This window comes from Acetobacter sp. DsW_54 (assembly GCF_002153575.1).
GTDB lineage: Bacteria > Pseudomonadota > Alphaproteobacteria > Acetobacterales > Acetobacteraceae > Acetobacter > Acetobacter fabarum.
On the sequence record NZ_JOPD01000030.1, the window covers coordinates 1 to 57671 of the forward strand.

A 57671-nucleotide genomic window follows, 5' to 3' on the forward strand; every position below is an offset into this window, starting at 1 on the left:
GGAGGTATGGAATCACAGATACGCACTCAAAACCATGGAGTTTTTCGAACCCTCCACCTGCATGGCAAGGTTTTTGTGTCGTGCGATTTTAATAGGTTCATCACGTATAGGAACGGCAGAAAAAACAAACTTATTCCGGCATATCAGTCTGATAACCCACAGGCATGGGAAAAGCTGGAAAGAGAAAAGTTCAATTCAGGGGATGACACTTATATCATACGGATAGTGCCATCCAGTATGCTCTATTTGGCAAATATATATGCGATAGATATGAGCGGATACAGCCAGATTTCCCAAACTGAGTATCCCGGTTACAGTTTTTATATCTACAAGAAAAATTAAGCAGCCGGAGCATGGGGGTTGTGGCGGTTGATGACCAACCGCCCAACGGTATCTGGCCTGTTGGAACGCCACACAGGGTTGCCTGTGTAGCGTTTTGGCTTATTCGCTGCCTTGCGCCACTATACGCTGGGCGCTGGCCCGCGCGACGGGGGCCGCCCTGTAAGAGGCAAGGGAGCGCCCGCGCATACCACCGCCCCGGCTGTTCCCCACTGGCCCGGGCTCCACAAAGTTCCGCATGCCCTGAAAGGGGTGAAACACCTTGGGGTGGGAGATCTGGGGCATGCCATCCGGGCCTGTGCCGGTGCTGGCCTCTGCCACCATCATTGGGCCGTGGCGGGTTGTGGGGGTTACAGGGTGCGGGAACACCTGCGGCATAAGGGGTGATTTTTGTGCAAGCTGCGGGCCTTCCCGCCCGTCTTGCGGCACGGCCCATGCCTCCAGCACCTTCCACTGGTAGGGGGTGCCTATGCCGGGGGTCTGGGAGTGGTAGGCCGCTGCTGCCCGTGGCCAGCTACCCGTCTTGTCATACATCTGAAGCAGAAAGCCGCCCGCGAACATGGCGTTGCGTAGCGGATCAAATGCCTGATCGAGCGAGGCAAAGGCATCGGGGTGCTGTTGCAGGTTGACCTGCATGCACCCCACGTCAATGGACATGATACCCTGCTGGCGGAAGCTCTGTACAGCCGCTACGGCCTCGGCCTGACTGTTGTAGTGGTGGCCAATGCCTGCTGCGTTAATGGTCCACGGCCAGGCGGAAACCGTACCGTCGGATTCGACCTTGCCACTCTCCACCCGCCCCATGGCGGATAAAAACCCGTCGGGAATATGCAGGTTGTGTTCGGCCTGTGCCGTGGCCTCCGTGCATAACCCGGCCTCGGCAGAGCGGGCGTGGGCCTGCGGGGTGTGTGCGGCCATGTGGGCAGTGCCCGCCAAGGTTACAACACCAAGGAGCCAGCGGGCAGGCCGGGTGCGGGGGAAGGGTGGCGTCATGCGCAGTCTGGCGGGGCTCGGGGCGGGGGTTATCCGCACAACGGGGCCCTTGGCTCCTTGGCTGGTGGTGGTTCCTTGGCAGTCATCTAAAGACTCTACTGGGCGATGCACAAGTAATACTGGCCTTGCCTGACCGATTTTTCACCCGGCTGTAGTCCTGCGGTACGGATTATGCAAGGATTCATGGCCCGGAACACCCTTGCCTCTGCTGGCTCTGTTCCCCCAATAGTTCTGCCTCCCCTGTCTGTTGGGTGCCGGAGTCATGCCATGATTTTGCATGATCCTGAGCGTGGGGCATGGCGGGGCACATGGCGCTTGGGCAGGCCCGGAGTGGGGGTATGGGCAAAAAAGGCTTTTGGGCATGCGCCGTGGCGGGTTACATGGGCATTGAATGTGCTGGCCCGCGCGCCTATTCTTATGGCACAAGCTGACGTGATGAGCCTGCACAGTGTGCCGGGCTGACCAACCAGGGGTAAACAGGTATATGAGGAACCGCCTCAAGGCGAGCAATGGGCAGGCCGGTATGGTCGGCCAGCATGGTGGCAGGGCGGCCTATTCCTTGAACCGTATGGCCTGCCGTTCTGGCGCGCCACGGTGGGTCAGGGCCGTTATGGCCGCGTTTTTCATGCTTTCCCTGTTTGTCCCGCTCTCTCCCGCCCATGCCGTTACGGTGCGGGTGAAGGATATTGTGGATTACGAAGGCGTGCGGGACAACCAGCTGGTCGGCTACGGTCTGGTGGTGGGTCTGCATGGTACGGGCGACCGTCTGACCAACATCATCTTCACGCGTGAGACGTTGATCAGCATGCTCAACCGCCTTGGCGTGAACATCCGTGACCGCGAAATCCAGTTGCAGACGCATGACGTGGCCGCCGTTATGGTCACGGCCACCCTGCCGCCGTTCTCGCACGGGGGCGGGCGGATTGACGTGACTGTTTCCGCCGTGGGTGACGCGCAGGACCTGACCGGGGGCACCCTGCTGGTAACCCCCCTACAGGCTGCCGATGGCGAGGTGTATGCCGTGGCGCAGGGCTCCCTTGTTACCAACGCCTTTACGGCGGGTGGGCAGGCCGCCACGGTCACGCGCAACATTCCCACCAGTGGGCATATTGCCAATGGCGGGGTGGTCGAGCGTGAAGTGCCGGTCAAGCTGGGCGAGACAGGGGTTATCCACCTCTCGCTCCATAACCCCAACTTTACCACCGCAACCCGCGTGGCCGAGGTTATCAACCGCAGCATTGGCGCACATATGGCGCAGGTGGATGACCCGCGCACCATTGCCGTGGACCTGACTGGGCGCAACGCATCGCTGACCCTGTTCCGTATTGGTGACCTCCAGATCGAGCCGGATACCATGGCCAAAGTTGTGGTGGACGAGGCCAGCGGCACCATTGTTATGGGGGATAGCGTGCGGATCAGTACCGTGGCTATTGCGCAGGGCAACCTGACCATTCAGGTGACCGAAACACCCGAGGTGGTCCAGCCAGCACCCTTTTCTAACGGTGTAACAGCCGTTGTGCCGCGGACACAGGCCAATGTAAGCACGGATAGCTCGCACAGGCTGGGCATCCTGCGCGAAGGGCCAACACTGGCCAGCCTTGTGGCCGGTATGAACGCACTGGGCATGGGCCCGCGCGACATGATTGGTATTTTGCAGGCCATCAAGGCCGATGGCGCCCTACAGGCCGATCTGGAAGTAAGGTAGGCAGAGCATGAGCACGCTAGCCAATGTGAGCGCGGCCCAGATTGCCAGCGCACAGAACACCGCCTCCACCCAGTCCGGGTTGAAGGCGGAAGCACTGGAAAAAACCCGCAAGGCCGCCATCGAGTTCGAGGGCATGACCATAGGCGAAATGCTCCAGCCGATGTTTGATACGGTGGACACCGCCAACGGCCTGTTTGGCGGTGGGGCGGCGGAGTCCCAGTTCCGGTCGTTGCAGGTGCTGGAAATGGGTAAGCAGATTGCCAATAATGGCGGCATCGGTCTGGCCGACAGTGTTTACCGCCAGATGCTGGCCATGCAGGAAAAAGCCCAGCAGGAAGCAGGTAAATCATGACCGATACGCCGCAGGATCTGCAAAGCCGTCTGTTACAGGCATTCGGGGCGGTCAGCGCTCTGCTTGAGCAGGAAAATACCCTGCTTAAAACCGGTCAGTGGCAGGATGTGGAAACACTGCTGCCGCGCAAGCGCACGTTAATGGAAACGCTACGCAAACTGCTGCCGCCGGGCCAGACCAAACCCCTGACAGCCGAACAGCGCAGCGCGAGCGTAAGCCCGGAGATGGAAGCCGCCGCCAAGCAGTTCAATGCTCTGGTTCGCGCCAATGAGGAGCTGCTGCAAAGCGCCATTGCCGCTCAGGGTACCCTGATCAAGCTTGTGCTGGATGATGCAGCACAGGAACAGCGCACGGGTTACGGGGCATCTGGCGGCTACACGGTGGATAGCCATGCCGGGGCACTGGCCCTGCGGAGTGACGTGTAAAAAACCTGTGGCGGGGTACTGGCTTACCAGTAGCCGCCCATAACCTTGCGGGGCTGGTCCCCGGCAGGGTCGGCGCCTGCGTACCAGGCGCTCCAATCCCACAAAAAGGTATCCCGGCGGTTTTCCGCCGTCATGGCGGCCAGCTCATCCACCACGGAGGGAGCCTGCTTCTTTTGGTTCCGCAGTTCTGCGGCGGTCATGTTGTGCAGGGTCCGGAATGCGGTTTCCGAGCCCATATACACACAGCCACACCCTATGGGGTCCGCGTAAAGGTAAATCGGACCATCGGGGGAGGGGCGGTAGGTCAACTGCCCCGGTGGCAGCAGGTTCATCATGGCGTAACGCGCGGTTGTGTCGGCCTGATGGGCAATAAACCCTGCCTCGGACAGGGTTCTCCCTTTTTCCAGATACGGGGCAGCGGGGGGGGTGCACCCCGCAAGTGCCGTGCAGAACAGCCCGGTTGCCGCCTGCGCCAGCCATTTTGCAGGGCGGGGTGTGGCCTTGGCCGGTAGGGAGCTGCCTGTGTGCATCTGGCGGGTTCCGTGCTGTGTTTTTTTTAAAGGTTTAAAGGGAGGGTGCAGCCGCGTCTGTCATGCACAGGGGGGGCACGCAGACAAAGGCCTTCATGGTGGAGTAGTGCAGGCTCATCAGCTGCTGGAGGGTCTGCGCGGCCATGCTGCCGTCTGCCGGGTTGGCAGCGGGTACGGTGGTGCTGGTCAGGGGCAGGCACGCCTTGATCATTTTTTCGGCCCCGGTGGGGGAAATGGCATAGCCGCACACGCTCTGGGTCGCCAGCAGCGGGAAGGCGAGGGAAGTTACTTCCATCTCGCTCAGCGCGCCTGCGCCACGGGCGGAGTAAGGGGGCTGTATTGCACCGTTGAACAGGGCCAGCTCGGGCAGAACATCAAACTGGAGGGTGGAGCCGGGGGTGTTGCCCCAGAGAACAAAGTCCCAGTCCTGCGGCAGGCTGGCCAGAATACGCGTGCTTTCGGCCTCAAAATTGGCGCACAGCACGGCGTTGCTTTCAAACACATGGGCGGCGGTCTGGTGCTGGGCCACGTTCCCCCACAGGGCAACGTGGGAGAGGGCCTGCGCAAACGCTGCGTGCGAGAACAGACATTCGGCAGAGATCAGGTTCATCTGCCGCATGGCCTGTGCGTCCAGCGTGTGCTCGTCCACGCCCACGGAGCGCACAAGGTCGGGAACATGGGCGTTCAGCCGCACAAAGCGTTCGCTCTGGTCCGGGGTTGCGTCGCTGCTGATGAAAAACTTGAACATCGAGGATTCCTGCTGGTGGCGAGAGCAAAAAATGCGATCACTAACGGGGCGCAATGGGTAGCTGGCTCCACCATGTCCAACACAACCGCCACGACGAGACCATAATCTGGTGCCTACAAGGATACGGCAGAGTAAGGCGCATGGAAAGCCTTGAGAGGTGCTTCAAACCCGGCCGAGCATATTCCTGTGGCTTTGTCGGGGGCAAAACCGTATGATAAACGCCAATATATGTTTTTTGGGTCTTGCACGGCAGGGTCCGGCATTGGTGTGCAGCACGTAAAGGATTGGATTAATGAGCGTTAGCGGTATCTCACCGGTAAGCCAGTATCTGACGGCCCTGAAAAATGAAGATGCCGCCGCCTCCACCTATGCCAAAACGGATGTGACCACCAAGCAGGCTTCCGCCGGGTTTGAGCAGGCCGCTGCCTCCATTACCACCGTTGCCGGGCTGATGAAGAATTACTCGGCCCTGAACGTGGTGCTGGGCGCGTATGGCATGGGCTCGTATTCCTCGGCCACGGCGCTGGTCAAAAAGCTGCTGACACAGGACCCGTCCTCCTCCACATCGCTGGCCAAATCGTCCAGCAATGCCACGTGGCTGGCCTTTGCCGATGCGTTCAAGACCTGGGGGCAGGGCGGAGGGAGCGTGCAGACCTCCCCGCTCACATCCTCCACCATTACGTCCATTGTTAACGAATACCAGTCCGATACCGATAAATCTCTTCAGAGCGATCTGAAGGCTTTTACAAGTGCAGCCCCCAGCATTACCACCGCGTCTGCCCTGCTGGCCAATACAAGCGTGCTCAATGTTGTGCTGAGCGCCTATGGCATGGATTCGCTGGAAGGGGATACCTCAGTCCTGACCGCACTGCTCACGCAGGACCCGTCCTCCTCCACATCGCTGGCGCAGACATCGGGTAATACGGCGTGGAAGCTGTTTGCCAACGCATTCCAGGACATGGGCAAAAACGGCGGTACGGCCACGTCCTCGCCGTTTACCAGCACCACCATGACCACCATTACGCAGGGCTACACCATTGCGGTTGATTCGGCGGTGGATGACAACATCAACGCGTTCAAGGCCGAGGCAGCAACCATGACCTCCGCCTCCGACCTGCTGAACAACCAGACTGTGCTCTCCATGGTCATGTCCACCTACGGGCTGGATTCCAGCACAGATAACAGCAGTATCCTCACCGCGCTGCTCACGCAGGACCCCACCTCCTCCACATCGCTGGCGCAGGCTTCGGGCAGCACGGCATGGCAGGATTTTGCCACGGCCTTCAAAAGCATGGGGCAGAACAACGGCACGGCTACGTCCACGCCGTTTACGGCCGCGACCATCAGCTCCATTGCCACCAAATATACGGATGCCATCAACAGCGGCACCACAAGCGCGATTGCATCCTTTAAAAGCGATGCGGCGGGCATTACCTCGGTCAGCAGCCTGCTGAGCAACAGCAGTGCGTTGCAGGTTGTGCTGGGGGCGTATGGTCTGGGCTCCCTTGCCTCCGACCCGGCCGTGGTCAAAACCCTGCTGACGCAGGACCCGGATTCCTCCACATCCCTGGCCCAGACATCGGGCAATACGGCGTGGCAGACCTTTGCGCAGGCGTTCAAGGCATGGGGGCAGAACAACGGTCAGGGTGCCATTATGTCCACGTCTTTTGTGGCGTCCCTGAGTGCCAGCTTCCAGAGCAACACCAATACGCTGGTGCAATCGGGCATTACGAATTTTGAAAACGCGGCTGGCTCCATTACCACCGCATCGGCCCTGCTGAGCAACACCGCCGTGCTGAGCGTGGTTTCCGGCGCGTTCGGGATTGATGCTTCAAGCAATGAAGCCACGCTGATGAACTCCCTGCTCACGCAGGACCCCACTTCCTCCACATCGCTGGCCAGTGCGTCGGGCAATGCCTCGTGGCAGAGCTTTGCAACGGACTTCAAGGTATGGGGTGCTAACGGGGGCAGTGTCAGTGCAACACCGTTCACGTCCGAAAAGATCCAGAGCATCGTGGAAAGCTACCAGATGCGGCAGTACGAAAGCAGCAAGGATCTGAGCGATAACGGCGTGGGGAATGCCCTGTACTTTACCCGCACCATGAGCAGCATTACCTCCCTGTCGCAGCTGATGTCGGACCCGACCCTGCTCAAGGTGGCAGAAACCGTATCGGGCTACGACCCGGACCAGTTTGGAGCACTCGACTATGACCAGCAGGTGCGCCTGCTGTCCAAGAAGGTGGACTTCAGCAAGCTGTCCACCCCCAAGCAGATCCAGCAGTATGCGGAGCAGTATCTGGCCATGTTGCAGATCAACCCGCAAACGCCAGATACCCCCGCGTCCATGCTCGACCTGTTTGGCGGGAGCAGTGATGATGACATCCTCTCCCTGTTCGGTGGGGATGATTCCTCGGGCGATCTTTATTCCAGCCTGTTCTAGGCGCGCTGGTCTGCCCGTTATCCTTTGGGGCAGGGCCGTATAACACTGCATCTGTTTGGTTGGTAACGTGAGTCTGGACCCGCAACCCTCCTCGCCTGTCGAGGCATCTGTATCCGCTCTTTCCGGTGTGATGGAGGCGGTACGCGGTGCCATTGCCAGCCCCCGGCATGATGTGCCGGTTGGGCTGCTGGAAGGGCGGGTCACCGGGCTTTCGGGGCTGTCTGTCTCTCTGAGCGGGCTGCGGGATTTTACCGGCGTAGGCGACCGTGTGACCATTTACGGGCTGGATGGGCGGCAGACACAGGCCGAAATTGTGGCCTTTGCGCAGGACATTGCCATTGCCATGCCCTTTGGCTCGCTGGAGGGTATTGGTTCGGGCTGCCGGGCAACCTTTTTACTGTATGATCAGGAGCAGCGCCGCCGCAGGGCGGGGGGTACGCTCATGGTCAATGCTGGCTGGCAGGGCCGGGTGGTGGACCCCATGGGCCGCCCGATGGATGGCAAAGGCCCGCTGCCGTCCGAGGGCACGGCCCAGCGGCTCCATGCCGCCCCGCCCGAGGCCGCCATGCGTGCGCGCCTTGGCCCGCGCATAGACCTTGGGGTGCGTGCGCTCAACCTGTTTACCACCTGCCGCGAGGGCCAGCGCCTTGGCCTGTTTGCAGGCTCGGGCGTGGGTAAATCCACCCTTATGGGCATGCTCGCGCGGGATACGGCGTGCGATGTGGCCGTTATTGCGCTGGTAGGGGAACGTGGGCGCGAAGTGCGCGAGTTTGTGGAGGATGATCTGGGCCCGGAGGGGCTGGCCAAGTCCGTTGTGGTGGTTGCCACGTCCGACACATCCCCCCTTATGCGGCGCGAGGCAGCCTATGCTGCCATGGCCGTGGCCGAGCACTTCCGCGATCAGGGTAAATCGGTGCTGATGCTGATGGATAGCGTAACCCGCTTTTGTCAGGCCCTGCGTGAGATTGGCCTGTCCTCGGGCGAGCCACCGGCCACGCGTGGTTATCCGCCCAGTGTTTTTGCAGAACTGCCCCGCCTGCTGGAACGCGCAGGCCCGGGGCTTATGGACGAGCACGGCCATGCAGGGCAGATGACCGCCATGTTCTCCGTGCTGGTGGAAGGGGACGACCAGAACGAGCCCGTGGCCGATGCCGTGCGCGGTATTCTGGACGGGCACGTGGTGCTGGAGCGCCGTATTGCGGAATCTGGCCGTTACCCTGCGGTTAACGTGCTGCGCTCGCTCTCGCGCACCGTGCCGGGATGCCTGACGGAGGAGGAGAACCAGCTTGTGCTGCAAGCCCGCTCCTGCCTGTCCACCTGGGATGAAATGCAGGATATGGTGCGCCTGGGTGCGTACCGCCCCGGCAACGACCAGCGCGTGGACGAAGCCATTCGCGTAGCCCCGGCGGTGGAGGAAATGCTGAAGCAGCGCAAGGGCGAGCGCGCGACCCTGCCCGAAAGTTTTGATGCCCTGCGGGGCGCATTATCGTAGCTGATCCCGCATGAGCAGCGCGCGAATCCGCTCCCTGCACGCGCTTATCCGCGTGCGCAAGAAGGAGGTGGACGAGGCCCGCGCAGGCATGGCCCGTGCGCTGGCGGCCGAAAGTGCGGCTCTGGCCGACCTGGAACGGCAGTTGACCCAGATTGAAGTGGAGCGGGATGAGGCCGAGGGCGATGCCGGGCGTGAGTCCTTCCGCCTGTGGCTGCCCATAGCGCAGGAAAACGTGGCACGGGCCGAGCAGGTTGTGCTCAGGACACGTAACGATTCCATGCGGGTGCGTGAGGAGCTGATTCAGGCCAACGCTGCATTCAAGGCCGCGCAGACCCTGCTGGAGAAGCGGGAGGAGGAAGAGCGCGTTCTGCTGGCCCGGCGCGAACAGGCGGAGCTGGACGATCTGGCCCGGCGTGCCCGCCCGTTTTTTCTGTAAGTTCGGGCAAGGTCCATTGTTTGGCGGCCATAAACGCCAAAGCCATGAAAAAACGATGGCAATTGGCTCTTTTCTTATGTTTGATCCTTGAGAAAGCGGAGTGCGCCCGCTATCGCTTACAGATCATAAGGGGCTGACAGTGATCGTGTACCATGCGACCCGTTTCTCCCCACACTCGTGAGTGATTAGGAAAACGTATGCAACAGACAGAGCTGCAACCCGCAAAGATTTTTATTGCGACCCCGTGCTTTGGCGGGATGGTTACGCAGGAGTATATGGAATCCATCATTGCTTGCGCCGGTGTGCTTCAGGTTCCCATGACCCTGTCCCTGCTGGGGGACGATGCCATGATCAGCCGTGCACGCAATACCCTGATGCACAAGTTCCTCACTCTGTCTGACGCAACACACCTTCTGTTCATTGATGCCGATATTGGTTTCCCGGCCGAAGCACCAGCCCGCCTGCTGGCGGCTGGCAAGGATGTCGTGGCCGGGGCCTACCCGATTCGTCAGTATTTCTGGGACAAGACCACGCAGGAAAACATGCTCCATGGCGAACCGCAGGATACCGCATCCCTGCGCTATGTGGGCGAGACCGAGGCCATGCACCAGCAGATTGAAAAAGGCCCGATGGTTAAAACGCATTATGCGGGTACGGGTTTCATGCTGATCAGCCGTGGTGCGCTTGAGCGGATGGTCAAGGCCTACCCCGAGACAGCCTACACCCGCATAGACGCCGCCAACGGCGAAACAGGCAGCACCGCCTACGCCCTGTTTGATGGCAGCATCGACCCCGAAACCGGAACCTACCAGAGCGAGGACTTCACCTTCTGCCGCCGCTGGCGCGAAATTGGGGGCGAAGTCTGGCTGGATACATCCATCAATCTGACACATGCAGGCCGCGCCGCGTTCCACGGCAAGCCGGGCTGCCGTGTTGGCATGGTTCACCACAAGGGCGCCTAAGGTCGCAATAGCACCACATGCCAGATAACAAAAAACGGCCCGTTATTATCAAACGTGTGTCCGATTCCGGCGAGCATGGCCACCACGGTGGCGCATGGAAGATTGCGTACGCCGACTTCATGACGGCCATGATGGCCTTCTTTCTGGTCATGTGGCTGCTGAATGCGACAACAGAGGAGCAGCGTAAGGGTATTGCGCAGTTCTTTAACCCCATGGCGGAAAAAGACACCCGCCTTGGCTCCTCCAACGGTATGCTCGAAACATCGCCTTCTCCCCTGACCGCAGGGACCACCCTGCGCAAGGTCAAGGATGGGGATGCCCCGGAGGATGACGGTGGCGAGCAGCCCGGTGCGAGGGATGCCCCCCGTCGCTCGGAAGAAGGCGGCTCCCCCGATAATATTACCCGTGGGCTCAAAGCGCACCTGACCCCCGCATCCCCCGCCATTATTCCCGTTGGCGGGCCAGAAAGTGGGGGCGGTAAAAGCATAGGCACCGTTGGCGTGGATAACCCCGTGGCTGCTGCGGCCGAGCAGTCCAAGATCGACAACATGGTGCAGGGGCTTGAACAGTCCGTGGCGCAGAACCCCGATACGCAGGAAGCGGCCAAGAACATGACCGTCTCCTTCGGGCGGGATGATATTCGCATTGAACTGCGCGACGCCAACAACACCCCCATGTTCGATACGGCTTCCGCCACCCCCAATGCCGCCGGGCGCAAGATGCTGGAGCAGATTGGCGCGTGGCTGGCCCCCATGCCGGAGCAGCTCTCCATTGTGGGGTACACGGATGCGGATCAGTACCGCACCACCAAGCATGGTACGGGTATGTCCAACTGGACCCTGTCCGCCCAGCGGGCCGATGGCGCGCGGGAGGTGCTGGTCAAGGCAGGGTACCCCGACCGTAATATTCTAAGCGTATCCGGCCGTGCAGACCGGGACCTGGCTTTGCCGGCAGACCCCGGCTCCGCCGCCAACCGGCGCGTGGTGCTTATTCTGCACCGTCGCTTTGTTAACCCGGGGGCCGATGGCGGGGCGATTGTACCGCTACCCGCTGGTGGTGCTGCGCCCGCAGCACAGCCCCCCGCCGGGCAGGCTGACCAGCCTGCAACTCCGCCAGCGGCCCCGGCAGGGAACGCGCCCTCCGCCCCGGCTGGCGGGCAGGCTCCCGCTACGGCCCCCGCAGCACAGGCCCCGGCAACTCCGGCGCCGGCGGCAGCACCAGCCGCACCAGCTCCCGCCACGCCCGCCGTGCGGCGTAACCGGGGTGTGCGGGTGCGTAGCGTAACACGGCCCAGAGCGCCGCAGGGCCAGCCGGCCCAGCCGCCAGTGGACCAGCCTTTTCAACCCTCGCAGGATACGTGGACACCCGCGCCGCAGTAACCCGCCCGTAACACGATGATGACCGTGCCGCAGGCAATGTGTGCCCGCCTGGTGCAAGTAGATGGAAGTGGAGACCGTTAAATGCTGTTCATCGGGGGGCTCATTTTTGCGCTGCTCTGCGTATTTGGTTCGTTTGTGGCATCCGGGGGGGCACTTGCACCCCTTATCATGTCCATGCCGTTCGAACTGCTGACCATTCTTGGGGCCGCGGTGGGTATTTTTGTCATGTCCAACTCCAAGGACGTGCTCAAGGAGTTCCCGCATTACCTGCGCCGGACCATCAAAGGGCCACGTTACAACAAGGCGGCCTATACGGAGCTGCTGGTCACGCTGTTCCGCTTCATGCGGCTGGCGCAGGCCAAGGGCAACATGGCGCTTGAAGAACATATTGAAAACCCGAACGACAGCAGCATTTTTGCCCTCTCCCCCAATGTGCGAGACGATGTGCCAACCCGTGCGCTGATCTGCGATTACCTGCGTCTGGTCAGCCTGAACATGGATGACGCCTACCAGCTTGATGAAGTCATGGCGCGTGAGCTCAAAAAGAACCTGAGCGAAGAGCTGCATACTTCCGAAAGCCTGCAAAGCATTGCAGACGCCCTGCCAGCCCTTGGCATTGTGGCCGCCGTGCTCGGGGTTATCAAAACCATGGCCTCGATCAGCAAGCCGCCGGTCATTCTGGGTGAGATGATTGCAGGCGCTCTTGTCGGGACCTTTCTCGGGGTGCTTTTGTCTTATGGCGTTGTGGCCCCACTTTCGTCTAGAATGCGCGATGTGGTCACGCAGGACGCACGGTACCAGGACCTAATCCGCACGGTATTTGTGGCGCATCTGCAAGGCAACCCGCCGCAGATCTGCGCGGAAATCGGGCGTAAGGACATACCCCATGCGTTTATGCCAACCTTTGCCGAGCTGGATTCTGCCTTGTCCGAGGCCAGCAACCCCGGCGCCGCCGCAGCGGCGGCCTGAGCGTAAGGGAATGTTGGCGGCGCATCCGCTGGCGGGAGGGAGCAAGTAATGGGTATTAAATCTACAAGTGGGTCCAACCTGAGCGAAAACGCACAGGAAGCACCGCTCTCCTCCCTGCTGGCTGCCATTGCGTCGCGCAGCACCACGGGTGTTGCCTCCAGCCCCTCCGGGCAGAACAGTGGTTTTGCGGCGGTGCTCAAAAGCATGTCCGCCTCGGCCACGACCACGCAGGCGCGTGCGACCACCACACAGCCCGACAACAGCAGCACGCAGCAGGCGGACCCGGACCAGACCGACACCACAGCAGACAACACCACCAGCCAGAGCAGCGCCACGCCCGCCCAGTCCGGCGCGCATACGGCGGCGGATGCAAAACACACCACAGCCAGTGCAAAGGCAGGCAAGGCCAGCGCCAGCAAGGCCGCAGCAACCACCCAGACCGCCCAGACCCAGAGCACCAAAGCCCAGAAAAGCCAGTCCGGCAGCAATGATGCCGACACAACGGCTGCGGCAGACAGCACGGCCGATACCGCCAGTGCCACCACAGCGGATGCCGGGCAAAGCGGGCAGAGCACAACGGTCTGGAGCATGGCGGAAATGCTGCTGCAAATGGCCATGCAGGGTGCCGCCACCGCGCAGGATACAGCCCAGAGCGTTGCCGGAGCACAGGCCGGGGCCGACACCACAACAGGGACCGACGCCACGCAGGGGGATGCGGCACAGGTTGCCACCACACTGGCCGCATCCATACAGGCCAGCACCGGGCAGGATACCGGCGCACTCGCCCCGGCAAGCGTGTTGCAGGGGGCGGTTCAGGCCGCGGCAGATGCATTTGGGGGGCTGGGCCTGTCCACCGTTGCCGGGCAGAGCGGTTCTGTCTCCCTGACTGCGGGGCTGAGCGGCCTGCCCATGGGGCTTGCCTCTGCCGTGGCGCAGCCGAGCACCAGTGTTGCCGGTGCCGGGTTTGCCAGCCTGTCCGCCCTGGGCAGCGCGCAGGCCGTACCAGTAGCACAGGCCACGTTGGCCCAGAGCGTTACCGCCAGTGCCGCTGCAAGCGGGGTTATGGGCGCAGGCAGTAATGGTGTGCATGCCAATGCGGCGTCCCTTACCGCGGCTACGGGTGCCGCCAGTCAGGCTGCCAGCGTGCAGGGCACAGCCACCGGAGCAGCTACGGATACCGCCCAGCAGGTGGCGTTAACGCTCCAGCAGGTTGCCGCAGCGGTGAGCAACGTGAGCGTAACCCAGACCGCAGGGCAGAGCACACAGGCGCAGGATAGTGTTGCCGGGCTTTCCCTTACGGCTGATGCAACCGGTGGTCTGGCCTCTGGGGCCACGACAGCCATGGTGGCACTGGGCAGCACTGTGCAGGAGGCCACGGGCCAGAACCAATCCGGTTTTTCCGACCAGTCCGGCACAGGGGCTGAGGCGGAAGGGCAGGCCCTGCTGGCCGATGGTGCCGCTACCACCAGCACGCTGGCGCAGGAGGCCGCACAGGGGGCTTCCAGCTTTGCCTCCACGCTGGGTTCGGCGCTGGATAGCGGGCGTACCGCACAGACCACCCCCGTGCAGGCGACAGCCGCCCCTACCACCACGGCGGAAGATGGTACGGCCACGGGCCTGTTCTCCCTCGCCAGTGCGGATACGGGTGTGTCCATGACGGTCATGACTGCCGATTCCACCCCCGTTCATGTGCGTGTGCAGGGGAGTGATGGCGTGACCACCGGCGTTGTGCTGCAAAGCGAGGATGCCGCAACCGCGCACCATCTGGCCAACACCCGGCACGAGCTTGTTGCAGCATTGGATGCGGCGGGTGTAAACGTAGGACAGATCAAGATTGATGTTGTGAGTGCGAGCGACACCAGCAACAATGCCAGCCAGCAGGATAATGGCAGTGCCGCAGGCGGCGCTTTTGGTGGGGCGGATACCAGCGCGGGGCAGGGTGGCAACCAGTCTTCGGGCGGGAATGCTTGGACCAGCAGCGCCCTGCCAGCCACGCAGGGTCTGGCGGCGGAGCAGGCGCAGGTGGGTGAGGCAGATGCCACCACCACGCGCACGTATGATGGACGTGGGGTTAACATTACCGCCTGACCCGGGCGCTTTACAGGCAGACAGGAAGGAAGCGGGCACATGTCCACGACATCACTGACAACCAACGAGTACAACCTGCTTTCGGCCGCGGAATCGACGGCAAAAAGCTCGGCGGCCACGTCTGGCTCGTCGTCCTCATCCTCGTCTTCCACGTCGAGCACGGCTGCGCTGTCTTCGCTTGCCAATAACTACACCACGTTCCTGACCCTGCTGACCACGCAGCTCCAGCATCAGGACCCCAGTAGCCCCATGAGCTCGGACTCGTTTACCAGCGAGCTGGTGCAGTTTGCCGGGGTGGAACAGCAGGTGCAGACCAACTCCAAGCTTTCCTCGCTCATTTCCCTGAACGAGAGCGGGCAGCTGAGTGCGGATAGCGCCCTTGTGGGTTCGCAGGCAACGGCCAATAGCACCACCCTGCCGTTGCAGAACAGCTCGGCCACCCTCAACTACAAAGGCAGCTCGGGGCAGACCGTGGCCATTGCCGTGTCCAATTCGGCAGGGACCATTGTCAAGGACGATCTGGTTACCGCCAGCAGCGGCACCAACACCTGGACATGGGACGGCACGGACAACAACGGCAACAAGCTGTCCGACGGCGCTTACAGCGTTGCGGTCAAGACCATGGATTCCTCGGGCAATACGTCCGATGTGTCCTTTACTGTTACGGGTACCATTACCGGTATCCAGACCGGCACCAACGATATGGAAGTGCAGATGGGTGGGGCGACAATCCCCATGAGCCAGCTTGTCAACGTGTCCAGCACGTCCAAGTCTTCTTCTTCCTCATCGTCCTCTTCCTCGTCCGATACGGACACGGATACGTCCTCAACCGGGTCGTAAGGCATGCAGGGGTGTGGCAGTGCTACACCCCTTTTTTTTTCTCCCCCACTGCGCCAGAGCGGATGATGCCGGGGAGTATATGTTTTTTTAAAAGCCCGAAAATTGGCCAGCCCAAGCGTTAAGGTGGGCGGTTTTGTACACATGTTAGAATAAATCTGACATATGTCTTAACATTAAATTGACGAACCGGGGGTAAAACCGGCTATGCCTTGCGCCGATAACTGGCATTAAGGCGGAAAAATTATGTTGGCCTGGTTTACCGAAAAAGCGCCCTTGAGGCGGAAAATTTCCATCGTCATGGCCTGTTTGCAAGCCTACATGATTTTACAGATCCTGATGCAGCTTGTCAGTTCCGAACTGGATCTGCCGCTGGCTGTGCAACGTTATCTGGGGTTGGGTGGTTTTGCTGTCAGTTCCCTTATGGTGTTTCTGGCCCGCTGGGTGCTTATCAGCCGCGCCGCTGTGCCGTTTGAGACCATTACAGCCCTGACCGAGCGCATTGCCGCAGGCAAGCTGGATGAAAAAATCCCGTATGTTGACTGGTCGGACTGTGCCGGGCGGCTTGCCAAGGCGCTGACCACCTTCCGCAGCGCGTTGATCAAGCAGCTTGACCTGCAGAAAATCGCACAGGAAAGTGCCGCCGAACAGCAGCGCCTGAGCGAGTTGGCCCAACAGCGTGCCGTAGACCAGAACGGCATGATTGTGGAACTGGGCAAGGGGCTGCGCACACTGGCCGACCGTAATCTGGCCTTCCAGTTTACATCCCCCTTTGCCTCGGAGTTTGACGCTCTGCGGCGCGACTTTAACGAGGCCGTGTCCTCCCTGTCCGAAGCCATGGGCGAAGTGGCCGCGGCCTCTGCCCTTATCCAGGGCGGGTCGATGGAAATTGCAGAAGCCTCGCAGGATTTTGCCCAGCGGACCGAGCGGCAGGCAGCGGCCATGGGCCAGATGGCGGCCTCTGTGACCAACGTTAAAAACGGTGTGGATGATCAGGCCGAAGCCGCGCAGGAAGCGCGCGATGCGGCACAGAGTGCCCATGCCGCCGTGCAGCGTTCCACCAAGGTCATGCTGTCGGCCATGTCCGCCATTCAGGAAATTGCAACCTCGTCGGCCAAAATGTCCGCCATTATCGGGATTATTGACGACATTGCCTTCCAGACCAATCTGCTGGCCCTTAACGCAGGGGTGGAAGCTGCCCGTGCGGGTGATGCAGGGCGTGGGTTTGCCGTGGTTGCGACCGAAATCCGGGCGCTGGCACAGCGTTCTTCCACTTCCTCGCGCGATATTCGCAGCCTGATCGAGATTTCCACCCGGCAGGTGACCGAGGGCGTGCGCCTTGTGGAACAGACCGATAAGGAACTCAGGCTGGTGGCCGGGCAGGTGGAAGCCATTACCAGCCATGTGGGCAATATTGCCAGTGTGGCCCGCGAGCAGGTGGGCAGCCTGGGCGAGGTCAACACCGCCGCAACCCATATTGACGCCACAACCCAGCAGAACGCCGCCATGGTGGAACAGACCGCAGCGGCTGCCCATAACCTCAAGACCGAGGCTGCTAATCTGGTCAATGTGGTGGGCCACTTTACCCTGCCCGGTTCTGGCCCCGCACTGGCCGGGCCGGATGGGGGGGCGGCTCGCCCGGCACTGGCCAACCCGGCCAGCACGCCCCGCCGCCCGGCAGCCCTTGGCGCAGGCAAGCCTGCTGCCCCGCGCCAGCTGGAAAGCAGCATGGCCGGTGGCTGGTCAGACTTCTAGGTTCCCTGACCTGCCCTTTATGGGCGGGGATGAGCGTAAAGCAGAGGCCGGGTGCATGTGCGCCCGGCCTTTTTGCTGTGTGCTTCAGGCATGCTCACGCGAGCGTGTTGGAAACTGGTGCTTGAATAGGCGGGGAATCGATAAAAAATATAGGAAATTTTTATAAATACGTGCCAACACTAGGCGTGTGGGTTCCGTTAGGTTGCTCTGGTCACGCTCTAACGCCGGGTGTAGAATGAATGACACACACACGTTGCTGGTTTTTGCCCCTGCGGGCCGGAAACAGCCGATAAAAATATGGTGCAATCATGATCCATCCCGCAATGCGCGCCTACCAGAATGTGGCAGGGTATTCCCTGACGGACCGACAGGCCGATGCGACCTGCTTCAGACTGCTGATAGAAGAGTTGGAAACGGCATCCGCCAGTTCTGACCCCTCTGTTCGGCTGAAGGCCCTGACCAAGAACCAGCGTTTGTGGTCCATGATCATGAAGGCGAATTCGCTGGATTCAGGGGCCACCAATTATGAAGACAGGGAACTGTTTGTAAGGCTTGCCTCTCAGGCGCAGCGTTATGGCATCCGTGCCATTCTTGATACCAATCTGTCCCTCGCTCCCTTGGTCGGGATTGCAGAAACCGTTCTGGAAGGCTTGGAAACATCCGCAGGTTCCGGACAGGAGTTCGATACCGACGCCATGCTCTGAACGGTCGAGGGGCCAAAAAAGGTGGCTCGACTATGGAAAATTCGGACGCGCGGGCTGGCCATTGGCAGCCTGCCTCAATAGCGGACAGACTGTCTTTTATGGGCATAGAGCGGCGCGAGCGGGATACGCTGGCCAGTATGCGCCCCGATATGGCCGAGATTCTGGACGAGAGTCTGTCCGAATTTTATCAACGTGTGCATGATGTACCAGAACTGGCCCGGTTCTTCCCGACCGAGGCCACGACGTCCAAGGCCCGCTCCCTGCAACAGATGCACTGGGAGACCATTCTATCGGGCAAGTTCGGGCCGGATTATGTAAGTGACGTCACCCGGATCGGCCACGCCCATGCCCGCATAGGGCTGGAACCACGGTGGTATATTGATGGCTACGCCGTGCTGCTGGATGCCATCTGCCGCCGCCTGATTAAGCAGGGGGTGCGTGGCGGGCGGCGTTTCTCCCTTGGCCGTGCGGCGGTTGAAGCCGAAATGGGCGAAAAGCTGGGTCAGCAGATCGGGGCTATTCTCAAGGCCGCGTTCCTGGACATGGATCTGGTGATTTCCACCTACCTTGCACGGCTGGAGGAGGAACGGCAGAAAGCCGCATCCGAACGCTCGGCACTGGAACAGATTGCCCAGGCGCTGGAGCGCGTGGCCGAAGGGGATTTGAGCGCTACACTGGCGCGGGATGTGGCGGAGCGCTCCCCTGTGCTGGCAGCCGCCTTTGCCAAGCTCAAAACCGGCCTGAATGATGTTGTCTCCGATATTCGTGAGGTTTCTACGCAGGTGGAGGATGCAGCCTCCTCCATCAGCCAGAGCAATGCCCGTATCCTTAGCCAGAACGAGGCGCAGGTTGGCTCCATCCACCGGCTGACCAACGCCACCGCTACGCTGGAAGCCTCGCTGGATGATGTATCGGGGCAGACGGTGGCCGCCGAACAGGCGGCGCGCAAATGTGTGGATGCCGCAGCGCGTGGCAACACCAACATGAATGATGTACGCGCCACCATGGCGGATATTCAAACCGCGTGGAAAACCATATCCGACCTGGTTGGTTCCATTCAGAACATTGCGGCCCAGACCAACTTTCTGGCCCTTAATGCCAATGTGGAGGCCACGCGGGCCGGGGCTATGGGGCGTGGTTTTTCGGTAGTGGCCATGGCCATCCGGGACCTGTCGGTTAAAACATCCCATGCAGCCCGCCAGATTGCGGCCAGCGCGCAAAAAAACGAGGCCGTGATCCGTAGCGGAGCGGAGGCGGTTAACCAGATGGTGGAGGACCTGTCCGATATAGGGGCAGGCATTGCAGTGGTGAACAACGCCATTTCCAAGATTAACAAGGAAATGGGCGGTCAGCAGCAAAGCGTTAAGGGCACACACCGCGAGGCCGCCGCCCTGCGTGACCTGACGGAAAAAACATCGGCCATGAGCGAAAATGCCTCTGCCGACTGCCAGGACCTGAGCCAGCGCTCGGCCAGAATGGTGGATCTGGTGAGCAACTTTGTGCTCTCCGATTACGGGCAGGGTTACGCGAATGACTACCCGATAGCCGCTGAATAGGCGGGCATAAAAAACCGGCCTGCTTTGGGGCAGGCCGGTGCAAAAGCGCTTTGGGTTAAAAAGCGGCTTACTGCTTCATGGCAATGGTGGCCTGCAGCAGCTGGTCTGCCGTGGTCACGATTTTGGTATTGGCGGTGTAAGCTTCCTGCGCCACGATCAGGGCAGACAGGTCGCTTGTCAGGTCAGTGGTGGAAGATTCCACATAGCCGACTGTCAGGGAGCCTGTGGCGTTTTCACCCACCAGCCCGGTTTTGGCGCTGCCTGATGCGGCGGTGGCTGTGTAAGCCTGACCATCCTGCGCCAGCAGGCCGTTGACGTTGGCAAAGTTGCTGAGCGCGACCTTGCCGATCAGCTGTGTGTCCCCGTTGTCGAACGTCGCCATCACAGAGCCATCGCTTTCAATGCTGGCGCTCTGGTATGTACCGGAGGTCACGCTGTCGCTAACGGCTTTGGGTGTTGTGGAAGAGGTGCTGAGGGACATGCCGCTCGTGCCACCAATGGTGCCGATGTTGACGTTCACGTTCTGCGTGTTGCCATCAGGGTAGGTGATGGAGATCGGCAGGTTGGCGGCAGCCCCGTTCAGGGTGGAGGTCACGTTGTTGCCGGAGCTGTCGGTCACGGATTTCAGCGAACCATCGGTGTTGAAGTCCACCGTATAGGCCGTTGTTGGTGTAACAGACATACCCGTGGTGCTGGACGAGGCCTGCACAGTCCACTCGGTGGCGGAGGACTGCGTCCACGTCAGGGTGACATCCCCGGTGTTGTCCTTGGGTTTGGCCTGATTATAGGTGCCATCGTAAACAGTGGTGTTTGTTGTAACCGCACTTGCACCAGTAACGGAGGACAGGGTGCCCGTTGCCGTAATTGTTGTGGTCTGTGTGGGCCGGAAGGTGACGTTGGCAACGTTGATCTGGGTTACGCTGGATGTGTCCAGTGCGCCGGTCGTGGCGTCCACCATATAGCCATCAAGGTAGTAGCCGCTGGTGTTTTCGAGGTACCCGTCCTTGTCCTCATAGAATTCACCGTTGCGGGTGTAATACTGTTCAGAGGCAAAGTCGGCACCAGCCGAAGTGACCGCACCGGTCTTTTTGGAGACGTTGAACAGCCCGTTGCCCGAGATGGACATGGCCAGCCCGTCCGTGCTGGAGGAGGCGGTGCCCTGGGAGTTGACGTGCTGCACGGTTACGGCGGCCACGGAGTTGGCCACACCCTGTGCGAACGAGCCGGAGGTGGAGCCTGCGCCGGCCACAAAGTCCTGGAACGCGGTGGTGTCGGCCTTGTAGCCAACCGTCTGGCTGTTGGCGATGTTGTTGCTGAGGTTGGTAAACGCGGTGGACTGAGCGTTAATCCCGCTGACAGCCGTGGTAAGGGAGTTAAAAATAGACATGTGTCGTCCCTGCCTTGTGGATGCGCAGTTTTCTTACGCTGGCTGTCTGTGCCGTTCTGGGGCACGCGCATCAGCCACGGGGTTAATGGCGAACAGACTCAAGGGGCTTAAACCCGCCCCACCATTATGGCCTGCGCCTAAGTTACCCAACTGAGTAGCATGTAGGGCGTGGAACGCAAGTTTTTCCTGCATGAAAGAACTGTAAACCGCCGTTTTCGGGCGTTTAGCGCCGGAGCCGTGGCGCTTGTTGCGGGGGCTGCTGCACGGGGGGAGGGGCCGCGCGTGCGCCGGGGGTCTTGAGCTTCATGACATAGGCAATAATGGCGGCTACAGGCTGGAAGTATTCGGCCGGAATTTCCGAATCCAGTGGCAGGGTGTACAGCGCGCGCGCCAGGGGCGGGTTGGGCACAATGGGTACGCGTGCTTCTTCCGCGGCCTCACGCATACGCGCGGCCAGTTCATCCGTGCCTTTGGCTACAATTTTGGGCGCGCTGTTTATCCCGTTTTCATATTGCAGGGCCACGGCGTAGTGGGTCGGGTTGGTAATGACCACGGTGGCCTCGTCCCTGACCGCCTGCACCATGCGGCGGCGGCGGCGCATGCGTATCTGCCGCTGGCGGGCCTTTACTTTGGGGTCCCCGTCCATTTCCTTGGTTTCGTCTTTGATTTCCTGAAAACTCATGCGCAGTTTCTGCAGCCGGTTCCAGCGTGTCCACACGTCATCGAGCACGGCAATAACGGCCTGCACCACCAGCACCACCAGTGTTGCGTATACAAACCATGAGACAAGTTCGTGCGTAAGGTGCAGCACACTCCACCGTTCGGAAACGGGGGCCACGCGCAGGGTTTCCTTGGCGACCCCAAACAGGACGCAGCCAAACACCACCAGCTTGATAAGGCTTTTGGCGGTTTCTACCAGATTGTTCTTGCTGAACAGGCGCGAGATCCCCTTGGCGGGGGACAGGCGCGTAATGTCGGGCATAATGGCCTTGGGGCGGAACAGGAACCCGCTCTGGACCACGCCAAAGGCCAGCGTGACCAGCACCCCCGTACCCACCAGAGGGGCCGCCAGCCAGACCCCCTCCAGCGATGCCTGAACGGAGGCGCGGTAGAGGGAGGCACGGTCGAAGGGAATACTGTCAAAATGGGCCATGAGCCCATACATGTGCTTGGTAAAGCGGTAAGCAGACAGGCCGGTGCTGGTGGTAAAAACAATCAGGAAGCCGCTCAGGATAATCAGGAGCTGCACCTCGCGCGATTGGGCAATATTGCCTTCCTCACGCGCGGTTTCCAGCCGTTTTCCGGTTGGGGCTTGGCTCTTTTCGCCTGAACTGTCGTCGGCCATGCGCGCTCGCTCCTAGTGGTGCGCGGGGGTGGCGCCAATACCGGGCAGGCCCAGCAGCATGTCGCCCGCACGCTCCTGCCATACACCACTCATGACCTGAATAAGAATGGCCAGCAGCAGCACGCCGCCCAGCAACTGGGCAGGCATGGCCATGGAATAGACCTGAATGGACGGCATAAGCCGGTTGAGCACCCCCAGCATGGCAGGCCACAGGGTGCCGATCAGCACAAATGGAGCCGAAAGCTGGAAGGCCAGCATAAAGGTCTGGGACGTAACCTGCGTTACGCTGCGCGCCATATCCCCCACCATGGGAACATGGCCGGGAGGGAACACGCTGTAGGAGCCGGTAATGGCAGCCAGTGGCAGCGCATACAGCCCCGTGGACAGAAAAATAACCGGTACCAGAAAAGAGGCCATATGGCTGATGGCAGTACTGCCGGCACCCAGGTCCGGGTCGGGCTGGAGCACGCTGGCAAGGCCGGTAAAAATGGCCACGAACTGCATGGAAATACCCAGTGCAAGCGAGATCAGCCGCGCCAGCCAGCCAATAAAAATGCCGTAAAGCAGTTCGCCCGCAATAATGGCAATGGCGCGGGCTGGCATGTGCAGCGCCTGCCCCGACACGTCCTTGAGTGCGTTCTGCTCAAGCGGCAGAATGGCAACGGTAATGCACAGGGCAATCCCTGCGCGGACCACCATGGGGGATGTGCTCTCCCCCAGACCGGGGGAGGCCATGACCAGCGCGCTCACCCGGCACAGCACCAGCAGGAACGTGGCGGCCAGCACCTGAATGGACCCGCCGGGGAACAGCAGGTAGTCGGTCATGCCCACGGGGTGGTGTGGGGGCCGGTCATGACCCGCCAACCATAATGACCTGGTCAAAAATGGTGCGGGCATAGGTGTTCAGGGTCGCGGCCATGTAGGAGCCGGTCAGCAGCAGGGCGGCCATGGCGGCCACAAACTTGGGCACGAAGGAGAGCGTGGCTTCGCTCACCTGTGTCATGGCCTGAAAGAGCGATACCAGAACACCCGCCACCAGCGAGGCCAGCAGGGAGGGTGCCCCCAGCTTGACCGCCACAAACAGTGTCTGGCGCAGAATGTCGTGGATATCGACCGTGTTATGCATGCGATGGGTCTTAGATCGACATTTTCATGACGTCCTGGTAGGCCTGCACCATACGGTCGCGCACGGTGGTTACGGTTTGCAGGGTCAGTTTGGCTTCTTCGACCGAGGTGGCGATATCGCTCATGTTGCCCTTGCCGGACAGGCCGGTTGCCGTCTGGGTTTCTGCCGTTTTGCCGGTCTGGATGGCACCTTTGAGGGCGTTGTCCAGCGCGGACGTAAAGCCGGAAACAATATCGGCCCCTCCGGTGGAACCCGTGCCCTGCCCATCCGTTGTGGACTGCATGCTCTTCTGGGTCTGTCCGTAGGCGTTGAGCGCGTCGAGGCTGCGTGTGGTGATATCGCTGGTCATTGTGGCCCTGTCTGGCGCGGAGGGGGCATGCCGCCTGCCGCCATGAGAGTGGTCTGGAACGTGGGGCTACTGTAATCCATTTGGCCCCTGCAAGGCCAGTGGCTTTTACGCCTGCCCGCCCAATCTTTGCGGATTACAGCACGTCCATTTTGGTGGCGGGGGAAATTACGTTAATGCCCCGTGTCACCGGCAGACTTGTCTCGCGCGAGGCGGGGGTGGCGCTGTGCGTGCTCATGCGCGCACCAAGGGGGATGAACGCCTGCTCGTTCAGCCTGTAGCCAATGCCCCACTGGGTTATAAATGGGTCGATAATACCAAAATCGCGCAGTTTCTTGCGGATTTTGCACACCATTACATCAATGATCTTGGCGTGTGGTTCTTCTTGCCCGGCATACAGGTTGTCCAGCAGGGCTTCCTTGCTGAGCACCTGTGTCTTGCGCAGGGTCAGCAGTTCCACCACGTCGTACTCACGCGGGGTTAAGGGGAGGGGGCGGTCATCTATCAGGACCTGCCTGCGATCCACGTTGACCACCATACGGCCGACATGCAGGCTCAGGCTGTCATGTCCGCCGGTGCGGCGCACAATGGCGCGCAGGCGGGCAAGCAGTTCCACCGGCTCTATGGCGGCGCTGACGCAGTCATCCGCACCAATGGACAGGGTTTCCGCCACTTCCTGCGGGGTGGACGTGCGCACGATCATGATAATCGGGGTGGGAATGCGGGAATTGCGGATATGCCGCAGCAGGCGCGTATCGGGCCGGGCCTGCTGGATAACCGCAATATCGTACTGCGAGCGGCGCAGGGTTTCCACCACCCCTTCCGGACCGGACATGGTCAGGGACAGCGCCCCCTCCACTGCGGCTTCCGCCAGGCCACGGTATGGGCGGATATCCCCCTGGGTCGAGGTGTCTCCGATACACAACAGGCGCATGTTTTTTTCCGTCTATCGGTTCTGTCGAATGCGTGTGCTTGATGCCGCAGGGAACTGCGGTGGACCAGCCCTGTCCGGCAGGCCGATGCACGGTGCTGGTCGGGTATTTGGGGTGCATTGGGGGCTGCGCAAGGGCAGACTCCAAAAAACACCTTGGCTAAGGCATGGCCATCCCATAATCTGAGCGCAAGATTTTTTCTTCCGGTTTGCATGCGGCGCTGCGGTGCGGCATACCGGCTTTGTGTTTCCTGTAAGCCCTGAAGAGGTTCCATACACATGGCAGATACCACGGTTGCCGCCCAGCTTGCCTCCAGCATGCGTACGGCTACGGCCAACATGGCTCAGGCGGCTCACCGCTCGGTCCAGCCCGAGCATATTGCCTCCAGCGCGCTCAAGGTTGCGTCCACCGGCCAGGACGGCTCTTCCTCCTCCATGCAGTTTGATGCCACGGGGCAGGTTGTGCCTTCAGGCAATACGCACAACAAGCATTCCGGTTCGGCAAGCTTCATCAACCTTCTGGCCTGATTGCGCATCGGGCCGGGTCTACCCCGGCCCCATTGGGCAACAGGCCGGGACAGGGTCCTTATTTAACGCATGATGCTTCAGGGTATTGATGAGTGCGCAGCAGCGGCAGTGTCCGTTCTGGTCCTGCATGGCTGAGGGGTTCGTGTTTACTGCTCTGGCAGGCGGGCCGGTCAGCCACAGTTCTTCTGCACCCGCTACCATATGTGCAGAAGAGTCCCGCCCCACGGCAGGGCCATTGATCGTTCAGGATTAACCAGACGTGTATTTTAGCAGATCCGTTTGCATGAGACGCTGCCTTCTTCCCCTTGCCCTGCTTCTGTCCTGCTCCGCCATGACAACCGTGGCCGATGCGGCGCGGCGCACCCACGCGCCCCGCACCACTCAGGCGGCGCCCCCAAAGGGCAAAGGGCTTAACGCGGCAACGGCTGCAACCGCTGCCGCAGCAGCAGGCGCGGCCGCCACGGCTGGTGCCGCTGCTGCAACACCCGCCACCCCGGCCGACCCCGGCACAGCAGCAGATGCCGACCTGCTTAAAGGCCTGCCCGCACCGTGGAAAGCCACAGTGCTGGACGTGCCACTCCCCCCGCCAGCCCCCGCGCCGCAAACAGCAGGCAAGGGGCGCAAGCCGGGGCAAAAGGCAGGGCAGCCCGGTGGTTCCGGCTCCAGCGTTGCCGGGGGTGGTGGCTCCATTAACGTGCCCGCCACATCCACCAGCCGCGTGCTTATTCCCATATCCCCGCGCATGGGGCTGGCCGCCTTCCGCAGTGGCGACAGCTTTGTGATTGTGGTGGATAATGCTGAACCCATGGATACCAGCGCCCTGCACGGGGACGGTGTTTTTTCTACCCTGACCGTTACAACCCTGCCGGGTGCCACCCTGTTGCAGATCAAACTGCCCGACACGCGCGAGTTCTTTTTGTCCCAGCAGGCAGAAGGCTGGATACTGGGGGACAAGCCCCCGCCGGGTAATGTTTATGGCGACCGGCGCGTGATCAACCCGATTGTGGCAGATGGGGGGATTCTCTACCCCATGCGCAAGCCCGGCCGGGTGCTCAGCATTACGGACCCCGCATCCGGGCAGAAGCTGTTTGTTGGCACCTCCACCACGGATGACGGGGGGATTCTCTCCTTCCGTCATGGGGATGGGTATGACATCTGGCCCACGACCGAGGGCGTGGTTGTGGCCGCCAACTCGCCCGATGTGGGGCTGCGCGCAACGCCTGAAGGCGCGTTGCTGACATCGGGTGAAAGCCCACTCCCCGACAGCAAGGTGGCCGTGTACGCCAATACGGTTGATCTGGACTGGCTGGGCCTGCAAAAACTGCCCAATGAGCAGTTGGAAGCCCGCCTGCACAAAGCCCTGCTGGCCGCAGCCGATTCCGACCCCGCCCAGCGCTTTGCCGCCCGGCTGGAGGAAGCCCGCGCGGCCTTTGGCGTTGGTGCTTTTCTGGAAGCCCGCGGAATCCTGACCGTCGCGTTGGAAGATGACCCCGAAGAGGCCGTGCGGCCGGAGGTCAGCTTTCTGCTCGCTGCATCCGAACTGCTGAGCGGCAACATGGATGGCGCGTTCCTGCTTGAAGGCCCATGGCCCGATAACGAACAGCGTGCCACGCAGCTCTGGCGCGGTCTTTACCTTGCCTCCAAGGGCGGGCACGAGGCCGAGGCCGCCCACCTGCTGGCGCGCGACTTTACCCGGCTGGATAATTACCCCACCAGTGTACGCAGCGTGCTGCTGCCTTTTGCCGCCGAGCAGGTTGGCCGTTACGGCACGGCAGAGGACCTGAGCGTGCTGGACAAGCTGCCCGCAGGGTCCGTGTACAAGCTGGCCTCTGCCTTCCGCGACCTGCGTACGGGCAAGCGCACGCAGGCGTATGATGCGTTTAATGCGCTCTCGGTTGATCCGGACCCCGTGGTGGCGGAAAAGGCTCTGGAGCAGAAAATCTCGCTCGACATGTCCGATGGCAAGCTGACCCCGGTTGCCGCCGCGGAAATGTTTAACGGCCTTATGCCCGATGCCCGCCTAGCCGGGCGCGAGGCCACAGTGCGGCTGTTGCAGGCCGATGCCTACATGCGTGCGCGCAAATGGCCCGAAGCACTGGCCACGCTGGATATGGTCAAGGACACGCCCGAGCAGGTGTCCGAGCCTGTTCTGTCGCCCATGCTGTTCCAGACCCTTGCCGCTGTGGCCTCCGAAGTGGTCAAGGATACGGACCGCGATTCCATTCTGCATGGTGCGGCCATGCTGCGCGCCCACCTGTCTGCCCTGCAACCGGGCACCAAAAAGGGCGAAATCCTGATGGCTTACGGCAAGATGCTGCTGGGCCTTGGGCTGGCGGATGAAGCGCAGGAAGCGTTCTCCGATGCCGTGCCCATGCTGGATTCGCCCGAGCTCAAGGCACTGGCGGGGCAGGGACTGGCTGAATCCTACATTGCACTCAAGGACCTTGCGAGCGCGACCGACGTGCTCCAGCGCACGGACAGCCCCGACCTGCCGGATGACATGAAGGCCTCGCGTCGCCGCCTGCAGGCCCGCATTACGCTGGCCAAAGGCGACCAGACCGCCGCACTGGGCCTGCTGAACGGGGATAGTTTTTCCGACTCGCTGGATATGGCCGCCCGTATTCATGAAAGCCGGGGCGAATGGCCTGCCGCCGTAGCCAATGTGCGCAAAATGGCCGAGGCAGAGATCCCGCCCCAAGGCCCGCTGAGTGCTGCCCAGCAGACACTCGCCCTGCGTCTGGCCTCCGATGCGTCTCAGGCGTCGGATGCGCAGACGCTGGCATGGCTCGCCCAGCTGGTAGGGGACCGGAGCATGGATGGTGAGAGCGGGCGCGTCTTCCGCCTGCTGACACAGGTCGGGGGGCCAAAACCCGGTGCCGCCACGGCTGCCAAGCCCGCTACGGCGGCTGCCAAACCCTGATCTGCCAGTGTTGCCCCGGCCTGTATGGCTGGGGTTTGCTGCTTACGGGTGTTCTGCCCCGCCGTGTTAACCGCCCAGCAGAAACTGCACCCAGTGGGGCAGGGCGGGGCTGTTGCGGAGCAAAAACACCATTAGTAGCCCCACGGCGCAGGGCAAGGCTGTGGGGTAGCGCCACACAGGCCGCGCGGCGGAGCAGACCGCCGCCTGCACCATGGGGGCACGTGTGCTGCGCCGCACTCCGCGCACGGCCCAGAGCCCAGCCCCTGCAAGCAGCAGAAAAGCCCAGAACCCACCCAGCCCTACCCATGCCCCGCATGCGCCAAACAACAGCACATCGGCCGCGGACATAAAATTACCCCGCCGGGTAATGGACAGGCCAAACAGGCCAGCACCCCCCAACACCCAGCCTGCACAGGCCCCCCCAATGGCGCTGCCCGCATAACCCAGAGCAGCCCCTGCCAGCAGGCCGCATAACAGCATGGGCATGAGTATGGCGTTGGGTAGCCAGCCTTCGCGCCGGTCAAACTGTACCAGCAGGTTGGCAAGGTGGAGGGCCACTGCGTAAGCCAGCGTGACGGAGGGTGGGGTATAAATCAGCAGGGTGAGCGAGCAGGCCGCTACCAGCAGGCACCCAGCTACCAGCTCGTGCTGCTGTTGTGGGGGTGGCGCCTCCACATGGGGGCGCACGCCCGCTGCTACAGGGAGCCAGCGCAGCGCAAGCGCGCAAACCCGGATGGAAAGAGGGAACAGCAGGGCAATGCACATACCGGCAAGGGCTGCGGGTGCGGTGCGCGCCAGCAGGCTCCACGCCAGCATGGCCAGTGTTGCCCCGGCCTGAATGGTTGCATCGGTCATTCTGGGTGTGCGCATGCTCTGCTCGCTCTGGCAAAGGCGTGGTGTGCCGTACGGACCATGCCATAACGCCGTGCCGGGCGTCTGTCATGGGGCATTGGGTGGGGCTGGAAGGGGGGAGGCCAATAAATCTGTGGCAATCGGGGGGAAGGAACGCTATTTATGGTTGAACTGCCGTGAGCAGAGGAGGTCCAACCTACCCCTACGGCACCGCACAAACACAAGGGAGCTGGCATTTTCATGCTGGAGGCACTGTCATCCCAGACCGCGCTGACCCATAGCGGGACTGACCTGTTTTCATTGGCAGAGCGGCGCTTGCAGTGGCTGGAGTCGCGCCAGTCCGTTCTGGCAGGCAACGTAGCCAACGCCAATACACCGGGTTACGTCTCCAAGGATGTGGCACCGTTTGCAGGCGTGTTGCAGAACCAGATGACCATGGCCATGGTGCAGACCGAGCCGGGGCATATGGCCGGGCCGGGTAATACCGCCCTTGCGCGCAAAACCACGGGCGGCAACACATCCATTGATGGTAACGAGGTCCGGCTGGAAGATGAGCTGGGCAAAATAGCCGATACCAACGACCAGCAGCGCTTTGCCACCACGGTTTACACCCGTTACATGGGCATGTTCTCCACCGCGCTAGGCACCAGTTCGTAAGGACGGAAGCAGCAGATGGACTTTACCAATACAATTGGCATTTCCGCCGATGGCATGCGCACACAGGCCGAACGCCTGCGCGTGTCGGCCGAAAACCTTGCCAACAAGGATACAACCGGCTCCACCCCCGGTGCGGACCCATACCGCCGCAAAACCATTACCTTCCAGACAACGCTGGACCAGGCCACTGGCGCATCCAGCGTTAAGGTCAAGTCCATCGGGCAGGACCACACGCCGTTTGAAACACGCTACGACCCCTCCCACCCTGCGGCAGATGCCAAAGGGTACGTGAAGGTGCCGAACGTGAACACCATGGTCGAGATTATGGACACGCATGACGCCCAGCATTCGTACGAAGCGAATCTGAACACCATGCAGATCACCCGCTCCATGCTGACGCGCACCATCAATCTGATGAAATAAAGTCGGTCAGTAGAATATTTGAGTGTTTTGTCTATTCCAGTGCTTTGCACTTCTATGGTCTGTGGCACTTTGTATTGGTTCTGCCCCCGGCTGTAGCCGAGTATAAACATGAACGCTTTTGGTTTGTCCCCGCTCCTGCGGCAGTCCCTGCATGGGCAGGATATTACGCATTACCGGACTGAACTGCTTCAAAAGGCCGCACAGGCTCCAACGGCGCAAACACTGCTCGATCTGGCGCTGGTCATGCAGTTGACCTTTGAGCCAGAGCAGGCCGAGGCGTTCTTGACCGAAGCACTCAAGGTGCAGCAGGTTTTTAACCTCGCGCATGCAGGGCGGGATGCTTTGCGCCTGCTGGTGGTTAAAACCCCCGGAGACCTGACCGCCAACACCCCCATAGAATGTATTCTGGAAAATGCACCCGTTCATATGGATGTGGTGTATGTTGGCCCCGGTCTGGCATGGCCGCAGACACTCCCCCCGCATGACCTCGTGTTTGTTGCGGTTGGGGAGGGGGACACCCATACCCCCGTATTGGCGCAACTGGCACAGGTGCTGGCACACAGCCCGGTGCCGGTGCTGAACAAGCCCCAGTATATTCCCCAGCTCTCCCGCTCTGCGGCGTTTGACCTGCTGCACACTGTGCCGGGTTTGCACATGGCACAGACATACCGGGTCGAGCGCGCCACACTGGAGCGGTTAAGCACCGGGCATAATACGCTGGAATCTCTGGGCCTTAATCTGGCCTACCCGTTTATTGTGCGCCCCCTTGGGTTGCATGGCGGTATTGGCCTGAGCCGGATAGACCAGCCGCAGGACCTTGCCGCCTATCTGGCGGATATTGGGGCAGAGCTGTTTTTTGTCGCCAATTTTGTCAACTACGCATCGGACGACCAGCTTTATCGCAAATACCGCGTGGTGATGGTGGAGGGTAAAGCCTATCTGGCACATATGGGTATTTCCACCCACTGGATGGTGCATTACCCCTACAGGGAAATGAAGGAGTTTGCCGCCCGCCGTGGGGAGGAAGCCCACGCCATGCTCCACTTTGATCAGGAGTTTGGCCAGCGGCATGCTGTGGCCCTGAACGGTATTTATGATGCGGTCAAGCTGGACTATTTTGGCTTTGACTGTGCCGAAACCAGAGATGGCAAACTGCTGGTGTTTGAACTGTCCAACGCGCTGATCATTCATGCCTGTGATGATCAGGCCGTTTTCCCCTACAAAATTCCCCAGATGCACAAAATCTTTTCGGCATTTTATGCCATGCTGCGCAACACGGTGGCGGTGCAGACAGCCTCCTGATGCGCTGGCTGGAGAGGCGTGGCCCGTAACCGGGCCTGCCGCCCGGCCCACTTTGCTGCCTTGGGCAGATAATCCAGCAAATACACCCCATGCACGCGTGATCGCGCACCGTCTGCTCTGGCAGGGGGGATTGCGTGTTTTGGGTGGGAAGTGGAAGGCCCGTGGCCACCAAGGGTGCGGGTGTTTCCGCGCGCCGTAGGGGAGGGGCAGGCTGGCCTGCGTACCTTACGGGTTAGCCCAAGGACCAGTGCGTTGTAGTCCGGGCAAAAAAATACCCCCGGCTTTCGCCGAGGGCACTTTTCGTCAACTGTATCAGTAGGATTACTGGAACAGGGACAGGATGTTCTGGGACTGGCCGTTGGCGATCGAGAGGGACTTGATTGCCAGGGACTGCTTGGTCTGCAGGGAGGTCAGCTTTGCGCTTTCTGCAGACATGTCAGCATCGGTCAGGGCGCCAACGCCGGTCGTCAGGTTGTCGGAAACCGTCTGGCCGAAGGTGGTCATGTTGGCGATGTTCTTGGTGTTCTGACCCAGTTCAGAGGTCACGTTCGTCATAGCCGTGATGGCTTTCTGAACGGCTGCAATGGCTTTCGTCAGGTCGAAGGAGCCAGATGCGCCACCCCAGGAAGCAGCAAGGCTGCCATCGGTGGTGAGGAAGCCGTTGGCGGTTGCCAGGCCGTTGGTGTCAACACCGGTGGACAGACCCAGAGCTTCGGACAGGGACGCGGTGGAACCCGTGCCGGTCACGCCGCTCACGCCGTTGATGATGTTGAACAGGTTGCTGATGGTAGCCGTGCTGCCCTGCAGACCGGTTACGTAAACAACGCTTGCAGCCGTGATGCCGTTGAAGGAACCCGTGGTGGATGCGCTAGCGGAGCTGACCAGCAGGTTCACGCCGTTGGTGGTGGCGTTGGTTGCAATGGTGTCGATCTGCTTCAGGTAACCCGTGATTTCGGTGTTGATCTGAGCGAGGGAGGTGGAGCTACCTTCGTTGCTGCCGATCGTGGTCACAGCAGCCTGAACTTCAGCCAGAACGGAAAGGATCTGGTTGGCGGCGCTGTTGGTGGAGCTGACAACGGTGGAAGCGAAGGACAGGCCGTCGTTCACTGCGCCCTGACCGGCAATGTTGCCGTTCATCTGAGAAGCAATGCCGAAAGCAGCCGGGCTGTCAGAAGCGTTAGCAACTTTTTTGCCGGTGGAAACTGCGTTTTCGGTGGCGCTCAGCTGGGTCTGGGTCGCGTTCAGCGTTTCCAGAGCAACCATTGCAGAGGTGTTGGTGTTAATAGAAAGGCTCACGTTGTGATCTCCATTTCGAGTGGGCTTAGTGCCCGTGTTCAAGGATGAATAAACCCCCGAACGGCTAAGAGAAGGTTAACGCGATCATTTTTTTTTGAGGGGTGGGTAAAAAAAATCCACCACCGGGCCAGAACATGGTCACAAAAAGCAGATGGTGGCGGGGGGAATGGCAGTTATCCGCCATTTTTTGCTTATTCTCCACAAGGCGTAAAAAAAGCCTCCGCCCATTAAAGGGAGGAGGCTTTGGCTGGAATCGGATGGAACTTTCTGCCGGAACGTTAATATCGGCTCTTAAACGTTAAGCACTTTCACGCTCGGGCGGGGTGCTCTGGCCCTTGCCAAGGGCGCGCAGGTAAGGCCGCTCTTTGGTCAGGGTTGCGGGCATGGGCATGTCCAGCGTGTCTGCAAACTGGGTGGGGGCAGGCTGGTCCGGCGTTGTGGATGACTGCTGCTCCACCGCTTTGGCTATGGCGCTTTGCGCAGCCGTTGCACTCTCCAGCGCCGACTGCACAAGTTCCTGCGCGGTCTGCTGGGCTGTCTGGCTGGCCTGTTGCAGCTTTTCCAGAGTTTCCTCTATGGCCAGCCGTGCGGTTTCGGCCTGTTCGATCAGGCTTTCCATCCGCCGCTCCTGCGAGGGCACCTGTGTCAGCACCGAATCCAGCCGGTCGGCTACCGAATCGGCTTTGGTGGCCATGTCGTCCAGCTCGCTGCCGGTAACCTTGGCCTGTTCGATCATGCGGCTCAGGGGGCGGCCGCTGACCTCCCCTGCCACGCGCAGCTTGTCCACGCCTTCTTCGGCCTGGTTAACGCTGTTTTCAAGCTTGTCCACCAGTTCCAGCAGGCTGGTCCGGTCGCGCTTGAGGTTGCCCAGTACCCGCCCGAGGTAAAAACTGTAGATAATACCAAGGAACAGAAAGACGGAGAGCGTGATCTCAATGATCATCTGGATCTGGGTGAACATCATTCAGGAGATCCTCCAGTCTGATCCGGTGTGGGGTTTGCTGCGGGTGGGTGGGGTGGCTGCGGGGGCACGCCAAGGGGCGGTGGCAGGTGGTGTTCTTCCGGCGGGACCAGCCTGCGCTGGATCTTGACCGCGTTCTTGTTGCCCAGCTTGCCCAGACGGCCATCAAACAGTGGGGTCTGCCCGCATTGCAGGCGGATGGGGAAGGGCGCGCCCTGCTTGTGCGGGAAGGTCATGAGCGAGCCGATCTTGAGGTTCAGCACCTCGGAGAGTGGGACGATCTTTTCATCAAACACGGCAGAAACCTGGGCATCTGTTTCCAGAATCTCGGAAAACAGGTGGTCTTCCCAGATGGAGTCGCGGCCAAATTTTTCGCCCATGAACTGCTGCGAAAGCTGGTCGCGCACCGGTTCCAGCGTGGCGTAGGGAATAATCAGGTCCATGTTGCCGGTGCGGTCCTCCATATCAATATGGAGTTTGGCCAGCACCACAGCGTTGGAAGCGCGGGCAATAGCGGCAAACCGGGAGCTGACTTCCAGCCGCTCAAACGTAAGGTCCACATTGCAGACCGGGTTGAACGCAATGGACAGGTCGTTGAGCGTGAGGGTGATCAGCTTTTCAATCAGCGCGCGTTCAATGGCGGTGTGGGGGCGTGTTTCCACCCCTGCATGCCCAACGCCGCGCGGCCCACCCATAAGAATGTCGATAATGGAGTAGGACATGGCCGAGTCCACAACGACCAGACCGTAGTTGTCCCACTGTACGGCCTTGAACACTGCAAACATGGAGGAGGAGGGAACCGCCCCCATGTAGTCCCCAAAACGTAGGGAGCGAATGCCCTCGATCGTTATTTCAACGTTATCATTGGTGAAGTTACGCAAGGTGGCGGAGAGGATGCGCACAAGCCGGTCAAAGACAATTTCCAGCATGGGCAGGCGTTCATAGGCCACGAACCCGGCCTTGATAACGCGCTCCATGCCGGTTTCTTCCGGCTCTTCAAACCCGCCAAAGGTGTGGCCGAGCAGATTGTCGATTTCCGACTGGTCCAGCAGGTGGCTGCCAAACGGGTCTTCCTCGGGGGTGGCTTCATGCTCGCCCTGTTCACCCTGTTCCGCGTGGGTGTCCTGCGCATCATGGGCGGTGGCATCGTCCTGCGCATGGGCGTCTGCCGTGCCGGGTTCTGGCGTGGGGTCCGTGTGCTCAGCCGTTGTGTCGGCTGGGGCATCGGGGGTGTGATCCTCGGGTGCGGCACCACTTTCAGGCGCACTGGCCTGGGTGGCCTGCTCCTGTGCGGGGTCGTGCGCCTCCTCCGTATGCGGGGCGTCCGGTGCGGCGTCTGCTTCGGGTTCGTGGTTCCCGGGCCCTGATGCTGTGTCGTCTACATCCTGCATGTGGTCTGTCGCTACGGTTCCTGAGGGGTGTCGGTTTGAGCGGGTGTCAGAAGCCGGAGAGCTTTACTGGACAAGGAATTCAACAAGATACAGGTTTGTCACCTGCAGGGGGGCAAGCTGTGCGCGCAGGCGGCGCAGAATGGATTCGCGCAGCCTGTAAATGCCGTTCCCCCGAATATCCTGCGGCCGGGTTTCGTGCAGGTAGGTCTGGAACACGTCCTGAATTTCCGCAATCCGGTCCTGCAATGCGGCCTCGTTAGGCACACCGCTGATTTCTACCTTGGCGGTCAACTTGACATAAACCGGGTGACCACCGGATGTGTCGAGGTTGGAAACCATGGGCGGAATACCCAGCAGCACCGGCGGGTGCATGGCGGCCTCGGCCTTGCTGCCCACGTTCTGTTTGAGCTTGGATGTGAAGATTTTGTCCTTTTCCCAGAACACCCCACCGCCAATAAGGAGAACAAGACCGGCAGCGCCCGCCATCATCAGTTTCCGCTTGGACTTGGGGGCGTCTGCTCTGGGAACTGCTGCGGCAGCATCTGCTTCTCTTGCGCCGGTTACAGTCTCGCTCATGTCTGGTGGGCTCCGGAATGGTTAATCAGTCACACTGTTATCAGTTTAACTGCTGGCGCGCACCTACTCAATGGTGGAGAGGGGCGTATTGCATGGCTGTGTGTATTGCGTGCAGGGGCCGCAGTGGCAAGCGGGCGGGCCGCAGGTAGGGGTGCCTTAGCCCCCGGCCTGCTCCCGCAGTCTGGCCTGATAGATAAAATACAACTCCTTGAGCGGGTGCTCACACGACGCAACCCAGGGTTTGGCCTCGCCCGTAAAGTGGACGATCGCCGGGTTGGTGGCGGCATCATCCTGCTCCTGATCGGTATAGGCGACATCCTGCTCATTATGGCTATACAGGCGCCCCCCTGCGTTCCAGCGTAGGGGCAGGATCTGAATATCGTCCCTGAAGGCAATATTGATGATGTCCTGATCCTGCAGGGTGATGCTTTTGATGTTTTTTACAAAGGATTCCAGATAAAGGAATTTGAGGTTCCCGTATTTTTCTCTGGCAGCGGCAAGGTCAATAACAAGAATACCGGCATTGATGTAGTTGGTGTTGTAATTGCGCCCGAATAGCTTGCGCGAATGGGTTATGCCGCCTTCATCCATGCACCCGCCAAGGATTTTCCCCTTGAGGTCAATGTTCCACAAGAGCGTTATGTCGTCACAGAAAATCGTATCCAGATCAACATAGATCAGGCGCTTCAGCTCTGCTGGCAGCACCTCATGCATGATCAGCCTGTAATAGGTGTTGCGGCTGATATGCTGCCTGTTATGGGGCAGGAAATTGGAAAAACTGTCTGCACTGACATCATAAAAACTGAACTTTGAACCCGGGAATGTCTGCTGTGTCCTGTGGATGTTGGCCGGACTGAGCCTCTGGTCATGCAGGACATGAAAATGGATGTGGCTGCCATTTTGGGTGTTGCTGAGCAGGGAGTACAGCGCGACAAGTGCGTGCACTGCGTAATTGTCATCAAACGAGATGGCAATATGTATGGTGCTGCCATACGCAATGGGGGTTTTTGCAGGCTCCGGGTTACAGATGGCCGCATTGATGCTGTACTGTTTGGCAAATTTTGGAACAATAATTTCCCCAGCCTGAAAAAACGCTTCTTTGCTCCCATGCATGAAATGCTTCATTAAAAAAACATTGCTGAGGAAAGCATAGAGAAACCTGAACACTTTTTTCTGGTACGGAGAGCGACCGGAAGTGTCTATGACTTTTTCAAACGCAAACAGAACTGAAAAAACAAAAGCGCAGTATTCATCAAACACATCACGTTTCATGAGGATATTTTCATCATGAAATCTTGTGTCTATGTGTGCGGTAATCAGTGCTGTCTCGTAATACGCGGCAAACTCGTTTTTGATCAGTGTGAGCAGTAGATCAAGGTCCTGCTGGTCATGTTCAAAGCCGTAGTTTTCATAAAATGTCTGAATATCGGATGCTGCGGAAGGGGGGTGGATTTTGGTAATGGGGGCAGTCAAAAACCTATGCTGGGAACAGCGCTCTTCGATATTCTGTGAACAGAAATCAATAAAATCCATCTGCTTGTTCAGCAGCGAAATCTGCTGGCGGCCATGCTCGGAAAAATTCAGGTAGGATTTTTCAGTATTCAGGCCCACATAGTCGTGGCGTGTGTTTTTCCATATCCAGTACAGGGCGGTCAGTTCGCCCCAGTCCCTGTTTCTGGCAGAAATATTGTCGCCGGTATCATCCCCGATCATGCCTGCAAATTTTGTATCGGCAATGGATCGGCCACCCTGAATGGGCTCAAAATAACGGTTTTTATTTATATTCGCATCGGCATGATGATAAACATAAATCCGGATATCCATTATTTAAATCCTGCCCAATTCTTTATGATCATTTGCAAACCACCCTGCGGCGGCGGGTGTGTGTGTCAGGCCTGCTGCCTGATCTTGGCGCTCATGGATTGCCAGTGCCAGGAATCCCGGCACATATCGAGCAGGGTGCGTTTGGCAGACCAGCCGAACATGGTTCTGGCCAGAGCCGGGTTTGCGTAGCAGGTAGGGGCATCGCCGGGGCGGCGTGGGCCAATCTGGTAGGGAATGTTGATCCCGGTTGCGTTTTCAAACGCATGAACCAGCTCAAGCACAGAATACCCTGTGCCGGTGCCAAGATTAACGGCGTGGGTGCCCTCGGTGCCAAGGGCTTTTTCCACTGCGGCGCAATGGGCTTCGGCCAGATCCATGACGTGCAGGTAGTCGCGCACACCTGTGCCATCTGGCGTTGGGTAATCATCGCCAAAAATGGTCAGATGGTCGCGTTGTCTGGCGGCAACCTGGCACAGATAAGGCATCAGGTTAGCGGGAACGCCCCGTGGGTCCTCCCCGATCAGGCCAGAAGGATGCGCGCCTACCGGGTTGAAGTACCGCAGCAAAAACGCGGAGGACAGCATACCCGTGCGCACGAGGTCGCTGATCATATCCTCCATGATCAGCTTAGTGCGCCCGTAAATGTTGGTGGCGTGCAGGGGGGCACTTTCTGCTATGGGGCAGTGTTCTGGCGCGCCATAAACCGTTGCGGAAGACGAAAAAACAATGCGCCCCACGCCTGCATGCCGCATGGCGGTAAGCAGTTTTAATGTTCCTGCAACATTCACATCAAAATAGTGCAGGGGGTTTTCTTCACTTTCCCCCACGGCCTTGAGTGCGGCAAAATGAATGACGGCATCATAGGGCTCTGCGGCAAAAATCCGTTGCATGGCGTCCATGTCGCGGATGTCCACGTCATGCACGGGGTAGTCTACCCCTGTAATTTCCTTGAGCCGGGCAGGGACCGAGCGGGAGGCGTTGGAAAAATTATCCAGCAGCACAACATCGTGCCCACGGCCCTGAAGTGCCACCGCAGTATGGGAGCCAATAAATCCGGCGCCACCAGTCAGAAGAATACGTGCCACGAGCTCACTTCGCCATAAAAGGACCAGAAGGCTGGATTATACTCAGCATTGCTGCCCAAGCCAATCATTGGATGTAAGGGGGCCGGTGGTGGCGCAGGAAGGCTGTGGCGCGTGCCCGGTTGTGACTTACCGGGCTTTGAGCATGGCAACCGTGCGGGCCAGATCATCCCGTTCTTTTTGCAGGTCCAGATAGCCTTTGCGGAAGGCATCAATCTTGCCATGAATGGCGTTAACCTGCTCCTGCAGGGCGGCATGGGCCTGCTCGGTTGCGCGCAGTTTCTGCAAGGCCAGAAGGTGCTGCTTCTGCAGCTCTGCAAAATTGTTTTTCAGTCTTTTTTCATTGTACAAAAGGAACTCTACGGAGTGTTCTTGCTTGGCGTCCTGCGTGTTGGCTGTCATGGCTCTGTTGCCTCTGTCTGGTAAAGTTTGCTGGTTTTAAAAAGAAGTTCGGATGGGGCGGGCTGCAGGTATCAACCCTGTGGGCTTTCCCCGAAAAGGGCTTCGATATTTCTGGTGTATTGTTCCGGCCCGTGCTGGCGTTCCAGCTTGTTCAGGGCGTTCAGCGCCAGTTGTACGCGCTGCTCGGGGTTGCGCAGCAGCTCATTCAGGGCATGGGCGTAGGCGGTTATCAGGTCTTCATCTGTCAGAGTTGTGGAGGGGATGAGTTTGCCGGTGACGTCGTTTTCAATCACTTCATCAATCCCGCCCACGGCAGGCGCAACAATGGGCAGCCCTACAGACATGGCCTCCAGCAGCACGTTGGGGAGGCCGTCAAAACCGCTGGTGTAAAGGAAGCACGCATACCCCTGAGACGCGACCTTGATAAAGTCGGAGAAGGGGCCTTTGTAACTGATATTGGGGAGTGCCTCGAACACCTGCGTGTCAAAATGCCCCAGAACGTTAATGCCGTACACATCAATCTGGGCCTGTGGGTAGAGTGCGTGCAGGAGTTTGGAAATAGGCACCAGCAGTTCCGGCTTTTTTTCCGCATCCAGCCGGCTGGCCCACAGGATGCGGGTCTGGGGCTGGCTGTTGCTGGCCTGTATGGCCTGAGGGGATGTATGGCTGGGCTGGCGTGCGTAAAGCAGCTTCCACTTCTGGTGCTTTGTGCCAACGTAGTAAAAATCGTTGTTAATGATGTTTTTGTTGTCAGAGAGCAGGAAGTCCACATCATCCAGAAGGGGCACTGCCGTGGTAAAGAAGTTCCTGTAGATGGGGAAATAGTCGGAGCCTGATTTTTCATCAGAAAATCTGTAGAATATTTTTTTGTTGTTTTTAAAAATCTTAAGGAACATCTGCGTAAAGCCATAAGAAAATGGGCTTGGCTTGATGTGAATACGCGCCCCGTCTGCGCAGTTCTGGATCAGTTTGAGCACAATCAGGTTGCGTTCATGCCCGTTCAGGTTCGGGGCCAGTGCGGGCATGTCCACAATGGTTATATGCTTGGGCAGGCGTTCCAGGTCTGTCAGCGTGGATGGTTTTTCGCCTGTAATAATCAGGGTTCTGGTCTGGGGGTTCAGGGCCTCCAGCGTTTTGATGATTTCAAAAATATACTTTTCCGCACCACCAACAGACAGGAAGGGCAGAAGCAGGACATCTGTAAATGTCCTGTCCTGAATAATTTCACACGCCTCGTAATATGCAACGCCTATGGCGGGGTTCATGGCATCCAGAGAGGAAATAAAGGCGTTGTCTGTTAGCACATAGGGGTCAATCAACGGCTCTATTTTATTGGCGGCACAAAGCAGACCCCAGAAGACCGGGTCGCTCAAGGCCCCAATCCGCTTGAAGCCAAAGGTTTTCAGCAACTCCTTGCCCTGTGTTTTCCACAGCGGATATTTGTCTTTGCTGACACGCAGAAAATTGGGGGGCTCAAACAGGATGCACGGTGCAATCTGCCCCGGTGAACTGCTTGCCGCCTGAACGGAAAGGCTGCTGGCCCGCCGCCTGTAAAAAAAGATGGTGTCCGGGGTCGGGCGGATTGTGCAGCCCAGCGCCAGCGCTGTGGCATTGAAGTGCCAGTCCTCATACGCCAGACCGGAGGAGAGGGAATGGTCCACAAACTGCACGTTATCATACAGACTGCGCTGGAACATGATGCAGGACAGGTAAGGGTGTGTGCCAACAAATGGTAAGGGGGAGGTGGCGTCACTGTCCGGGTATTCGATAATGTGGTTCTGAGTGCCAAACGAGAACAGATACTGGCAGACCCTGACAGCCAATTTTCCGCCCTGCATCACATCGGCATAAAGGGCCGCCAGCGCATTGAAGGAAATCAGGTCGTCCGCATCATGTAGCAGCACGCAGGTGCCGCTGGCGGCTTCAATGCCCGAATTGCGCGACAGGCCGAGCGAGCGGTGCGTAACATGCAGGCATGTTACGGGGCACAGGTCGTGCAGGCTGTTGTTATGGAAAACGGTTTCGGTTTCTTTGTCGCTGGAATCAAAAACGGCAATCAGCTCGCAGCTCAGGCCGGAGAGCTGTGCGTGACGCACGCAGCTTTCGAGGTTAATAAGCGTGCGTGCGAGAAAATTGGCTTCTTTATGGATATTGAGAACGATAGAAATATCCGGTTTGGAAATATTTTTTTCCTGAATCATGCTCACCATTCCCAATGACCCCATTTAGTATGGGGGTTTTATAATACATTCGGGAAGTCCAGAATATAAAAATATCAAGGGAATATGTGTGTATTGCCGCGCATGTGGCGGGCCGTTACGGGATAAGACTGTAACGTACTTATCCCGTTTTGTGTTGTGGCCCTGTTTATGCTTTTTGCAGGAGGTTCAGAACATTAATTCCGGGCTGGAAAATGGTCTGGAAGCCGTTTTCCACATAAATGGATTTGGCATACTCCATCAGCACATCCTTCCGGTAGGCGGAAACATCGTTCCCGAACTGCAGGAGAAAATACTGGTCGTTAAGCGTGGCAACCAGTTCCTGTATGTTGCCCGGTTCCATGCATTGAATTTCAAAATGCATGACCATGGGGCGGCAGTTATGGGCAAAAATGTCGTCAATAATAATTTTATCCATTCCCTCGGCATCAATAATGAGCACATCAGGGGGAACCGCATTGGAGATAGCCAGAAGCTCATCAAAGCCGACAACCTCAACTTCAATTTTTTCAATGCATGTATGGATTTTTCTGGTCGTCTGTTCGTCCGTTCCGCCCAGTCCACCAATGGCATTCTTGTCATTGTAAACGGAGGAGATGCCAAGAACCCAGCCCGGCAGACCTGCTTCCTTGACCTTTTGCGGGTTTATGGCGTTCAGGGTGAGTTTTTGCTTGTCCAGACTATAGGCGCGCTGGATGATATTGGTGTTTGTATTGTTTTTGTAATTTTCGGCCAGAAACGCAAACATATAGGGGTTGGGCTCCAGAAGGAGCGCATGCGGGTTGGCGTTGATCATGACATTGCGGATCGGGTCCACCAGAACGCCATCTGCCGCACCAATCTGCCAGATTACCTTGTCGGGGTGGTTTTTGAAAATCCAGTGTAGAACTTTAGAGATTTCAAAAAGTTTTGCGTCACTGTCATTGAAGTGAACATTCTGTTCAATGGCCATGACAGATGTCAGGGTCTGTTCCCTGTGCCTGTGAATGCCATGAATGATGTTCTTCAGCTCATCAATGCCGTCCAGCATGTCTGCCAGTTTACGGGCTTCTTCAACATCCCCGGATTTGATGAGGGCGATTATTCTTTCCTTTTTTACCTCGGGGGAGAGCCATCCCCCGCCCCACACATGAATACCATAGGTAGAATCAAGGTTTTTGGCAAAAATGGAGGAAAATGGCTGATTGTACTGGTAGGGGTAAAATGCAGCGGTTGGCAGGCGCTTGTGGGGGTGTTTTTTCAGATAACGACCGAACAGGTGCGGGCCTGTTGTAATGTTGGGTTTTGTTTCGTCTATATCAGTGTGAATAATATGCTGGATCAGGTCATGGAAAAGGGCATGGCCGGGAGGGGCCGCAATAAAACCGATGGAGCAGTATTCTTCAGAACCATCTTCATTACAGATGGTAAGCTGCTTTGTTATGTCTTCAAGATCCATATGGTTATAGGGCATCATGTCGCAGTCGATATAGATGCCGCCGTGCTGGTAAAGGATCTCGTACCGTGCAAGGTCCGCCCGGGATACGGGGCTGGAAAAGCTTTTCAGTTTTTCATGGGAAATGGTGAGTTTTTCCAGATCCTTGTCGGTCCATGTAATAAACTCGCATGACGGATGCTGGCGCTGCCATGCCTGCCAGAAGGCTTCATACGCATGGGGGATTTTCTTGTCCCCGAACCATATTCTATGAAATTTTTGTTTCATGTATATCATCCTGTCTATACTATTTTCATTCTTATATACGCAAAATCACGGCTTGAAAATTTTTTACAATGGTTAACTATAAAAAATAAAACTACAAAATATACGTTTAAAAATAAATATCAGGGTATTTGTCTGTATTTATGCAGGCACAAAAACGCGCAAACCCCCGCCAGAACAGGGCAATACAGATTGTTCTACAAAGGCAGTGTTGCCAATGTGCGCGCCGTGTATTGCATGCCCTGTTCTGGGCTGGCTGGCCCGGATGTTGGGGAGCGTTTTACTTGTTCAGGCTCTGGGCTACATCGTTATCTGTCAGGCAAAGCGGGGGCAGGGTGGTGTAGGCCTTGAGGTCCCGGTAATGGATGTTCATCAGGTGATCAACGGATGTGCTGGTCAGCAGGCGGCCAAGCCCGACATAAGGCACCTCGACCGATTTGAACGGCAGGCAGCGCTCAAGCAGGCGGGTGGCCCCACGGGGGGATATGGCATAGCCGCATATGCCAAAGGTCTGTGTCAGCCTGAACGGGCTGGAGGAGACATCCATGTTCAGGAAGTCGGGAATACCCTGCCGCACGGTGTCCTGATTAAAAATGGCAACGCACTGCGTAATGCCGGGCAGGAGTTCAAACTCCAGAATACTGTCGTAGTTGTTGCCCCACAGGATAATGTCCCAGTCATGGGGCAGGGTCGCAATAATCCGGTCGCTTTCGCTTTCAAAGTTGTGGCACAGAAAAGCGTCATCTTCAAAAATATGCGCAGGCTGACCACTCTGCGCCACCTTGGCCCAGAGTTTGACATGCGTCAGCCCCGACCCGATGGCCCCAGCTGTAAAGCCACAGTTCGGCTCCATCAGCCCTTTGCTGATAATGGTGTCCCGGTCCAGCGTCTTGCCGTCCATGCCGGGCATCCATTCTAGGTCCTTGATGTGGGCATTGGCTTTTAAAAACCGCTCCGTCCGCTGTGGAGTTCTTTCGAGGCTGATGAAATACTTGTGCATCTGTGGTCCTGAGCAAAGGCCATAAAACAAAGCGGGCATGGCGCGGTTAATGCCCGCATTCTGCCAGCATAGCCTGTAATTGCAACCCGGTTTGGGCTGTGGCCCTGCCCCTGTTCAGGGCTGGGGGGCAAAAAAGGCGGGCAGGGCCTGCGCGCCATTACTGGCAAGGGTGCTTTCAATCTGCTCGCAGGCCAGAAGGGCCTCGTGGATGGTGACGTCCATATCCAGATAGCGGTAGGTGCCCAGCCGCCCGAGGAAGGAAACACCCGTGCTGGCGCGGGCAAGCTCCTCATACTTTTGCAGCAGGGGCTGCTCGCCGGTCAGGCGTATGGGGTAGTAGGGGGTGTCGGCTGCCTGTGCGGCTCTGCTGTATTCGCGGAAGCAGACGCTCTGCTCAAACTGTGCCTGTTCCCATGGGGCAAAATGCTTGTGCTCGGCAATGCGGGTGTAGGGCACGTCCGCATCGCAATAGTTCATGACCGCCGTGCCCTGATAATCAGGTTCGGGGCTGACAAAGCGCTCAAAATCCAGCGTCCTGTATTCCAGCCGCCCAAGGCGGAAGCCAAAGTAGCGGTCCAGCGGGCCGGTGTAGAACACGTGGTCAAAGGTTTCGGGCATATCCTCGAATGCAGCACCCAGACGGATGTCTATGCGCTGTGCAAACTCGGCCAGAATGTTGCGCACAATGGCCGTGTACCCGGCTTCTGGCATGCCCTGATAAGGGTGGTTGAAGTAGTTGTCGTCGTAATTGAAGCGCAGCGGCAGGCGTTTGAGAATGGAGGCAGGCAGGGCATCTGGCTCGCAGCCCCACTGCTTGCGGGTATAGCCTTCAAAAAAAGTCTCATACAGCTCCGGGCCGACCATGCTTAAGGCCTGCTCACGGAAGGTGCGGGGGTTGGTTATGGAGCGGTCTGCCTTGCTGGCAATAAAGGCGCGAGCCTGTGCGGGGCCAAATGTGGTTCGGAACATCTGGTTGATGGTTGCAAGGTTGATGGGCAGGCTGAACACCTGCCCCCGAGCTATGGCCCGGACCCGGTTGATATAGGGGCGGAACTGGCCAAAGCGCTGCACATAGGCCCATACGCGCTCGTTGGCTGTATGGAAAATATGGGGACCATAACGGTGGACCATAATGCCGGTCTGCCCGTCACGCTCGGTGTGGCAGTTGCCACCCAGATGCGTGCGCTCGTCCACCACCACCACCCTGTGGCCCAGACTGGCAAGGTGCCGGGCAACCACGGCGCCGCTAAACCCGGCCCCAACCACGCAGAATGTCCTAGCCACCTTGGTCTGTTCCCCTCAAGCCCGTCTGGATCAATGCGGTGGCACTTTACCGCCCTTTTGGCCCGGTGCCACGGTGCCGGTGCAAAAAACGGTAAAAAGTAACCTGCCTGCCCCATTTGGTGTGGGGCAGGGCGGGGTAAGGTTTAAGGCGTGCGGGCCTTAGTGCGCGGGGGGAATGGTCGCGTTAACCCGCTCGGCCAGCCGGATAACCAGCCCACGCATAAGGGAGGCGACCTCGGCCGCGGAGCCAACATCCCCTGTGGCAACAAGGTGGGTGCGCTCGCGCGTGAGCGGCAGGTTGGGGTCACGCGGTAGCACGGCCCATGTGGCATCCAGCGTGGCCACGCCGTTTGTGTCCACATCAAAGCGCGAAATATCAATCTGCACGCGCATGGTGGCTACATCGGCCAGCGGCTGGTCGGTAATCAGTTCGGATGGGCGTTTGTTGGACAGCACATTGGTCAGCAGGTCGGTCACGCCAAGGGACAGGCGCGTGGCCCAGCGCGCACGCGCACTGCGCAGGATTTCCTCGCCCTGACGGGTAATGATGTCCTGCGAGTCCAGATAATCGGGCAGGATCACGCGGCTGATGGCAATGGTGGCCGCGCGGGAGGAAAGGTGCGGCTCGCCTATATTGGTGTCCGATGGCACGCCCAGCGTGTACAGCCGCAGCGGGGGAGACGCGCAGCCAGCAAGGGACAGGAGCGAGCAGCAGGCCATAACGGCAAGCAGCGTACGGCGTGGCGCGGGGGTCATGGGCGGCGTCCCATCAGCAGGAGTTGCGGGTTGCGTTCAATATCGGACGAGAAGCCGCGCAAGGATGCGGCAGAGGCAGCAATATCGCGCAGGGCCGCGTCCAGGTTGGCGCGGTCGATCGAGCGGGGGGAGAGTATATCCTGCAATGAGCCCAGCGTTTTGGTGGCAGAGGCCAGTGTGGCGTGCAGGTCCGCCCCGCGGGCGTTAAGCTGGGTGTTCCCCGTTTCCATCAGCTGGTCCATTTTGCTCAGGGTCACGTCCAGCTTGGCTTGCAGGTTTTTTATGGCCTCGGTCGTGGTTTTCAGCGTCTCGTGCGAGAGGTCTGTGGTCTGTTTGGCGCTCAGCAGCAGGGGGGGCAGGTCACGGTTCAGGCTGTCGCTCAGCTGGGTGACGGAGAGCAGGGCGGCATCCGCATGGTGGCTGATTTCCTTTATGGGAATCTGGCCCAGCGAATCCTTCAGCTTTTCCACGGCCGACATGCGGACGGGAATTTCGGGCAGGCTGGTAATGCGCGGGTGCAGCACGGGCGGCACCGAGCGGTCAAAGTCCAGTTCGATGTTGGATTGCCCGGTGACAAAGCTGAGCAGGTTCAGCTCCGCACGCAGGCCAATGCCGATAAGCTCCTGAATGCTTACCTTGTCCCCGCCGGGTACGTCCTTGACCACGTGAATCTGGTCTGGCTCCAGCGTCAGCACCACGGGAATGTAGGCTTTGTGGTCGGCCGGGTCAAATCGCAGGGTAATGCTTTTGACCGTGCCAACCTTGACCCCACGGAAGTTGACCGGCGCGCCAACGGACAGCCCGGTAATGGAGTTCTGGAACACCACCGCCGCCTCGCGCGAGGGGGAGAGGAAGCTCATATGCCCAAAGGCCATGACAATGAACAGGGCCAGAAAGCCGCCCAACAGCACGAAGGCCCCGATAACGGTTTTGCGGTTTGTGCTCTCAGACATGCTGGTTAGCCTTTGTCTCATCAGTCGGGGGGATGGTGGAGGAGCGGTTCATGAATGCCATGACTTCGGGAATGGTGCTGTGGTCGCGCAGGTCCCGCGGGGAGCCGTGGGCTATGGGCCGGTGGGTGCGCGCGTCCAGAAAAATGCCATCATCGGCAATGGCAAACAGGCTGGGCAGTTCGTGGCTGACAATTACAATGGTTGCGCCCAGCCCGTCGCGCAGGGTCAGGATCAGGTCATCCAGTCGGGCGGAGGTAATGGGGTCCAGCCCTGCGGAGGGTTCATCAAAAAACAGAATATCGGGGTCCAGCGCTATGGCGCGTGCAAGGCCTGCGCGTTTGCGCATGCCGCCCGAAATCTCGGACGGGAACAGGTCTATCGCCTGTTCCATGCCCACAAGCCCGAGCTTGAGCTCCACCAGCTTGCGCACCACATCGGGCGGCTGGGCGGTAAACATTTCCATAGGTAGGGCCACGTTCTCGCCCACGGTCATGGAGCTCCACAGCGCACCGGACTGGAACAGAACGCCAAAGCGGTGGTTGATCTGGGTCCGGCGGTGTTCGTCCTGTGCCCAGTAATCCTCCCCACCGACCAGAATCCGCCCGGTGGTGGGGGGGAGCAGCCCGATCAGGCTTTTGAGCAGGGTGCTCTTGCCGCAGCCCGAGCCCCCCATCACGGCAAAAATGGAACCACGCTTGAGGTCGAACGAGACGTTCTGCTGGATAATCTTGGGGCCAAAGGACAGTTCCACGTCCCGCACGGAAATAAGGGTATCGCTCTCGGCCATTGCTCAGATTCCCAGCGCGTTGGCCATAACGGCAAACACCGCATCCATTGCGATAATGCCGACAATGCCAATAACCACCGCGCGGGTGGCGGCAATGCCAACATCGGCAGCACTGCGCCCCGCCTTAAGCCCTACGCGGCAGGCGGCAAGGGCAATAAAGCTGCCAAAGAAAAAGGCCTTGATAAACCCGAACACGAACTCCTTGAGTTCGACCCCGTTCACGGTGGAAATCCAGTACCCTACGGGGGAGACATCCATCATGCTCATGCTCACCACAAACCCGCCCAGGATGCCAATGAGCGTGCCGTACAGGTAGAGCAGGGGCATCATGAGCGAGAGGGAGAGAATGGCGGGGAGCAGGATATAGCCCGAAATGGGAATGCCAAAGACCTGCAGGGCGTCAATTTCCTCATTGCCCAGCATGGTGGCAATGCGGGCCGCATATGCCCCACCCGTGCGCCCGGCCATGATAATGGCGGTCATGATAGCCGAAATCTCACGCGCGCAGGCAATGCCCACAAGGTTGGTGACATAAATCTCGGCGGCAAAGCGGCGCAGTTCCACCAGCCCCACAAAGGCCAGAATGGCCCCGATAAGGAAGTTGACCACACCTACAATCAGCAGCGCATTGGGGCCTGCGTTCCACAGGTCCGTAATCAGGTCCTTGGTGCGCATGCGGCTTTTGCCGTGCAGGGCGTGCATGGCCCCGCGTGTGGTGTCCAGCGCAAGGGAGGCAACAACCCCGGTCTCGTTCAGGGTGCCAAGGGTCAGGTCGCCGGTTTTTTCCAGCAGGTTCTGTTTGTGGCTGTCGTGGCGCGCAGGGGGCGCGGGGTTGGGGGGCAGCAGGGCCAGCAGGCGCTGGGCGGGGGCGGGCAGGCCGTCCTGCTCAAACGCCAGCCCGGCACTGGCCGCCGCCTGCTTGGCTTCCCACAGGAAGGAAATAAAGGACGAATCCCACGCCGTAATGCCCGCCGTATCCATGCTCAGGCTGGTGGTCCCGGGTGGAGGGGGCGGAATATCCTCCGCCGTAAAGGGCAGGACCCCGCCATTGGGCACAGTCCACGCGCCCCGCACACTCAGGCAGGGGCCGTGCGGCCCGGTCTGCAAGGACCAGGCGGGCCGCGCGGCAGGCTCTGCCGTGGCGGTGGGGGGGGAGGGATCTGTTTGCTGGGTCATTGTTTGTGACAACATTAAGACAGGCCATGCCGGGCTGGCTAGTCCCGACATGGTGAGTGCTGGCCCGCATGGTACGCGGTCTGGGCGGGGTGTGCCATCTTGGTCTTGAGTTTGCTAATAATTTCCATGGTCAGGCATTTTCGTCAGCCCAGCATTGCACGGGCGCATTGCAGGGGGGCGCATGCTCGGCTAGATGCAGCCCTTGGTGTGCGCCGGGTGGGTCCGGGGCGGTAACCGGGAGCTGTGCAGGCCAGTGTGGCGCGCGCTCCCCCGCATACGGGAGTTGATATGCGACGCAGACGCGGGCGGCCACTTAACGGCTGGCTTATAGTGGACAAGCCCTCGGGCATGACCTCCACACAGGTAGTGGGGCGGGCCAAACGGCTGTTCGATGCGCAAAAGGTGGGCCATGGTGGCACGCTGGACCCGCTGGCAACCGGGCTTCTGCCGCTGGCTTTTGGCACGGCCACCAAAACCGTGCCTTATGTTATGGACGGCACCAAGGTTTACCAGTTTACCCTGCGTATGGGCGAAGCGCGCGATAGTGATGATGCCGATGGCGCAGTAACCGCCACATCGGATGTGCGCCCTACGGATGAGCAGCTCCGCGCGGCATTGCCTGCGCTTACGGGCAACATCATGCAGGTGCCCCCGGTGTATTCCGCCCTCAAGGTGGCGGGCGAGCGGGCGTATGACATGGCGCGTGATGGCCGCCCGCCAGACCTGCCCCCCCGCCCCGCCCGTGTGGACCGTTTTGAGCTGATCGCCCGCCCCGATGCGGATACGGCGGTGTTCGAAGTCGAATCCGGCAAGGGCGTGTACATGCGCGCACTGGCACGTGATGTGGCGTTGGCATGTGGCACGGTTGGCCATATTGCGGTGCTGCGCCGCCTGCGCGTGGGGCCTTTTACCGAGGCCGATGCAATTATGCTGGACAAACTCACGCCAAACGACGACAACGCCCATGCTTCTGCGGAACTGCTTCTTCCGGTCGAGACCGCGCTGGCCGACATCCCGGCGCTGGCCCTGACTGAGGAGGAATCTGTTCTTCTGCGCCACGGGCGGGCTCTGAGCCTTCTGGATCTGATGGGACGTATCCCCCAGACCGATGCCTCGGGGACCGTGCGTGTCATGGACGCAGGGCGTGTGCTTGGCCTTGGCCGCCTGGAAGATGGGCAGCTCAAGCCAGTACGCATTCTATGACATTTTTCTGATGGAGACATGTGATGTCGATTACCGCTGAACGCCGCACCGAGGTTATTGCTGAATACCAGACCGCCCAGGGCGATACGGGTTCCCCCGAAGTGCAGGTTGCAATCCTGACCGAGCGCATCAACAACCTGACCGACCACCTCAAGACCCACGCGAAGGACTTCCACTCCCGCCGTGGTCTGCTGATTATGGTTGGCCGTCGTCGCAGCCTGCTGGACTACCTGCGTGGTAAGAGCCAGAGCCGCTACGAAGCGCTGATCGCGCGTCTGGGTCTGCGCCGCTAATTTCCGGTTTTTGCCCGCCAGTCCGGCATTCTGCCGGGCCGGAGGGCAGGCCGGATGGTCTGTGGGGGTTTTTGTGCTGGTCATATGGCCGCCAAACCCCCATATACCGTTGTACGCCACAGGCTTTGGCACGCGGGCTTTGACGTTCCGGGTAAGGCCACGGCGTTTCCGACCACATGGCGCCTGGGCGGTGCTGCCGCCAGTCTCCATGCCGTCCGAGGCGCTGTCCGCCATTCGGTTCTGTCCCGCTGTTTGCCGTGGTTTTGAATAAAAACTGTGTCAACAGAAGATGAGAAGACAGAATGTTTAACTACTTCCGCAAAGAAATTGAGTGGGCTGGCCGTCCGCTGGTGCTTGAAACCGGCAAGGTTGCCCGTCAGGCCGACGGTGCGGTGCTGGTCACGTACGGCGAAACCGTGGTCCTGTGTACCGCTGTTGGTGCGCGTGACGTCAAGCCGGGGCAGGACTTCTTCCCCCTGACCGTCAACTATCAGGAAAAAGCCTACGCAGCAGGCAAGATCCCCGGCGGGTTCTTCAAGCGTGAAGGCCGTCCTTCCGAAAACGAAACTCTGGTCTCCCGCCTGATCGACCGCCCCATTCGCCCGCTCTTCCCCGAAGGGTTCCGTAATGAGGTGCAGGTCATCGCCACGGTGCTGACCCACGACATGGAAAACGACCCGAGCATTCCCGCCCTGATCGGCTGCTCGGCTGCCCTGACCCTGTCTGGCATTCCCTTCTTCGGCCCCGTGGGCGCTGCCCGCGTTGGCTTTGCTGATGGCGCGTTCATCCTCAACCCCACGCTGGAACAGCTCAAGGAAACCGACCTTGATCTGGTCGTGGCTGGCACCGCCGAAGGCGTGCTGATGGTGGAATCCGAAGCATCCGAACTGTCCGAAGGCGTGATGCTCGATGCCGTGACCTTTGGCCACACCGCCTTCCAGCCCGTGCTGGACGCCATTATTGCGCTGGCCGAACACGCCGCCAAGGAACCTTGGGACCTGCCGAGCGAAAGCAAGGAAGAAGCCGCCCTGCGCAAGCAGGTGGACAAGCTGGGCCGCAAACTGATTGCCGATGCGTACAAGGAAAAGCAGAAGCAGACCCGCTACGAAAAGCTCAAGGCTGCGCGTGACGCCATTGTGGAAAAACTGACAGCCGCCGAGCTGGACGTGTCCGCTGCCAAGCCCATGATCAAGGACCTTGAAGCTGACGTGGTCCGCACCTCGGTTCTCAAGACCAGCAAGCGTATTGACGGGCGTGACCTTGTAACCGTGCGCCCGATTGTACCCGAAGTGGGCGTGCTGCCCCGCGTGCATGGGTCCGCCCTGTTCACCCGTGGTGAAACGCAGGCCCTGGTTGTGACCACGCTGGGCACTGGCCAGGACGAACAGGTGATTGATGCGCTCGAAGGCGAATACCGCACCAACTTCCTGCTGCACTACAACTTCCCTCCCTACTCCGTAGGTGAGTGCGGCCGCGTAGGCTCCCCCGGCCGGCGTGAAATCGGGCATGGCAAGCTGGCATGGCGCGCCCTGCACCCGCTGATGCCCAACCGCAAGGAATTCCCCTACACGGTGCGTGTTGTTTCCGAAATTACGGAAAGCAATGGCTCCTCCTCCATGGCGACCGTTTGCGGTAGCTCGCTGGCCCTTATGGATGCCGGTGTGCCCCTCAAGCGCCCTGTGGCCGGTATTGCCATGGGTCTGATCAAGGAAGGCGACAAGTTTGCCGTCCTGTCCGACATTCTGGGTGATGAAGATCATCTGGGTGACATGGACTTCAAGGTTGCCGGGACCGAAGAAGGCGTGACCGCGCTGCAGATGGACATCAAGATTACGTCCATCACGCCCGAAATCATGAAGATCGCTCTGGGTCAGGCGCGCGATGGCCGCCTGCACATTCTGGGCGAAATGAGCAAGGCGCTGACCGAAAACCGCACGACCGTTGCCACCACGGCGCCGCGCATCACCACCATGAAGGTGCCGCGCGAAAAAATCCGTGATGTCATTGGTTCGGGTGGCAAGGTTATCCGCGAAATCGTGGAATACTCGGGTGCGAAGGTGGATATTGGGGACGATGGCACAATCACCATTGCCGCCACCGCCGAAGACCAGACCAAAAAGGCGCTCGAACGCATTAACGGCATTGTGGCCGAGCCCGAACTGGGCCGCATTTACGATGGTAAGGTTGTAAAGACCGCCGACTTTGGCGCGTTCGTCAACTTCCTTGGTGCGCGTGACGGGCTGGTTCATATTTCCGAACTGGCGCAGGGTCGCGTGGGCCGCACCACCGATGTGGTCAAGGACGGTGATGCCGTTAAGGTCAAGGTCATTGGTTTTGACGATCGCGGCAAGGTCAAGCTGTCCATGCGCGTTGTTGATCAGGCCACAGGTGCCGACATTACGGAAACCGTGGGCGAAAAACCTGCCCGCGCACCGCGCCGGGATGCCGAATAAGGCATTTCCCCTGCGGAAGGGGGGCTTCCTCCCCCCTTCCGCGTCGCGGACCAGATACGGGTATCTTAGAGAAACGACAGGATAGTCATGAAGGCGATTAACACGCTTCGCATGGGGGGGACGGATGTTCTGCCGCTGGTAGAAGGCGGTAAGGGCGTTTCTGTTTCCACAGGTGCATCGGCCGGGGCATGGGCTGCTGCGGGGGGTGCGGGTACGATCTCCATCGTCAATGCGGATAGCTATGACGAGCAGGGTCACCCGGTGCCGCAGATTTACCATGGCCGCACCCGCCGGGAACGGCATGAGGAGCTTGTGGATTACGCCATTCGTGGTGGTATTGCGCAGGCGCGCATTGCGCACGAGGTTTCTGGTGGCAAGGGGCGCATCCACGCCAATATCCTGTGGGAAATGGCTGCCTCCGAACGGGTGATTACCGGCGTGCTCGAAGGGGCCAAGGGTATGATCCACGGCCTGACCTGCGGTGCGGGCATGCCCTACCGTCTGGCCGACATTGCCGCCCAGTTCGGGGTGCATTACTACCCTATCGTTTCTTCCGCCCGGGCCTTTAATGCGTTGTGGAAGCGTTCGTACAGCAAGGCATCCGACCTGCTGGGCGGCGTTGTGTACGAAGACCCGTGGCGTGCAGGCGGGCATAATGGCCTGTCCAACACCGAAAACCCCTTTGCTCCGGAAGACCCTTACCCGCGCGTGCTGGCCCTGCGGCAGGCCATGCGCGGCTTTGGGCTGGACAATACCCCCATTATCATGGCCGGTGGCGTCTGGTGGCTGGAAGAATGGCAGGACTGGATTGACAGTGAAGAGCTGGGGCCGATCGCCTTCCAGTTTGGCACACGCCCGCTGCTGACCACCGAAAGCCCGATCCCCGATGCGTGGAAGCGCCGGTTGCTGACCCTGAAAAAAGGCGATGTGTACCTCAACCGCTTCTCCCCCACGGGGTTCTATTCCTCCGCTGTGAACAACGGCTTCCTGCATGAACTGCGCCAGCGCGCCGAACATCAGGTTCCGTTTGCAACAGAAGCCACGGAAGAGCTGACAGCACCTTACGGTGTTGGCCCCCGCAAGCGCGAAGTGTTCCTTAAGCCCGAAGACGTGGCGCGCGTGCAGCAGTGGGAAAGCGAAGGCTTTGTTGAGGCCCTGCGCACCCCCGATTCCACGCTCATTTTTGTCACCCCCGACCGGGCGCGCATGATTGTGGCGGACCAGACGGACTGCATGGGCTGCCTTTCGGAGTGCAAGTTCTCTAACTGGAGCCAGCGTGGCCCTAGCTACAGCAACGGCCACCGGGCGGACCCGCGCTCCTTCTGCATCCAGAAAACGCTTCAGGCCGCAGCCCATGCCTCTGGCCCAGATGCGGACAAGGTGATGGATGAAAACCTGATGTTTGGCGGCACCAACGCGTGGCGCTTTGGCACGGACCCGTTCTATGCCAACGGGTTTGTGCCCACGACCAAGCAGCTGGTCGAGCGGATCATGACTGGTAAATAACATGCCCCAGCCCGGTGCGTGCCCAGATGGGTCCGCACTCGGCGCGGGTATAAAAAAGGCGGCCCTGCCTTGCGGGGGCCGCCTTTTTTGTTGCGCGCAGGGCGTGCTGCCCCGCTGCCAGCCCTAGCTGCGGGAGGCGCGGCTCATGCGGGCAATCTTCTGGTCCGTTGTGTACTGGCTCAGGGCGTAAACCGACCAGATGGTGGCCGGAATCCAGCCGATAAGCGTAATCTGCAACACAAGGCAGGTAATCCCCGCAAAGGGGCGGCCAATGGTAAAAAACTGCAACCACGGCACAAGCAGGGCAAGGATAAGGCGCATCAGTCGTAAACTCCCAAGTTATGGGCCATGATGGGCATAGCTGGCCGTCCGGGGCAAGATAATCAGCACCATCTGTGGGTTTTATACCTGCCCAAACCCCTGCCGGCGCTAGGAGTTTGCGGGGTTTGGTGCTAGAAAATACACCGCACCGCGGCAACCGGTGTTCAGGTGGATTTGGCGGGGCGTGCGGGCACTAGCCCGGACAGCCGCGCAGCATGACAGAACGGATGAACCTTGACCGAGATTTCTGACCAGACCGGATCACCGCAGCCTTCAGACCTTCTGCCCGTGACCATTGAGGAGGAGATGCGCTCCTCCTACCTTGCGTATGCGATGTCGGTCATTGTCAGCCGTGCGTTGCCTGATGTGCGAGATGGTCTCAAGCCCGTGCACCGGCGTATTCTTTACGCCATGCACGAGAGCGGCTTTACGCACGACAAGCCTTACCGCAAGTCCGCCCGTGCAGTGGGTGAGGTCATGGGTAAATATCACCCCCATGGCGACAGCTCCATTTACGAAGCCATGGTGCGTATGGCGCAGTCCTGGTCCATGCGCGTCAAGCTGATTGACGGGCAGGGTAACTTTGGCTCGGTGGATGGGGACAGCCCCGCCGCCATGCGTTATACCGAGGCGCGTCTGGCCCGCTCCTCCACCTTTCTGCTCGGTGATATTGACCGCGATACGGTCGATTTTCAGCCCAACTATGATGAAAGCGAAAACGAACCCACGGTTCTGCCCGCCGCTTTCCCCAACCTGCTGATCAATGGCGCCACCGGCATTGCCGTGGGTATGGCCACCAACATTCCCACCCATAATCCGGGGGAAGTGGTGGATGCCACACTGGCCCTGATCGCCCGACCGGACATGACGCTCGAAGAGCTGATGGAAATTGTGCCCGGCCCGGATTTTCCCACCGGTGGCACCATTCTGGGGCGTTCTGGTATTCGCAGCGCCTATGCTACGGGGCGTGGCTCCGTAATTATTCGCGCCAAGGCCGATATTGAGGAAATCCGCAAGGACCGCAAAGCCATTGTGGTGAGCGAGATCCCCTATCAGGTCAACAAAGCCACCTTGCAGGAGCGCATTGCCGATCTGGTCCGCTCCAAGCAGGTGGAAGGCATTGCCGATATCCGCGACGAGTCCGACCGTTCGGGCATGCGCGTGGTGATTGAAATCAAGCGTGATGCCACGCCCGAAGTGGTGCTGAACCAGCTTTACCGCTTTACCCAGCTCCAGACCTCCTTTGGCGTGAACATGCTGGCCCTTGATGGCGGCAAACCCCGCCTGATGGGCCTGAAGGATGTGCTGGAGGCCTTTATTGCCTTCCGCGAGGAAGTAATCCTGCGCCGCTCGCGCCATGACCTGAACAAGGCGCGCGACCGGGCCCATATTCTGGTCGGGCTGGTTATTGCGGTTGCCAATATTGATGCCGTTATTGCCCTTATCCGCGCAGCGCCAGATGCCGCCACCGCGCGGGAATCGCTTATGGCAGCGCAGTGGAATGCTGCGGATGTGGAACCCCTGCTGGCCCTGATCCACGATGAAGGCAACGTGGTGGTGGATGGCAAGGTCCGCCTGACCGAAGCACAGGCACGCGGGATTCTGGAACTGCGCCTGCAACGCCTGACCGGGCTTGAGCGCGACAAAATCCAGAACGAACTGTCCGAAGTGGCGGTGCGGATTAACGAACTGCTCGAAATTATCAGCAGCCGCCCCCGACGCATGGAAGTGCTGTGCGAGGAACTGGCCCGTGCCCGTGCCGAACTGGTAACCCCGCGCGTAACCGACATTACCGATTATGACGGGGATCAGGATGATGAAAGCCTGATCGAACCCGGCCAGATGGTTGTGACCATCACGCGGGAAGGCTTTATCAAACGCACACCGCTGGATGTGTTCCGCGCGCAAAACCGTGGTGGCCGTGGCCGCACCGGGGCAGGCACACGCGGGGATGATATTGTGGTGCGCTCCTTTAACGCGCACACGCACCAGTGGGTTATGTTCTTCTCCTCCGGTGGCAAGGTGTACCGCCAGAAGGTGTGGCGTCTGCCAGAGGCAGGCCCCGCCGCCAAGGGCCGCGCGCTGGTTAACCTGCTGCCTGACCTTGGAACAGACACCATTACCGCCGTGCTGCCCCTGCCGCAGGACGAGGAACTGTGGGAAAGCCTGCATCTTGTCTTTGCCACCGCCAGCGGGGGTGTACGCCGTAACCGGTTGAGCGACTTCCGCAATATTCGTGTTTCGGGCATGATCGCCATGAAGCTCGATGACGGTGATAGCCTGATCGGCGTTGCCACCTGCCGCGATGGGCAGGACGTGTTCCTTGCCACCCGCAAGGCACGCTGCATCCGCTTCCAGATAACGGATGACACGGTGCGTGTGTTTGCCGGGCGCGGGTCGTCGGGTGTGCGCGGGATCCGTCTGGCCGAGGGCGACCGGGTGATCAGCCTTGCCGTGCTCAACCATGTTGAGGCCACGGTGGAGGAACGCGCAGCCTACCTGCGCATGGCCAACGCCAAACGCCGGGCCGAAAACGCAGCCGACACCGAGGATGATACCGACGTATCCGTGGTGGATGGGGATGAGGATGAAGGTGCAACCGGCACCGAAGCCCTGACCCCCGAACGCTTCGCCCAGCTTGAAGCGGCAGAAGAAGTGCTGCTGATTGTGAGCGATGGCGGGTTTGGCCGCCGCTCCTCCGCCTATGATTACCGCGTAAGCGGGCGTGGCGGGCAGGGCATTACCAACATGACCTTCTCTGCCAACAAGCGCGGGACGGAGGTTTCGGCCACCCTGCCGGTGCTGCCGGGTACGGATGTCATGCTCGTGACCGATGCTGGCCGCCTGATCCGTGTGCCGGTTGACCAGGTGCGTATTATGGCCCGTCAGGCTAGCGGGGTGACCCTGCTGCGCCTGAATGATGCAGAACGCATTACCAGTGTGTTCCCGGTCATGGATGATG

At 59.7% G+C, this 57671-nt stretch carries 52 protein-coding genes (1 of these 52 running past the window's edge); 26 read left to right on the plus strand and 26 right to left on the minus strand.

Translation table 11 applies throughout. The features are described 5' to 3' along the window. The coding region (locus HK20_RS13260; RefSeq protein ID WP_233129179.1) for a hypothetical protein at positions 1–342 on the plus strand (342 nt) is incomplete at its 5' end. Positions 343–441: 99 nt separating this feature from the next. On the opposite strand, the gene HK20_RS10320 is transcribed toward HK20_RS13260, so the two are convergent. Further along, the gene (locus HK20_RS10320) at positions 442–1332 is read right to left on the minus strand and encodes a transglycosylase SLT domain-containing protein (protein WP_086646983.1); all 891 of its coding nucleotides are present in this window, start codon (positions 1330–1332) and stop codon (positions 442–444) included. Between the two features lie 267 nt (positions 1333–1599). On the opposite strand from HK20_RS10320, the gene HK20_RS12865 reads away from it, so the two are divergent. The 4 genes from HK20_RS12865 to HK20_RS10335 all read left to right on the plus strand — a co-directional run bounded on the left by HK20_RS12865 (position 1600) and on the right by HK20_RS10335 (position 3814). Further along, positions 1600–1794, plus strand: a complete 195-nt coding sequence (locus HK20_RS12865; RefSeq protein WP_143296500.1) for a hypothetical protein — start codon at positions 1600–1602, stop codon at positions 1792–1794. 148 nt (positions 1795–1942) lie between these two features. After that, the gene (locus HK20_RS10325) at positions 1943–3037 is read left to right on the plus strand and encodes a flagellar basal body P-ring protein FlgI (RefSeq protein WP_233129182.1); all 1095 of its coding nucleotides are present in this window, start codon (positions 1943–1945) and stop codon (positions 3035–3037) included. 7 nt (positions 3038–3044) lie between these two features. Further along, positions 3045–3389: a rod-binding protein gene (locus HK20_RS10330; RefSeq protein ID WP_086646984.1), complete on the plus strand. Its 345-nt coding sequence runs from the start codon at positions 3045–3047 to the stop codon at positions 3387–3389. Continuing rightward, on the plus strand, positions 3386–3814 hold the full coding sequence (locus HK20_RS10335; RefSeq protein WP_086646985.1) for a hypothetical protein: 429 nt from the start codon (positions 3386–3388) through the stop codon (positions 3812–3814). The genes HK20_RS10330 and HK20_RS10335 overlap by 4 nt, the downstream gene beginning before the upstream one ends. Before the next feature lie 23 nt (positions 3815–3837). Here the strand turns inward: HK20_RS10335 and HK20_RS10340 are convergent, their stop codons facing one another. Together HK20_RS10340 and HK20_RS10345 are read right to left on the minus strand one after the other, a co-directional pair. Next, positions 3838–4344 (minus strand): hypothetical protein, encoded by a 507-nt coding sequence (locus tag HK20_RS10340; RefSeq protein WP_179290183.1) that lies wholly within the window; start codon positions 4342–4344, stop codon positions 3838–3840. Between the two features lie 34 nt (positions 4345–4378). Next, entirely contained in the window at positions 4379–5092 is a 714-nt protein-coding gene (locus HK20_RS10345) for a hypothetical protein (protein WP_086646986.1), read from the minus strand. 292 nt (positions 5093–5384) lie between these two features. Here HK20_RS10345 and HK20_RS10350 point away from each other — a divergent pair, with 292 nt between their 5' ends. The 11 genes from HK20_RS10350 (at position 5385) to HK20_RS10400 (ending at position 19710) form a co-directional block, all read left to right on the plus strand. Further along, positions 5385–7532, plus strand: a complete 2148-nt coding sequence (locus HK20_RS10350; RefSeq protein WP_086646987.1) for a DUF1217 domain-containing protein — start codon at positions 5385–5387, stop codon at positions 7530–7532. A gap of 130 nt (positions 7533–7662) precedes the next feature. After that, complete coding sequence (fliI, locus tag HK20_RS10355; protein WP_086646988.1) at positions 7663–9024, plus strand: flagellar protein export ATPase FliI; 1362 nt, start codon at positions 7663–7665, stop codon at positions 9022–9024. A gap of 10 nt (positions 9025–9034) precedes the next feature. Further along, positions 9035–9460 (plus strand): flagellar FliJ family protein, encoded by a 426-nt coding sequence (locus HK20_RS10360; protein WP_086646989.1) that lies wholly within the window; start codon positions 9035–9037, stop codon positions 9458–9460. Between the two features lie 197 nt (positions 9461–9657). Beyond that, complete coding sequence (locus tag HK20_RS10365; RefSeq protein ID WP_086646990.1) at positions 9658–10422, plus strand: hypothetical protein; 765 nt, start codon at positions 9658–9660, stop codon at positions 10420–10422. A 17-nt stretch (positions 10423–10439) separates the two neighbouring features. Further along, entirely contained in the window at positions 10440–11801 is a 1362-nt protein-coding gene (locus tag HK20_RS10370; protein ID WP_198943919.1) for a flagellar motor protein MotB, read from the plus strand. Positions 11802–11882: 81 nt separating this feature from the next. Further along, positions 11883–12770 (plus strand): flagellar motor stator protein MotA, encoded by an 888-nt coding sequence (gene motA, locus HK20_RS10375; RefSeq protein ID WP_086646991.1) that lies wholly within the window; start codon positions 11883–11885, stop codon positions 12768–12770. A 48-nt stretch (positions 12771–12818) separates the two neighbouring features. Continuing rightward, positions 12819–14858: a hypothetical protein gene (locus HK20_RS10380; RefSeq protein WP_086646992.1), complete on the plus strand. Its 2040-nt coding sequence runs from the start codon at positions 12819–12821 to the stop codon at positions 14856–14858. 39 nt (positions 14859–14897) lie between these two features. Further along, complete coding sequence (locus tag HK20_RS10385; protein ID WP_086646993.1) at positions 14898–15698, plus strand: flagellar hook assembly protein FlgD; 801 nt, start codon at positions 14898–14900, stop codon at positions 15696–15698. Positions 15699–16016: 318 nt separating this feature from the next. Continuing rightward, positions 16017–17450 (plus strand): methyl-accepting chemotaxis protein, encoded by a 1434-nt coding sequence (locus tag HK20_RS10390; protein WP_158093058.1) that lies wholly within the window; start codon positions 16017–16019, stop codon positions 17448–17450. A 308-nt stretch (positions 17451–17758) separates the two neighbouring features. Further along, a complete protein-coding gene (locus tag HK20_RS10395; protein ID WP_086646995.1) occupies positions 17759–18154 on the plus strand; it encodes a flagellar biosynthesis regulator FlaF in 396 nt (131 codons plus the stop codon). A gap of 32 nt (positions 18155–18186) precedes the next feature. Then, positions 18187–19710 carry a protoglobin domain-containing protein gene (locus tag HK20_RS10400; protein WP_086646996.1) on the plus strand — a complete coding sequence of 508 codons (1524 nt, stop codon included), beginning with the start codon at positions 18187–18189 and terminating at the stop codon, positions 19708–19710. A 67-nt stretch (positions 19711–19777) separates the two neighbouring features. Here HK20_RS10400 and HK20_RS10405 read toward each other — a convergent pair whose 3' ends face one another. The 6 genes from HK20_RS10405 to HK20_RS10430 all read right to left on the minus strand — a co-directional run bounded on the left by HK20_RS10405 (position 19778) and on the right by HK20_RS10430 (position 24848). Further along, positions 19778–21097, minus strand: a complete 1320-nt coding sequence (locus HK20_RS10405) for a flagellar hook protein FlgE (RefSeq protein ID WP_086646997.1) — start codon at positions 21095–21097, stop codon at positions 19778–19780. Between the two features lie 223 nt (positions 21098–21320). Next, the gene (locus tag HK20_RS10410) at positions 21321–22442 is read right to left on the minus strand and encodes a flagellar biosynthesis protein FlhB (RefSeq protein WP_086646998.1); all 1122 of its coding nucleotides are present in this window, start codon (positions 22440–22442) and stop codon (positions 21321–21323) included. A gap of 12 nt (positions 22443–22454) precedes the next feature. Further along, positions 22455–23306: a flagellar biosynthetic protein FliR gene (locus tag HK20_RS10415; protein WP_233129180.1), complete on the minus strand. Its 852-nt coding sequence runs from the start codon at positions 23304–23306 to the stop codon at positions 22455–22457. Beyond that, the gene (locus tag HK20_RS10420; RefSeq protein WP_086647000.1) at positions 23293–23568 is read right to left on the minus strand and encodes a flagellar biosynthetic protein FliQ; all 276 of its coding nucleotides are present in this window, start codon (positions 23566–23568) and stop codon (positions 23293–23295) included. The genes HK20_RS10415 and HK20_RS10420 overlap by 14 nt, the downstream gene beginning before the upstream one ends. A 10-nt stretch (positions 23569–23578) precedes the next feature. Further along, entirely contained in the window at positions 23579–23917 is a 339-nt protein-coding gene (locus HK20_RS10425) for a flagellar hook-basal body complex protein FliE (protein WP_086647001.1), read from the minus strand. 133 nt (positions 23918–24050) lie between these two features. After that, positions 24051–24848, minus strand: coding sequence for a response regulator transcription factor (locus tag HK20_RS10430; RefSeq protein WP_086647002.1), 798 nt, complete (start codon positions 24846–24848; stop codon positions 24051–24053). Between the two features lie 276 nt (positions 24849–25124). Between HK20_RS10430 and HK20_RS10435 the strand changes: the two genes are divergently transcribed. Together HK20_RS10435 and HK20_RS10445 are read left to right on the plus strand one after the other, a co-directional pair. Next, a complete protein-coding gene (locus HK20_RS10435) occupies positions 25125–25373 on the plus strand; it encodes a hypothetical protein (protein ID WP_086647003.1) in 249 nt (82 codons plus the stop codon). Positions 25374–25656: 283 nt separating this feature from the next. Beyond that, positions 25657–28293 carry a lipopolysaccharide assembly protein LapB gene (locus HK20_RS10445; RefSeq protein ID WP_158093059.1) on the plus strand — a complete coding sequence of 879 codons (2637 nt, stop codon included), beginning with the start codon at positions 25657–25659 and terminating at the stop codon, positions 28291–28293. 66 nt (positions 28294–28359) lie between these two features. On the opposite strand, the gene HK20_RS10450 is transcribed toward HK20_RS10445, so the two are convergent. Next, complete coding sequence (locus tag HK20_RS10450) at positions 28360–29163, minus strand: hypothetical protein (protein ID WP_143296501.1); 804 nt, start codon at positions 29161–29163, stop codon at positions 28360–28362. 222 nt (positions 29164–29385) lie between these two features. On the opposite strand from HK20_RS10450, the gene HK20_RS10455 reads away from it, so the two are divergent. From HK20_RS10455 to HK20_RS10465, 3 genes are all read left to right on the plus strand, one after another. Then, complete coding sequence (locus tag HK20_RS10455; RefSeq protein ID WP_086647007.1) at positions 29386–29802, plus strand: flagellar basal body protein; 417 nt, start codon at positions 29386–29388, stop codon at positions 29800–29802. Between the two features lie 15 nt (positions 29803–29817). After that, positions 29818–30225 (plus strand): flagellar basal body rod protein FlgC, encoded by a 408-nt coding sequence (gene flgC / locus HK20_RS10460; protein WP_086647008.1) that lies wholly within the window; start codon positions 29818–29820, stop codon positions 30223–30225. 108 nt (positions 30226–30333) lie between these two features. Further along, positions 30334–31527, plus strand: a complete 1194-nt coding sequence (locus HK20_RS10465) for a RimK family alpha-L-glutamate ligase (RefSeq protein ID WP_086647009.1) — start codon at positions 30334–30336, stop codon at positions 31525–31527. A gap of 321 nt (positions 31528–31848) precedes the next feature. Here the strand turns inward: HK20_RS10465 and HK20_RS10470 are convergent, their stop codons facing one another. The 15 genes from HK20_RS10470 to HK20_RS10540 form a co-directional block, all read right to left on the minus strand. Then, entirely contained in the window at positions 31849–32823 is a 975-nt protein-coding gene (locus HK20_RS10470; RefSeq protein ID WP_086647010.1) for a flagellin, read from the minus strand. A gap of 298 nt (positions 32824–33121) precedes the next feature. Continuing rightward, complete coding sequence (locus tag HK20_RS10475; protein WP_086647011.1) at positions 33122–33787, minus strand: DUF6468 domain-containing protein; 666 nt, start codon at positions 33785–33787, stop codon at positions 33122–33124. Continuing rightward, the gene (gene fliM, locus HK20_RS10480) at positions 33784–35175 is read right to left on the minus strand and encodes a flagellar motor switch protein FliM (protein WP_233129181.1); all 1392 of its coding nucleotides are present in this window, start codon (positions 35173–35175) and stop codon (positions 33784–33786) included. Before fliM ends, HK20_RS10475 begins: the two co-directional genes overlap by 4 nt. A gap of 63 nt (positions 35176–35238) precedes the next feature. After that, complete coding sequence (locus tag HK20_RS10485) at positions 35239–35751, minus strand: flagellar basal body-associated FliL family protein (protein WP_086647012.1); 513 nt, start codon at positions 35749–35751, stop codon at positions 35239–35241. A 156-nt stretch (positions 35752–35907) separates the two neighbouring features. Continuing rightward, positions 35908–37575, minus strand: a complete 1668-nt coding sequence (locus HK20_RS10490) for a DUF4422 domain-containing protein (RefSeq protein ID WP_086647013.1) — start codon at positions 37573–37575, stop codon at positions 35908–35910. 65 nt (positions 37576–37640) lie between these two features. After that, positions 37641–38660 (minus strand): UDP-glucose 4-epimerase GalE, encoded by a 1020-nt coding sequence (gene galE, locus HK20_RS10495; protein ID WP_086647014.1) that lies wholly within the window; start codon positions 38658–38660, stop codon positions 37641–37643. A 126-nt stretch (positions 38661–38786) separates the two neighbouring features. After that, positions 38787–39059, minus strand: coding sequence for a hypothetical protein (locus HK20_RS10500; protein ID WP_086647015.1), 273 nt, complete (start codon positions 39057–39059; stop codon positions 38787–38789). Positions 39060–39130: 71 nt separating this feature from the next. Then, entirely contained in the window at positions 39131–41260 is a 2130-nt protein-coding gene (locus tag HK20_RS10505; protein WP_158093060.1) for a glycosyltransferase, read from the minus strand. 166 nt (positions 41261–41426) lie between these two features. Continuing rightward, positions 41427–42980 carry a glycosyltransferase gene (locus tag HK20_RS10510; RefSeq protein ID WP_158093061.1) on the minus strand — a complete coding sequence of 518 codons (1554 nt, stop codon included), beginning with the start codon at positions 42978–42980 and terminating at the stop codon, positions 41427–41429. A 277-nt stretch (positions 42981–43257) separates the two neighbouring features. Further along, positions 43258–43977, minus strand: a complete 720-nt coding sequence (locus HK20_RS10515) for a glycosyltransferase family 25 protein (RefSeq protein WP_086647018.1) — start codon at positions 43975–43977, stop codon at positions 43258–43260. A gap of 114 nt (positions 43978–44091) precedes the next feature. Beyond that, positions 44092–45261, minus strand: a complete 1170-nt coding sequence (gene glf / locus HK20_RS10520; protein ID WP_086647019.1) for a UDP-galactopyranose mutase — start codon at positions 45259–45261, stop codon at positions 44092–44094. A 159-nt stretch (positions 45262–45420) separates the two neighbouring features. Next, positions 45421–46017 carry a membrane integrity-associated transporter subunit PqiC gene (locus HK20_RS10525; RefSeq protein ID WP_086647020.1) on the minus strand — a complete coding sequence of 199 codons (597 nt, stop codon included), beginning with the start codon at positions 46015–46017 and terminating at the stop codon, positions 45421–45423. After that, complete coding sequence (locus HK20_RS10530; RefSeq protein WP_086647021.1) at positions 46014–46970, minus strand: MlaD family protein; 957 nt, start codon at positions 46968–46970, stop codon at positions 46014–46016. Before HK20_RS10530 ends, HK20_RS10525 begins: the two co-directional genes overlap by 4 nt. Continuing rightward, on the minus strand, positions 46963–47757 hold the full coding sequence (locus HK20_RS10535) for an ABC transporter ATP-binding protein (RefSeq protein ID WP_086647022.1): 795 nt from the start codon (positions 47755–47757) through the stop codon (positions 46963–46965). Before HK20_RS10535 ends, HK20_RS10530 begins: the two co-directional genes overlap by 8 nt. Before the next feature lie 3 nt (positions 47758–47760). Beyond that, complete coding sequence (locus HK20_RS10540; protein WP_086647023.1) at positions 47761–48933, minus strand: ABC transporter permease; 1173 nt, start codon at positions 48931–48933, stop codon at positions 47761–47763. A gap of 288 nt (positions 48934–49221) precedes the next feature. On the opposite strand from HK20_RS10540, the gene truB reads away from it, so the two are divergent. The 4 genes from truB (at position 49222) to HK20_RS10565 (ending at position 54388) form a co-directional block, all read left to right on the plus strand. Continuing rightward, positions 49222–50136: a tRNA pseudouridine(55) synthase TruB gene (truB, locus tag HK20_RS10545; protein ID WP_086647024.1), complete on the plus strand. Its 915-nt coding sequence runs from the start codon at positions 49222–49224 to the stop codon at positions 50134–50136. 23 nt (positions 50137–50159) lie between these two features. Next, positions 50160–50429 (plus strand): 30S ribosomal protein S15, encoded by a 270-nt coding sequence (gene rpsO / locus HK20_RS10550; protein WP_086647025.1) that lies wholly within the window; start codon positions 50160–50162, stop codon positions 50427–50429. 302 nt (positions 50430–50731) lie between these two features. Further along, the gene (pnp, locus tag HK20_RS10560) at positions 50732–52882 is read left to right on the plus strand and encodes a polyribonucleotide nucleotidyltransferase (RefSeq protein WP_086647027.1); all 2151 of its coding nucleotides are present in this window, start codon (positions 50732–50734) and stop codon (positions 52880–52882) included. A gap of 87 nt (positions 52883–52969) precedes the next feature. Continuing rightward, complete coding sequence (locus HK20_RS10565) at positions 52970–54388, plus strand: nitronate monooxygenase family protein (protein WP_086647028.1); 1419 nt, start codon at positions 52970–52972, stop codon at positions 54386–54388. Positions 54389–54511: 123 nt separating this feature from the next. On the opposite strand, the gene HK20_RS10570 is transcribed toward HK20_RS10565, so the two are convergent. Next, on the minus strand, positions 54512–54709 hold the full coding sequence (locus HK20_RS10570; protein WP_086647029.1) for a YqaE/Pmp3 family membrane protein: 198 nt from the start codon (positions 54707–54709) through the stop codon (positions 54512–54514). A 234-nt stretch (positions 54710–54943) separates the two neighbouring features. Here HK20_RS10570 and gyrA point away from each other — a divergent pair, with 234 nt between their 5' ends. After that, positions 54944–57671, plus strand: the 5' portion of a protein-coding gene (gene gyrA, locus HK20_RS10575; RefSeq protein WP_086647030.1) for a DNA gyrase subunit A. The gene runs 77 nt beyond the window's last position; 2728 of the gene's 2805 nt are visible here — the first part of the coding sequence; the start codon lies at positions 54944–54946; its stop codon lies beyond the right edge, outside the window.

Bases quoted from the DNA above. Each gene is read 5' to 3' on its own strand.
- HK20_RS10320 (WP_086646983.1), bottom strand. From the start codon at position 1,332: ATGACGCCACCCTTCCCCCGCACCCGGCCTGCCCGCTGGCTCCTTGGT.
- HK20_RS12865 (WP_143296500.1), top strand. From the start codon at position 1,600: ATGATTTTGCATGATCCTGAGCGTGGGGCATGGCGGGGCACATGGCGC.
- HK20_RS10325 (WP_233129182.1), top strand. From the start codon at position 1,943: ATGGCCGCGTTTTTCATGCTTTCCCTGTTTGTCCCGCTCTCTCCCGCC.
- HK20_RS10330 (WP_086646984.1), top strand. From the start codon at position 3,045: ATGAGCACGCTAGCCAATGTGAGCGCGGCCCAGATTGCCAGCGCACAG.
- HK20_RS10335 (WP_086646985.1), top strand. From the start codon at position 3,386: ATGACCGATACGCCGCAGGATCTGCAAAGCCGTCTGTTACAGGCATTC.
- HK20_RS10340 (WP_179290183.1), bottom strand. From the start codon at position 4,344: ATGCACACAGGCAGCTCCCTACCGGCCAAGGCCACACCCCGCCCTGCA.
- HK20_RS10345 (WP_086646986.1), bottom strand. From the start codon at position 5,092: ATGTTCAAGTTTTTCATCAGCAGCGACGCAACCCCGGACCAGAGCGAA.
- HK20_RS10350 (WP_086646987.1), top strand. From the start codon at position 5,385: ATGAGCGTTAGCGGTATCTCACCGGTAAGCCAGTATCTGACGGCCCTG.
- fliI (WP_086646988.1), top strand. From the start codon at position 7,663: ATGGAGGCGGTACGCGGTGCCATTGCCAGCCCCCGGCATGATGTGCCG.
- HK20_RS10360 (WP_086646989.1), top strand. From the start codon at position 9,035: ATGAGCAGCGCGCGAATCCGCTCCCTGCACGCGCTTATCCGCGTGCGC.
- HK20_RS10365 (WP_086646990.1), top strand. From the start codon at position 9,658: ATGCAACAGACAGAGCTGCAACCCGCAAAGATTTTTATTGCGACCCCG.
- HK20_RS10370 (WP_198943919.1), top strand. From the start codon at position 10,440: ATGCCAGATAACAAAAAACGGCCCGTTATTATCAAACGTGTGTCCGAT.
- motA (WP_086646991.1), top strand. From the start codon at position 11,883: ATGCTGTTCATCGGGGGGCTCATTTTTGCGCTGCTCTGCGTATTTGGT.
- HK20_RS10380 (WP_086646992.1), top strand. From the start codon at position 12,819: ATGGGTATTAAATCTACAAGTGGGTCCAACCTGAGCGAAAACGCACAG.
- HK20_RS10385 (WP_086646993.1), top strand. From the start codon at position 14,898: ATGTCCACGACATCACTGACAACCAACGAGTACAACCTGCTTTCGGCC.
- HK20_RS10390 (WP_158093058.1), top strand. From the start codon at position 16,017: ATGATTTTACAGATCCTGATGCAGCTTGTCAGTTCCGAACTGGATCTG.
- HK20_RS10395 (WP_086646995.1), top strand. From the start codon at position 17,759: ATGATCCATCCCGCAATGCGCGCCTACCAGAATGTGGCAGGGTATTCC.
- HK20_RS10400 (WP_086646996.1), top strand. From the start codon at position 18,187: ATGGAAAATTCGGACGCGCGGGCTGGCCATTGGCAGCCTGCCTCAATA.
- HK20_RS10405 (WP_086646997.1), bottom strand. From the start codon at position 21,097: ATGTCTATTTTTAACTCCCTTACCACGGCTGTCAGCGGGATTAACGCT.
- HK20_RS10410 (WP_086646998.1), bottom strand. From the start codon at position 22,442: ATGGCCGACGACAGTTCAGGCGAAAAGAGCCAAGCCCCAACCGGAAAA.
- HK20_RS10420 (WP_086647000.1), bottom strand. From the start codon at position 23,568: ATGCATAACACGGTCGATATCCACGACATTCTGCGCCAGACACTGTTT.
- HK20_RS10425 (WP_086647001.1), bottom strand. From the start codon at position 23,917: ATGACCAGCGATATCACCACACGCAGCCTCGACGCGCTCAACGCCTAC.
- HK20_RS10430 (WP_086647002.1), bottom strand. From the start codon at position 24,848: ATGCGCCTGTTGTGTATCGGAGACACCTCGACCCAGGGGGATATCCGC.
- HK20_RS10435 (WP_086647003.1), top strand. From the start codon at position 25,125: ATGGCAGATACCACGGTTGCCGCCCAGCTTGCCTCCAGCATGCGTACG.
- HK20_RS10445 (WP_158093059.1), top strand. From the start codon at position 25,657: ATGAGACGCTGCCTTCTTCCCCTTGCCCTGCTTCTGTCCTGCTCCGCC.
- HK20_RS10450 (WP_143296501.1), bottom strand. From the start codon at position 29,163: ATGCGCACACCCAGAATGACCGATGCAACCATTCAGGCCGGGGCAACA.
- HK20_RS10455 (WP_086647007.1), top strand. From the start codon at position 29,386: ATGCTGGAGGCACTGTCATCCCAGACCGCGCTGACCCATAGCGGGACT.
- flgC (WP_086647008.1), top strand. From the start codon at position 29,818: ATGGACTTTACCAATACAATTGGCATTTCCGCCGATGGCATGCGCACA.
- HK20_RS10465 (WP_086647009.1), top strand. From the start codon at position 30,334: ATGAACGCTTTTGGTTTGTCCCCGCTCCTGCGGCAGTCCCTGCATGGG.
- HK20_RS10475 (WP_086647011.1), bottom strand. From the start codon at position 33,787: ATGATGTTCACCCAGATCCAGATGATCATTGAGATCACGCTCTCCGTC.
- fliM (WP_233129181.1), bottom strand. From the start codon at position 35,175: ATGCAGGATGTAGACGACACAGCATCAGGGCCCGGGAACCACGAACCC.
- HK20_RS10485 (WP_086647012.1), bottom strand. From the start codon at position 35,751: ATGAGCGAGACTGTAACCGGCGCAAGAGAAGCAGATGCTGCCGCAGCA.
- HK20_RS10490 (WP_086647013.1), bottom strand. From the start codon at position 37,575: ATGGATATCCGGATTTATGTTTATCATCATGCCGATGCGAATATAAAT.
- HK20_RS10500 (WP_086647015.1), bottom strand. From the start codon at position 39,059: ATGACAGCCAACACGCAGGACGCCAAGCAAGAACACTCCGTAGAGTTC.
- HK20_RS10505 (WP_158093060.1), bottom strand. From the start codon at position 41,260: ATGATTCAGGAAAAAAATATTTCCAAACCGGATATTTCTATCGTTCTC.
- HK20_RS10510 (WP_158093061.1), bottom strand. From the start codon at position 42,980: ATGAAACAAAAATTTCATAGAATATGGTTCGGGGACAAGAAAATCCCC.
- HK20_RS10515 (WP_086647018.1), bottom strand. From the start codon at position 43,977: ATGCACAAGTATTTCATCAGCCTCGAAAGAACTCCACAGCGGACGGAG.
- HK20_RS10525 (WP_086647020.1), bottom strand. From the start codon at position 46,017: ATGACCCCCGCGCCACGCCGTACGCTGCTTGCCGTTATGGCCTGCTGC.
- HK20_RS10530 (WP_086647021.1), bottom strand. From the start codon at position 46,970: ATGTCTGAGAGCACAAACCGCAAAACCGTTATCGGGGCCTTCGTGCTG.
- HK20_RS10535 (WP_086647022.1), bottom strand. From the start codon at position 47,757: ATGGCCGAGAGCGATACCCTTATTTCCGTGCGGGACGTGGAACTGTCC.
- HK20_RS10540 (WP_086647023.1), bottom strand. From the start codon at position 48,933: ATGACCCAGCAAACAGATCCCTCCCCCCCCACCGCCACGGCAGAGCCT.
- truB (WP_086647024.1), top strand. From the start codon at position 49,222: ATGCGACGCAGACGCGGGCGGCCACTTAACGGCTGGCTTATAGTGGAC.
- rpsO (WP_086647025.1), top strand. From the start codon at position 50,160: ATGTCGATTACCGCTGAACGCCGCACCGAGGTTATTGCTGAATACCAG.
- pnp (WP_086647027.1), top strand. From the start codon at position 50,732: ATGTTTAACTACTTCCGCAAAGAAATTGAGTGGGCTGGCCGTCCGCTG.
- HK20_RS10565 (WP_086647028.1), top strand. From the start codon at position 52,970: ATGAAGGCGATTAACACGCTTCGCATGGGGGGGACGGATGTTCTGCCG.
- HK20_RS10570 (WP_086647029.1), bottom strand. From the start codon at position 54,709: ATGCGCCTTATCCTTGCCCTGCTTGTGCCGTGGTTGCAGTTTTTTACC.